41 protein-coding genes (1 of these 41 running past the window's edge) are annotated in these 57671 nt (G+C 73.2%); 26 read left to right on the top strand and 15 right to left on the bottom strand.

Features of this window, described 5'->3' with window-relative positions:
• Positions 1-589, top strand: partial view of a chorismate mutase gene (locus ACFY12_RS18490; RefSeq protein WP_390716873.1) — the 3' portion only. Its footprint begins 74 nt before the window's first position; 589 of the gene's 663 nt are visible here — the last part of the coding sequence; its start codon lies beyond the left edge, outside the window; its stop codon occupies positions 587-589.
• A gap of 114 nt (positions 590-703) precedes the next feature.
• Here ACFY12_RS18490 and ACFY12_RS18485 read toward each other — a convergent pair whose 3' ends face one another.
• Entirely contained in the window at positions 704-2338 is a 1635-nt protein-coding gene (locus tag ACFY12_RS18485; RefSeq protein ID WP_390716872.1) for an acyl-CoA synthetase, read from the bottom strand.
• A 182-nt stretch (positions 2339-2520) separates the two neighbouring features.
• Here ACFY12_RS18485 and ACFY12_RS18480 point away from each other — a divergent pair, with 182 nt between their 5' ends.
• From ACFY12_RS18480 to ACFY12_RS18450, 7 genes are all read left to right on the top strand, one after another.
• Complete coding sequence (locus ACFY12_RS18480; RefSeq protein WP_390716871.1) at positions 2521-3333, top strand: crotonase/enoyl-CoA hydratase family protein; 813 nt, start codon at positions 2521-2523, stop codon at positions 3331-3333.
• A 17-nt stretch (positions 3334-3350) separates the two neighbouring features.
• The gene (locus ACFY12_RS18475) at positions 3351-4385 is read left to right on the top strand and encodes a Zn-ribbon domain-containing OB-fold protein (RefSeq protein ID WP_390716870.1); all 1035 of its coding nucleotides are present in this window, start codon (positions 3351-3353) and stop codon (positions 4383-4385) included.
• Positions 4385-5470, top strand: coding sequence for a thiolase domain-containing protein (locus tag ACFY12_RS18470; RefSeq protein WP_390716869.1), 1086 nt, complete (start codon positions 4385-4387; stop codon positions 5468-5470). Before ACFY12_RS18475 ends, ACFY12_RS18470 begins: the two co-directional genes overlap by 1 nt.
• Positions 5467-6633 carry a thiolase domain-containing protein gene (locus ACFY12_RS18465; RefSeq protein ID WP_390716868.1) on the top strand — a complete coding sequence of 389 codons (1167 nt, stop codon included), beginning with the start codon at positions 5467-5469 and terminating at the stop codon, positions 6631-6633. The genes ACFY12_RS18470 and ACFY12_RS18465 overlap by 4 nt, the downstream gene beginning before the upstream one ends.
• Positions 6634-6804: 171 nt before the next feature.
• Complete coding sequence (locus ACFY12_RS18460) at positions 6805-7047, top strand: DUF397 domain-containing protein (RefSeq protein ID WP_390716867.1); 243 nt, start codon at positions 6805-6807, stop codon at positions 7045-7047.
• A 140-nt stretch (positions 7048-7187) separates the two neighbouring features.
• Positions 7188-7610, top strand: coding sequence for an ACT domain-containing protein (locus ACFY12_RS18455; RefSeq protein WP_390716866.1), 423 nt, complete (start codon positions 7188-7190; stop codon positions 7608-7610).
• A gap of 87 nt (positions 7611-7697) precedes the next feature.
• Positions 7698-8198 carry a hypothetical protein gene (locus tag ACFY12_RS18450; protein WP_390716865.1) on the top strand — a complete coding sequence of 167 codons (501 nt, stop codon included), beginning with the start codon at positions 7698-7700 and terminating at the stop codon, positions 8196-8198.
• A gap of 147 nt (positions 8199-8345) precedes the next feature.
• Here ACFY12_RS18450 and ACFY12_RS18445 read toward each other — a convergent pair whose 3' ends face one another.
• Both ACFY12_RS18445 and ACFY12_RS18440 read right to left on the bottom strand, forming a co-directional pair.
• On the bottom strand, positions 8346-10379 hold the full coding sequence (locus ACFY12_RS18445; protein ID WP_390716864.1) for an N-acetylmuramoyl-L-alanine amidase: 2034 nt from the start codon (positions 10377-10379) through the stop codon (positions 8346-8348).
• Between the two features lie 765 nt (positions 10380-11144).
• Positions 11145-12278, bottom strand: a complete 1134-nt coding sequence (locus ACFY12_RS18440; RefSeq protein WP_390716863.1) for an aminoglycoside phosphotransferase family protein — start codon at positions 12276-12278, stop codon at positions 11145-11147.
• A gap of 285 nt (positions 12279-12563) precedes the next feature.
• On the opposite strand from ACFY12_RS18440, the gene ACFY12_RS18435 reads away from it, so the two are divergent.
• Positions 12564-14099, top strand: a complete 1536-nt coding sequence (locus tag ACFY12_RS18435; protein ID WP_390716862.1) for a hypothetical protein — start codon at positions 12564-12566, stop codon at positions 14097-14099.
• A gap of 248 nt (positions 14100-14347) precedes the next feature.
• On the opposite strand, the gene ACFY12_RS18430 is transcribed toward ACFY12_RS18435, so the two are convergent.
• Positions 14348-15811, bottom strand: coding sequence for a PP2C family protein-serine/threonine phosphatase (locus tag ACFY12_RS18430; RefSeq protein ID WP_390716861.1), 1464 nt, complete (start codon positions 15809-15811; stop codon positions 14348-14350).
• Between the two features lie 320 nt (positions 15812-16131).
• Between ACFY12_RS18430 and ACFY12_RS18425 the strand changes: the two genes are divergently transcribed.
• From ACFY12_RS18425 to ACFY12_RS18405, 5 genes are all read left to right on the top strand, one after another.
• Positions 16132-17547 (top strand): HEAT repeat domain-containing protein, encoded by a 1416-nt coding sequence (locus ACFY12_RS18425; RefSeq protein WP_390716860.1) that lies wholly within the window; start codon positions 16132-16134, stop codon positions 17545-17547.
• Between the two features lie 516 nt (positions 17548-18063).
• Positions 18064-19200, top strand: a complete 1137-nt coding sequence (locus ACFY12_RS18420; protein WP_390716859.1) for a glycosyltransferase family 4 protein — start codon at positions 18064-18066, stop codon at positions 19198-19200.
• Positions 19197-20441, top strand: coding sequence for a glycosyltransferase (locus ACFY12_RS18415; RefSeq protein ID WP_390716858.1), 1245 nt, complete (start codon positions 19197-19199; stop codon positions 20439-20441). The genes ACFY12_RS18420 and ACFY12_RS18415 overlap by 4 nt, the downstream gene beginning before the upstream one ends.
• Positions 20442-20443: 2 nt before the next feature.
• Positions 20444-21427, top strand: a complete 984-nt coding sequence (locus tag ACFY12_RS18410) for an SGNH/GDSL hydrolase family protein (protein ID WP_390716857.1) — start codon at positions 20444-20446, stop codon at positions 21425-21427.
• A complete protein-coding gene (locus tag ACFY12_RS18405) occupies positions 21424-25104 on the top strand; it encodes a hydantoinase B/oxoprolinase family protein (protein WP_390716856.1) in 3681 nt (1226 codons plus the stop codon). Before ACFY12_RS18410 ends, ACFY12_RS18405 begins: the two co-directional genes overlap by 4 nt.
• Before the next feature lie 49 nt (positions 25105-25153).
• Here the strand turns inward: ACFY12_RS18405 and ACFY12_RS18400 are convergent, their stop codons facing one another.
• The 3 genes from ACFY12_RS18400 to ACFY12_RS18390 are packed head-to-tail and all read right to left on the bottom strand — an operon-like array spanning position 25154 to position 27485.
• A complete protein-coding gene (locus tag ACFY12_RS18400) occupies positions 25154-26017 on the bottom strand; it encodes a biotin-dependent carboxyltransferase family protein (RefSeq protein ID WP_390716855.1) in 864 nt (287 codons plus the stop codon).
• Positions 26014-26700 carry a 5-oxoprolinase subunit PxpB gene (gene pxpB / locus ACFY12_RS18395; RefSeq protein WP_390717302.1) on the bottom strand — a complete coding sequence of 229 codons (687 nt, stop codon included), beginning with the start codon at positions 26698-26700 and terminating at the stop codon, positions 26014-26016. The genes ACFY12_RS18400 and pxpB overlap by 4 nt, the downstream gene beginning before the upstream one ends.
• A gap of 8 nt (positions 26701-26708) precedes the next feature.
• Positions 26709-27485, bottom strand: a complete 777-nt coding sequence (locus ACFY12_RS18390) for a LamB/YcsF family protein (RefSeq protein ID WP_390716854.1) — start codon at positions 27483-27485, stop codon at positions 26709-26711.
• A 238-nt stretch (positions 27486-27723) separates the two neighbouring features.
• On the opposite strand from ACFY12_RS18390, the gene ACFY12_RS18385 reads away from it, so the two are divergent.
• From ACFY12_RS18385 to ACFY12_RS18355, 7 genes are all read left to right on the top strand, one after another.
• Positions 27724-28467 carry a GntR family transcriptional regulator gene (locus ACFY12_RS18385; protein ID WP_390716853.1) on the top strand — a complete coding sequence of 248 codons (744 nt, stop codon included), beginning with the start codon at positions 27724-27726 and terminating at the stop codon, positions 28465-28467.
• Positions 28468-28708: 241 nt separating this feature from the next.
• Positions 28709-29419, top strand: coding sequence for a DUF969 domain-containing protein (locus ACFY12_RS18380; RefSeq protein ID WP_390716852.1), 711 nt, complete (start codon positions 28709-28711; stop codon positions 29417-29419).
• Positions 29416-30384 (top strand): DUF979 domain-containing protein, encoded by a 969-nt coding sequence (locus ACFY12_RS18375; RefSeq protein ID WP_390716851.1) that lies wholly within the window; start codon positions 29416-29418, stop codon positions 30382-30384. The genes ACFY12_RS18380 and ACFY12_RS18375 overlap by 4 nt, the downstream gene beginning before the upstream one ends.
• Positions 30385-30508: 124 nt before the next feature.
• Positions 30509-31153, top strand: a complete 645-nt coding sequence (gene pcp, locus ACFY12_RS18370; RefSeq protein WP_390716850.1) for a pyroglutamyl-peptidase I — start codon at positions 30509-30511, stop codon at positions 31151-31153.
• Between the two features lie 143 nt (positions 31154-31296).
• Positions 31297-32820, top strand: coding sequence for a hypothetical protein (locus ACFY12_RS18365; RefSeq protein WP_390716849.1), 1524 nt, complete (start codon positions 31297-31299; stop codon positions 32818-32820).
• 127 nt (positions 32821-32947) lie between these two features.
• A complete protein-coding gene (locus tag ACFY12_RS18360) occupies positions 32948-33886 on the top strand; it encodes a hypothetical protein (RefSeq protein ID WP_390716848.1) in 939 nt (312 codons plus the stop codon).
• A 68-nt stretch (positions 33887-33954) separates the two neighbouring features.
• Positions 33955-38676 (top strand): hypothetical protein, encoded by a 4722-nt coding sequence (locus ACFY12_RS18355; protein WP_390716847.1) that lies wholly within the window; start codon positions 33955-33957, stop codon positions 38674-38676.
• 88 nt (positions 38677-38764) lie between these two features.
• Here the strand turns inward: ACFY12_RS18355 and ACFY12_RS18350 are convergent, their stop codons facing one another.
• Positions 38765-39286, bottom strand: a complete 522-nt coding sequence (locus ACFY12_RS18350; RefSeq protein ID WP_390716846.1) for a hypothetical protein — start codon at positions 39284-39286, stop codon at positions 38765-38767.
• Positions 39287-39482: 196 nt separating this feature from the next.
• Here ACFY12_RS18350 and ACFY12_RS18345 point away from each other — a divergent pair, with 196 nt between their 5' ends.
• From ACFY12_RS18345 to ACFY12_RS18335, 3 genes are read left to right on the top strand one after another with little or no spacing between them, the layout of a single operon-like run.
• Complete coding sequence (locus ACFY12_RS18345; RefSeq protein WP_390716845.1) at positions 39483-42374, top strand: nitrate- and nitrite sensing domain-containing protein; 2892 nt, start codon at positions 39483-39485, stop codon at positions 42372-42374.
• Positions 42371-42811, top strand: a complete 441-nt coding sequence (locus ACFY12_RS18340; protein WP_390716844.1) for a roadblock/LC7 domain-containing protein — start codon at positions 42371-42373, stop codon at positions 42809-42811. The genes ACFY12_RS18345 and ACFY12_RS18340 overlap by 4 nt, the downstream gene beginning before the upstream one ends.
• A complete protein-coding gene (locus tag ACFY12_RS18335) occupies positions 42808-43221 on the top strand; it encodes a DUF742 domain-containing protein (RefSeq protein ID WP_390716843.1) in 414 nt (137 codons plus the stop codon). Before ACFY12_RS18340 ends, ACFY12_RS18335 begins: the two co-directional genes overlap by 4 nt.
• A gap of 127 nt (positions 43222-43348) precedes the next feature.
• Here ACFY12_RS18335 and glpK read toward each other — a convergent pair whose 3' ends face one another.
• The 5 genes from glpK to ACFY12_RS18310 form a co-directional block, all read right to left on the bottom strand.
• Positions 43349-44914, bottom strand: a complete 1566-nt coding sequence (gene glpK, locus ACFY12_RS18330; RefSeq protein WP_390716842.1) for a glycerol kinase GlpK — start codon at positions 44912-44914, stop codon at positions 43349-43351.
• Positions 44915-45035: 121 nt separating this feature from the next.
• Positions 45036-45809 (bottom strand): MIP/aquaporin family protein, encoded by a 774-nt coding sequence (locus ACFY12_RS18325; RefSeq protein ID WP_390716841.1) that lies wholly within the window; start codon positions 45807-45809, stop codon positions 45036-45038.
• A 213-nt stretch (positions 45810-46022) separates the two neighbouring features.
• Positions 46023-47756: an EAL domain-containing protein gene (locus ACFY12_RS18320; protein ID WP_390716840.1), complete on the bottom strand. Its 1734-nt coding sequence runs from the start codon at positions 47754-47756 to the stop codon at positions 46023-46025.
• Between the two features lie 208 nt (positions 47757-47964).
• A complete protein-coding gene (locus ACFY12_RS18315) occupies positions 47965-48765 on the bottom strand; it encodes a M15 family metallopeptidase (RefSeq protein ID WP_390716839.1) in 801 nt (266 codons plus the stop codon).
• 83 nt (positions 48766-48848) lie between these two features.
• Positions 48849-51260 carry a glycoside hydrolase family 31 protein gene (locus ACFY12_RS18310; protein WP_390716838.1) on the bottom strand — a complete coding sequence of 804 codons (2412 nt, stop codon included), beginning with the start codon at positions 51258-51260 and terminating at the stop codon, positions 48849-48851.
• Between the two features lie 406 nt (positions 51261-51666).
• On the opposite strand from ACFY12_RS18310, the gene ACFY12_RS18305 reads away from it, so the two are divergent.
• Positions 51667-53685, top strand: coding sequence for an acetoacetate--CoA ligase (locus ACFY12_RS18305; protein ID WP_390716837.1), 2019 nt, complete (start codon positions 51667-51669; stop codon positions 53683-53685).
• A 178-nt stretch (positions 53686-53863) separates the two neighbouring features.
• Positions 53864-54892, top strand: coding sequence for a hypothetical protein (locus ACFY12_RS18300; protein WP_390716836.1), 1029 nt, complete (start codon positions 53864-53866; stop codon positions 54890-54892).
• A gap of 111 nt (positions 54893-55003) precedes the next feature.
• Here the strand turns inward: ACFY12_RS18300 and ptsP are convergent, their stop codons facing one another.
• Both ptsP and ACFY12_RS18290 read right to left on the bottom strand, forming a co-directional pair.
• A complete protein-coding gene (gene ptsP / locus ACFY12_RS18295; RefSeq protein ID WP_390716835.1) occupies positions 55004-56674 on the bottom strand; it encodes a phosphoenolpyruvate--protein phosphotransferase in 1671 nt (556 codons plus the stop codon).
• Positions 56675-56751: 77 nt separating this feature from the next.
• Complete coding sequence (locus ACFY12_RS18290; RefSeq protein ID WP_390716834.1) at positions 56752-57201, bottom strand: PTS glucose transporter subunit IIA; 450 nt, start codon at positions 57199-57201, stop codon at positions 56752-56754.
• Positions 57202-57671 lie beyond the last annotated feature (470 nt).

Below are 57671 nucleotides of genomic sequence, written 5' to 3'. Positions count from 1 at the left end.
CGGGGCGGCCGCCGCGCCTCCCGCCCCGGTCTCCCTCCCGGTCCCCCTCCCGCTCTCCGCCCCGGCCGGCGCGTCGGCCCCCCTCGCCACGCACTCCCCGTACGGCCGGCTGCGCCCGCTCGCCGCGCTGTCCGCCGAACGGCTCGCCCTCGGCGACCTGGTGGCCGCCGCGAAGTGGGGCACCGGCAGCCCGATCGACGACCCGGCCCGTGAGCAGCAGGTCCTGGACGCGGTGGCGGAGCGGGCCCGGCAGCTGGGTGCCGACCCGGAGGCCACGGTGCGGATCTTCCGGGACCAGATCGAGGCCAGCAAGATCGTGCAGCGCGGCCTGCACCGGCGGTGGGACGCCGACCCCGCCCAGGCCCCGGCCGGGCGCCCGGATCTCGGTGAGATCCGCAAGGAGATCAACCGCGTCAACGGCGAGCTGGTCCGTGCCCTCGCCGCCACTCCCGAGGCCCGCTCCGCGCCCTCCTGCGGACCGCTGCTCACCGTGGCCGCCGCGCGGGAACGCCGGGAGCGGCAGCTGGACACGCTGCACACGGCGGCATTGGCCCGCTCGCTCCGTTCCGTCTGCGAGCCGAGGGTGTGACACCCGGGAGCAGACCGGGCGCCGAGGGGTGACACCGGTGGCGGGCGGAGTGCCGAGGCGTGAGACCCGGGAGCAGACCGGGTACCGAGGGGTGACCCCCGGGGCCGGACCGGGTCACGCCTCCCGTTCGCCGGCTGCCACCGCCTTCGCCCAGCGGTAGTCCGCCTTGCCGCTGGGCGACCGCTGGATGCGGTCGGCGAAGACCACGGTGCGGGGAATCTTGTAGCCGGCCAGCCGGGAACGGCAGTGGAGCTGTAGGCCCGCCAGGTCCAACGGTGCCGCGCCGTCCCGCAGTTCGACGACGGCCGCGACGCGGCTGCCCCACCGCTCGTCCGGTACGCCCGCCACCAGCGCGTCGTACACGTCCGGATGGGCCTTCAGCGCCTCTTCGACCTCCTCCGGATAGACCTTTTCACCGCCGGAGTTGATGCACTGTGAGCCTCGCCCGAGGACGGTGACGATGCCCGCCTCGTCGACGGTGGCCATATCGCCCAGCAGCACCCACCGCTCGCCGTGTGCCGCGAAGAACGTCTCGGCGGTCTTCCCCGGATCGTTGTAGTAGCCCAGCGGTACGTGTCCGCGCAGGGCGAGCCGGCCCACCTCCCCGGCCGGCACCGGATCGTGGGTGACCGGGTCCACCACCGCCGTGGGGGAGTTGAGCCGCAGCCGGAAGCCGTGGCCGTGGCCGGTTCCGGAGTCATCGGTGGCCGTCCCGTTGAAGCCGGACTCCGACGAGCCGAAGTTGTTGAGCAGCACGGCGTGCGGGACCAGTTCGCGGAACCGGTCGCGTACGGTCCCGGAGAGGACCGCACCGGAGCTGGAGACGCTGAGGAGCGAGGAGCAGTCGACCCCCTTGAGCGGTCCGCCCAGGGCATCCACCAGCGGGCGCAGCATCGCGTCGCCCACCAGCGACACACTGGTGACCCGCTCCCGTTCGATGGTCCGCAGCACCTCCTCGGCCACGAACTTGCGGTGCAGGACGACCTTCTGGCCGAAGTGGAAGGCGATGAACGCGGTCAGCGTGGAGGTACCGTGCATCAGCGGGGGAGCGGGGAAGAAGACGAGGCCCGCACCGCCGGCCGCGACCCGCTCGGCCAGCTCCTCCGGCCGCTTCACCGGCTCTCCGGTGGGGGCTCCGCCGCCCATCCCGGAGAAGAAGATGTCCTCGTGGCGCCACACCACCCCCTTGGGCATGCCGGTGGTGCCGCCGGTGTAGATGATCAGCCGGTCATCGGCGGAGCGCGGGCCGAAGCCGCGTTCCGCCGAGCCGGCGGCCTCGGCATCCGCGAGCGCGACGGGCGCGAGGGGCGGTTCGGGGGCGCCGGCGGGCGGATCGCCGACCCGTACGAGATGGCGGAGCGCCGGTGCCTGCGGGAGGGCGGCGGCGACCCGCGCGGTGAACTCGGCGTCGAAGACCAGGCCGACCAGGTCCGCATCCCGGTAGAGGTAGGCCAACTCCTCCTCCACATAGCGGTAGTTCACATTGACCGGTACGGCGCGGATCTTCAGGCAGGCGTACAGGGCCTGGAGGTAGGCGACGCCGTTGTACAGATGCAGCCCGACGTGGTGGCCGGGGCCGATGCCCCGGTCGCTCAGATGGTGGGCCAGGCGGTTGGCGGCCCGGTCCAGTTCCGCGTAGGTCAGACGGCGCTCGGCGCCGGTCCCCGGGTGGTCGATGTACACCAGCGCCTCACGGCAGGGAACCGTGTCGGCGATCGACTCGAAGAGGTCGGCAAGGTTGTACTCCACGTCTCCTCCAGACCGGGCGGAACAGCGGCTCGGGGCCTGTCCGCCGTCATTAGAGCGCCGCGGACGGGAGCAAGGAAGGGGACCGGCGAAGAAATCTGACTACCTGTCAGCAAACTCTTGAAGTCGGTGTGCGGCTGCTGCACCCTGTTCTCCGTCGCGGACGGCGAGCCGGAAGGACGCACATGGACGGGACCGAGGGCACCGAACACCTCACCGTGGAGCGCGTAGGCGCGACACTGGTGCTCACCCTCAACCGGCCGGAGGCGAAGAACGCCCTCTCCCTGCCCATGCTGGTGGGCCTCCACGACGGCTGGATCGCCGCCGACGAGGACGACGCGATCCGCTCCATCGTCCTCACCGGCGCCGGGGGCACCTTCTGCGCCGGTATGGACCTCAAGGCCCTCGCGGGCGACGGTATGGCGGCCGGCGAGCGCTACCGCGACCGGCTGCGCGCCGACCCCGACCTCCACTGGAAGGCGATGCTGCGCCACCACCGCCCCCGCAAACCCGTGATCGCCGCCGTCGAGGGCCACTGCGTCGCGGGCGGTACCGAGATCCTCCAGGGCACCGACATCCGCGTCGCCGGTGAGAGCGCCACCTTCGGCCTCTACGAGGTCCGGCGCGGACTGTTCCCCATCGGCGGCTCCACCGTCCGCCTGCCCCGCCAGATCCCCCGCACCCACGCCCTGGAAATGCTGCTCACCGGCCGTCCCTATCCGGCCCGCGAGGCCGAGCGGATCGGGCTGATCGGCCATGTCGTACCGGACGGCGAGGCGCTGCCCAGAGCCCTGGAGACCGCGGAACGGATCAACGCCTGCGGGCCGCTCGCCGTCGAAGCCGTCAAGGCATCCGTCTACGAGACCGCCGAGCTGACCGAGGCCGACGGCCTGAAGGCCGAACTCGCCCGAGGGTGGCCCCTCTTCGACACCGCCGACGCCAAGGAAGGCGCCCGGGCCTTCGCGGAGAAGCGCCCACCCGTCTACCGGCGCGCCTGACGCCAAGGAGAAACCGTATGCCAGAGGCGCCCGAGGCCCTCACCGCACCCCTCGTCGTGGAGTTCCCCTTCACCCGCTCGCTCGGCCCCGTCCAGAGCGCCTTCCTCACCGGACTGCGCGAGCGCACCGTCCTCGGCGTCCGGGCGGACGACGGCCGGGTGCTCGTGCCGCCCGTCGAATACGACCCGGTCACCGCCGAGGAGCTCCGCGACCTGGTCGAGGTCGGCACCGGCGGCACGGTCACCACCTGGGCCTGGAACCCGGACCCCCGCCGCGGACAGCCCCTGACCACTCCCTTCGCCTGGGTCCTGGTCCGCCTCGACGGCGCCGGTACCGCGCTGCTGCACGCACTCGACGCCCCCGGCCCCGACGCCGTACACACCGGCATGCGGGTCCGGATCCGCTGGGCCGCCGAGCGCACCGGCGCCATCACCGACATCGCCTGCTTCGAACCGGACGACAGCACCACCGACATCACCTGCCGCGCGCCCGACGACAGCACCGCACGCCCCGGCCGACCCGCCCCGCACAACGGCCGGTTCACCGACCCCGTCACCGGGATCACCACCCCCGCCCGGCTCGACTACACCTACGCACCCGGCCGCGCCCAGTCCCGCTACCTCCAGGCGCTCGCCGGCCACCGGATCCTCGGCGAACGCTGTCCGTCCTGCCACAAGGTGTACGTCCCGCCCCGCGGCGCCTGCCCCACCTGCGGTGTCGCCACCGACGCCCAGGTCGAGGTCGGCCCCCGCGGCACCGTCACCACCTTCTGCATCGTCAACATCAAGGCCCGGCACCCGGCCCACCAGGACATCGAGGTCCCCTACGTCTACGCCCATATCGCCCTGGACGGCGCCGACCTCGCGCTGCACGCCCGGATCGGCGGGATCCCCTACGACCAGGTCCGCATGGGGCTGCGCGTCGAACCCGTATGGACCGGGAGCGGACTCCCCCACGGCCCTCAAGGCACGGGAGGTGCCCCCGTCCCCGACCACTACCGCCCCACCGGCGAGCCCGACGCCGACTACGACAGCTACAAGGAGCTGATCTGATGGGTGCCCCGCTGCCGGGGGCTCCGCCGCGCGAGGTCGCCATCGTCGCCTTCGGGCAGAGCCGCCACGTCCGCGACAGCGCGGAGACCTCCGAGGTCGAGATGGTGCTGCCGGTGCTGCACGACGTCCTGGCCCGCACCGGCCTCACCGCGCGCGATATCGGCTTCACCTGCTCCGGCTCCTCCGACTACCTCGCCGGCCGGGCCTTCTCCTTCACCATGGCCCTGGACGGCGTCGGCGCGTGGCCGCCGATCTCCGAGTCCCATGTGGAGATGGACGGCGCCTGGGCACTGTACGAGGCCTGGGTGAAGATCCTCACCGGCGAGGCGGACACCGCCCTGGTCTACGCGTACGGCAAGTCCTCGCCCGGCGACGTCCGCGCGGTCCTCACCCGTCAGCTCGACCCGTACTACGTCGCCCCGCTCTGGCCCGACTCCGTCGCGCTCGCCGCCCTCCAGGCCCAGGCCCTGATCGACGCCGGACTGACCGACGAGCGCGAACTGGCCGGGATAGCGGCCCGCAGCCGGGCCGCCGCCGAGTCCGGTCCGTACGCCCAGCTGCGCGGCACGGTGTCCGTCGGCGAGCCCCTCGTCGCGCCGCTGCGCACCGGCGACTGCCCGCCCATCGGCGACGGCGCGGCCGCCGTCGTCCTCGCAGCCGGTGACACCGCCCGCCGGCTGACCGAACGCCCCGCCTGGATCCGCGGCCTCGACCACCGCGTCGAGGCCCACAGCCTCGGCGTCCGCGATCTCACCGACTCGCCCTCCACCCGGCTCGCCGCGGAGCGCGCCGGCTACTTCGCCCGGCCGGTGGACACCGCGGAGCTGCACGCCCCGTTCACCTCCCAGGAGGTGGTGCTGCGCCGCGCCCTGAAGCTCGACGGCCCGGGCGGCGCGGACGTCCGGATCAATCCGTCCGGCGGCGCACTGGCCGCCAACCCCCTCATGGCCGCCGGACTGATCCGGCTCGGCGAGGCCGCCGCCCGCATCCAGCGCGGCGAGTCCGACCGTGCCGTCGCACACGCCACCTCGGGCCCCTGCCTCCAGCAGAACCTGGTGGCCGTCCTGGAAGGAGAGCCGCGATGAGCAAGGAGCCGGTGGCCGTGGTCGGGGTCGGCCAGACCCACCACAGGGCGGCCCGCCGCGACGTCTCCCTCGCCGGACTCGTCCGCGAGGCCGCCCGACGCGCCCTGGACGACGCCGAGTCGACCTGGGCGGACATCGACGCCGTGGTGATCGGCAAGGCCCCCGACTTCTTCGAGGGGGTGATGATGCCCGAGCTCTACCTCGCCGACGCCCTCGGCGCGGTCGGCAAACCCCTGCTGCGGGTGCACACCGCCGGCTCGGTCGGCGGCTCCACCGCCCTCGTCGCCGCGAACCTCGTCGCCGCCCGGGTCCACCGCACCGTCCTCACCCTCGCCTTCGAGAAGCAGTCCGAGTCCAACGCCATGTGGGCCCTGTCCCTGCCGGTACCGTTCCAGCAGCCCCTGCTGGCCGGCGCCGGCGGCTTCTTCGCCCCGCACGTACGCGCCTATATGCGGCGCACCGGAGCCCCCGCCGCCATCGGCTCCCTCGTCGCCTACAAGGACCGCCGCAACGCCCTGAAGAACCCCTACGCACACCTCCACGAGAAGGACATCACCCTGGAGAAGGTCCAGGCGGCCCCGATGCTCTGGGACCCGATCCGCTACTCCGAGACCTGCCCCTCCTCCGACGGTGCCTGCGCCATGGTCCTCACCGACCGCGCCGGAGCCGCCCGCGCACCGCACCCGGCGGCCTGGGTGCAGGGCGGGGCGATGCGCAGCGAGCCCACCCTCTTCGCCGGCAAGGACTTCGTCTCCCCGCGGGCCGGCAAGGACTGTGCCGCCGACGTCTACCGCCAGGCCGGGATCACCGACCCCCGCCGCGAGATCGACGCGGTCGAGATGTACGTCCCGTTCTCCTGGTACGAACCGATGTGGCTGGAGAACCTCGGCTTCGCGGAGGCGGGCGAAGGCTGGAAGCTCACCGAGGCGGGCGTCACCGAACTCGACGGCGACCTCCCCGTCAACCCGTCCGGCGGAGTGCTCTCCACCAACCCCATCGGCGCCTCCGGCATGCTCCGCTTCGCCGAGGCCGCCCTCCAGGTGCGCGGCCGGGCCGGCGCACACCAGGTCGACGGCGCCCGGCGGGCCCTCGGCCACGCCTACGGCGGCGGTTCCCAGTTCTTCTCCATGTGGCTGGTCGGCGCCGACGCGCCGGCCACCTGAGGCCGAGGGGGCCGGCGGAGAGTCCTCTCGGGGACCCGGACGGGGGCACCTGACCTGGTCACTTGAGGGCGGCGGAGGCCGACGCCGGCCCCGGCCACGTCCTCTGTTCGTCCCCGTACACAGTGGTTACGCTGCTCACCACGGACGCCGAACCGAAGAGGAGCGGGACACGTGGCCGACAGCATCACCACCGAGCAGCGACTCGTCGGCGGGCCCCGGCCCGACCTCGACCTGACGCAGGCCGAGTGGCAGTCGAGCACCCAGGGCGTCGGCGATGTCCAAGTCGCCTTCGTCGAGGGCTATATCGCGATGCGGAACCGCCGCGAACCGGAGATCCCGGCGGTGATCTTCTCCCCGGCCGAGTGGCGCGCCTTCGTCCTGGACGCCAGAGAAGGGGCGTTCGACCTGACGTGACGCGGTGCGGCGCAGCTCCGGGCCAGGGCCTGTGCCGGAGTCCCGTCGTCCGCCGAAGGTCCGGACGTCCGCCGAGCATCCGGACGACGCCACTGAGGAGGGCTCCGGCCGGCCGCGCTGACGCCCCGTAGGGTGGCCCCATGACGGGTGAACGCGATCTTCAGGTGCTGCTGCGCGCGATGCGGCCCGAGCTGCACGACGGCCGGTACGTCTTCACCAGCGTGCCCGGTGCGGTCCCCGCGGGCCTGGCCCCGGTGGTGACCGTCGCCGAACCCGAAGGCCTCACCCTCGTCCTCCGCCAGGAGGAGGCCGACCGGACGGGTCTGGACTACGACTACGTCGCCGGCTGGATCACCCTGCGGGTGCACTCCGCACTGGACGCGGTCGGCCTCACCGCCGCCGTCGCGACCGCCCTCGCCGAGGGCGGCCTCAGCTGCAATGTCGTCGCCGGCTTCCACCACGATCACCTCTTCGTGCCCTACGAGGCGGCCGAGGAGGCCCTCCGCCGGCTCGACGCGCTGGCAGAGCGTGCCGACCGGGAAGACCGGGCAGACCGGGCCTGACCGGCAGCGCCCGCCGCGCGGCACCGACCGCACAATTACCCCCTACGCCCGCGCGGCTCGTCCGCCCGAGCCACGTACGATGGCGGCATGTCCTTCCTCCGCCGCCGTAGCGCAGCCACGCCCGCCGGTCCCGATTTCGACGTCCTCGCCATGGACCCGGGGGACTGGCCGGGCAATCTCGGTGCCGGGCTGCTGCCCGCGCCCGACGGGAGCTGCCAGGGCGTCTTCCTCCGCTACGACCTGTTCGGCGGACGCGGGCCCGCGATGATCATCGGCAATCTGCCGGAGGGCTCCCCGGCCCGCGAGCTCGCCGACGACGAGGTGCCCTTCGAAGTGGCCCAGTTGCTCGCGGCGCTCGGTCACGACGAGGCGGTGACCGTCGTCGAGCGGGAGGACACCCCGGTGATGCACGAGGACAACCTGCTGATCGTCAAGCGCATCAAGTGCTCCGAGAGCCGGATCTCCTGCGCCCAGTTCGACCGCAACGACGGTGTGCTGGTCACCATCGCCAGCTGGGACCGGCCGATCACCGACGACCTCTACGCCCTGCTCAAGCCGCTGCCGGCGGAGCTCTTCCAGCAGGGCTGACGGCGCCGGAGCCGGCCCGTCCCAGGGGACTCCGGGCCGTCCCAGGGGACTCCGGGCCGGACGGCGGGACTCTCCAGGCCGGGCGACAGGACTTCCGGCACCGGCCCTGGGAGAACCCCTGGAAACCCCTGTGAATCCCTGGAAACCCTAGGAATCCGAGGGCCGCACATCGACATCGGCCGCCCGGACGTACCCGACCCGGTGCCCCAGCTGGATCTGGTAGTAGAGGTCCTTGCCGCGCACGATCACGTGCCGGGAGACATCGAAGGACGGGGCGTAGAAGTACTCGCCGGGCATCCGGTCGCCGACCGCGTACCTCTGACCCGCAGTGATCCTGTACGGCAGCGGGGACACGGCTTGGTACGGCACCCCGGTCGGGTAGGCCTCCTGCTCCGGATAGGCGCGGCCGTAGACCGGGATCTCCGGGTGACCGGCCTTCGGGGTGGCGACCAGCCCCTTGGCGTCCACCGCGGTCGGCGCGTCCTGCGGATCGTGGAACCACGCCAACTGCCCCAGGTACCAGATCGCCGTCCACTCGCCGAGCCGGCCCGCCACCGCGAACCGCTGCCCCGTCGTGGCGCGGGCGCCGGTGTCGTTCACCCCCTCCGTCGAGTCACCGCCGTCCGGGTGCAGCCCGATGTCCTTGACCAGCGGGGCGCTCTCGGTCGGTGCGGTGTGCAGCCGGATCGCCGTGGAGCCGTGCGGCGGGCAGCTGTCACCGGGCTTCTCGCAGCCGGTGTAGTGCGGCCTGTTCCGGTCGTAGTCGGGACGGATGGTGACCAGCCCGCCATGCGGTCCCGCCGTGCGGTGGAACGGCTTGCCCAGCAGTTCGAAGTAGTGCGCCCAGTCCCAGTACGGGCCGGGGTCGGTGTGCATGCCGGGGATCGTGGACGTCGTCGTGCCGGGCACATTGTCGTGGCCCAGGATGTGCTGCCGGTCGAGCGGCAGGTCGTACTTGCGGCTCAGATACTTCACCAGGCGGGCCGAGGAGCGGTACATCGCCTCCGTGTACCAGGCGTCCGGCGAGGCCAGGAAGCCCTCGTGTTCGATGCCGATGGAGTGCGCGTTCATGTACCAGTTCCCGGAGTGCCAGGCGACGTCCTTGGCGGGCACATGCTGGGCGATCAGACCGTCCGAGGAACGGACCGTGTAGTTCCACGACACATACTCCGGGTCCTTGATCAGCTTCAGGGTCACCTCCCACGACCCCTCGGTGTCGTGGATGATGATCGCGTCGACCTTCTGGTCCCTGGGGCGGTCCGCCTTGTCGTGGTTGCCGTAGTCGTGGTCGCCGAACTCCTCGTACGGTGCGGGGACCGACGTACAGGCGACCGTATGCGGGCACTCCGGCCGGTGTCCGTCGCCCGACGCGGATGCCTTGTCGGACATCGTCGCGAGCGCCGTGGCGTCCCGCTTGCCGATACGTTTCTCCTGCTGGTTGACGGGGGCCAGCCGCGGCGCGGGGGCCAGGGTCACCCGCTGCCCCGTATCGGTCGTACGGCTCTGGCCCCGCCGCATCACCGTGAACACCTCGTCCGCGAAGGCCTGGCCGGCGGCCGCGTCGTTCTGGCCGCCGTAGTGCGCCACCGCCGCGTACCACTGCGCCGGATCCGCGTCGGCGGGCAGCCCCAGCTTGCGCTGCTCCGCGGCGAGCAGCGCCGCACCGCCCAGCACGTTCGCCGCGGGGTCGGTGCGCAGCTTCCCGGCGGGCAGGCCGGTCAGCCTCGCCGCCGTCGGCAACGTCCGCAGCCGGGCGGGGAGTTCGGCCGGCAGGGCAGCCTGTCGTGCCCCGGCGGCGGGTACCCGCCTACGGGCCCGCGCGCTGTCGCCGCGGGCGTCCTCGTCGCCCGTGCTGAACTCCGGCACTCGCGCCAGGGCCGTCCGGGCGTCCGTCAGATGCATCGGACCGTAGCCCCCGGAGACACTGGGCGCGCCGCCGTGCGAGTCCCAGCGGGACGCGAGGTACGAGACGCCGAGCAGCACACTGCGTGGCACGTGGAAGCGGGCGGCGGCATCGGTGAAGGCGCGCTCCAGCCGGCTGTCCTTACGGGGCGGCCCGGCGTGCGCGGACGGCGCGCCCGAGAGCGGCAGCAGCAGGACCGCCGCGGCGAGGGCCGTGGTGGATCTGCGCAGTGCGGGGCGGTGGACTCTCTTCTCGCCTTCCGGGACGGATCCTCGCAAAACAACCTCCTCGAGCCGGCCCGAGCCGGGCGGTGTGACGGTTGGTGCGCAAACGCCGTACGGGGTGGGACCCGAGAGTAGATCCCCCGTCGGCTCCAGGGTCATACGTCCGCCGACGGGCCGTCAATCACCGTGCCAGATCAGGACTCCGCATGTCAGGGCATCTCAGAGGAGCCTTCCCGTACCGCCGCCGGGCCTACGGGGCGTCAGTGGAATGGCCCAATGAACAGCGGCGGGCGAGCAGTCACCTGGGGCACACGGGTGAGCGGCGCGCCCCGTACGAGGCGCGCCGCTCACCATTCCTCCTGGAGAGTGCCCGCGGCCCGGTGGCCCGGTGGCCCGGCTCGGCGGCCCGGCCCGGCGCCGACCCGGCATTCCCAAGGCGTGTCTCCCCGACCAGGCCGGAAGATGAGCCGGCCTGATCGGGGAGACACGCCCGTAGGGGTTGTTCGAACAGATCCCCTAGGGGTTGCGAGGGCCCCCTGCGGGGCCACAACCAGGCGGGGCGGGGAGATATTCCCGCGGTTCGCCATGACCAGGATGGTGGCGATGACGACGACGGGGACGACGGGGACGACGGGGACGACCGGGACGGCAGGCATGGCGGGGAGAACGTGGATGATGAGGATGGCGGGGACAACAGGGAAGGCAGGGCAGACGGGAAAGGTGAGGAAGGCGGGACAGGTGGCGTGAGGCGGGAAAGGCGGCACAGGTGGGGTGAGGCGGGGAAGGTGAGGAAGCCGGGGGCGGGGCATGGCCCCGCGGTCAGCGGGTGCCGACCGCGGCACGTACCGCACGGCGTGCCATCTGGCAGTCGTCGTGCAGTCGGCGGAGGAGGAGCCGTTGCTCCTCGCCTGCCGTGGGTACGCCGGGCTGTCCGGGAGCAGAGGTCCCCGTCGGCGCGGGCTCCCGCATGGTCCGTTGGACCGCGGTTTCATAGCGGCGGATCTCGCGGGTCAGGATCAGCATCAGATTCACCAGGAAGGCGTCCCGGGAGGCCGGGCCCGCGTTCTGGGCGAGCTGGCTGATCTGACGGCGGGCCACCGGGGCGTCGCCGAGGACCGACCACAGCGTCGCGAGGTCGTAGCCCGGTAGGTACCAGCCCGCGTTGTCCCAGTCCAGCAGCACCGGGCCGGCGGGGGAGAGCAGCACGTTGTTCAGGAGTGCGTCGCCGTGGCAGAACTGGCCCTGTACATGCGACAGCCCGTGCATGAGTTTCTGCAGATCGCCCATGTCCCGGTCGGTGAGCAGCCCCAGGTCGTGGTATCGGCTGATGCGGCCCGCATAGTCCAGCGGGGCGTCGAACAGCCCGGCCGGCGGGCGCCAGAGGTTGATCCGGCAGATGGCCCCGAGTGCGGCGCGGACATCCACGCGGGGCGGTGCCTCGGACGGGTGCCGGGTCATGGCCGCGACCCGGCCGGGCATCCGCTCGATGATCAGCGTGTAGTTGTCGGGATCGGCCGCCACCAGACGCGGCACCCGTACCGGCGGACGATGCCGGACGAATGCGCGGTATGCGCTTATTTCCTGCCGGAACCTTTCCGCCCATGAGGGGGAGTGGTCCAGTAAACACTTGGCGACGGCGGTCACCCGACCCGTCGTCCCGACCAGCAGGACGGACTTGCCGCTCCGGCGCAGCACCTGGACCGGATTGAACTCCGGACAGATGCGGTGCACCGAGGCGACCGCGGCGCGCAGCTGGGCGCCCTGGGGCCCGGACAAGTCGAGTCTCCCGCTGAGCGGTTGGGTGCCTGTCCCCGGTGCCCGCCGGGCCCGGCCGCCGGACAGACCGGAACCCGCCCCCGTGGAAGGGGAGGGGGCGAGGTACGGCCCGCTCCCCGCCGGGTGCGGACGGTACGGCCGAGCGGGGGCGGTCACGGCGGACGATGCTCCATACATGGGTGAGACAGATCCCTTCGTGCGCCGACGAGTTGCGTGCGTTCCCCGGCCCGGTGGAGGGCACCCGTGAACGGGCCCGTACACGAGGCCGATCCAGGGTCCCTGCGAAAGGGCGCGCACCCTGGGGAATGCGGTCCCGCCACCAGGCCGGGGGCGGCACACCTACAGAACACTCGGCTGCGGGTGGCAGACCATCTGGCGCACCCTGGCGAACCCTGGCGAATGGTCGCAGCGCATGTCACGGGCCGTTACTGTCAACTCAGTCGAGGAACCTGGGGGCTTGACGTGGACAGGCAGCCGAACACCCGTCTCGCGGACCTTTTCGGCCTGGCAGGCTGGTCCAAAGGCGAACTGGCGAGGCTCGTCAACCGGCAGGCGGCGGCCATGGGCCATCCGCAGCTGGCGACCGACACCTCACGAGTACGGCGCTGGATCGACATGGGGGAGACCCCCCGTGATCCCGTGCCCAAGGTCCTGGCCTCCCTGTTCACCGAGCGCCTCGGCCGTGTCGTAACCATCGAGGACCTCGGGTTCGCACGAACCGGTCGCTCGGGGAAGCGGCAGGCCATGGACGGTCTGCCGTGGGCTCCCGAACGGACCGCTGCGGTCCTCACGGAATTCACGGGAATGGACCTCATGCTCAACCGACGCGGCTTGGTGGGCGCGGGCGCGGCGCTCGCCGCAGGCTCCGCACTCACCGGCGCCATGCACGACTGGCTGCACACCGATCCGGCCCCGGCCGGCGCCGCACGCCACGACCCGTTCGCTTCCGACTCCCTTGACGAACTCGACCAGATCGGCCTCGACCGCTATGAGGCGGCCCCCGTGGGGTCGCAGGAGATCGACGCGCTGGAGCGCTCGGTCGAAGTCTTCCGCGCCTGGGACGCGGCCCGCGGCGGCGGGTTGCAGCGCAAGGCCGTGGTGGGCCAGCTCAACGAGGTGGGCGGCATGCTCGCCTACCGCCACCCCGACCACCTTCAACGGCGGCTGTGGGGCGTGGCCGCCAATCTGGCGGTGCTGGCCGGCTGGATGTCCCATGACGTGGGCCTGGAGCCCACCGCCCAGAAGTACTTCATCATCGCCGCCCATGCGGCACGCGAGGGCGGCGACCGCCCGCGCGCCGGGGAAGCGCTCTCCCGCGCCGCCCGCCAGATGGTCCATCTGGGCCGCCCCGACGACGCGCTGGACCTGATGAAGCTGGCCCAGTCCGGCTCCGGCGAGGAGACCCTGCCACGCACCCGCGCCATGCTGCACACCATCGAGGCCTGGGCCCAGGCGTCCAAGGGCCACGGCCAGGCGATGCGGCGGACGCTGGGCGAGGCGGAGGAGCTCTTCGTCTCGGACAAGGGCGATGTGCCGCCGCCATGCTGGATGCAGGCGTTCGACGCAGCGGATCTGCACGGTATGCAGGCGCTGGCCTTCCGTACCCTCGCCGAACACGACTCCTCGGCTGCCAGGGTCGCCCAGCACCACGCCAAAAAGGCGCTGGAGCTGCGACAGAACGGCTTCCAGCGCTCGCAGATCTTCGACTACATCTCGATGGCATCGGCCTGTTTCATCGGCGACGATCCCGAACAGGCCGATCGCTATGCCCGATTGGCGCTGGTCTCCATCGGCGAGAACTCCTCACACCGCACCTGGGACCGGCTCCGCGAGATGTTCCGGCTGACCGGCCAGTACGCGAATTACGCCAAGATCCAGGACCTGCGTGAGGAGATCCAGCAGGTCATGCCGAAGGCGAAGCCGAAGCCCAAGGGGCCTGGGATCAAGCCAGGGATCGGCGCGCTCGGACCGGGACTGGGGCAGACCTTCTCGGTCTGACGACTCAGCCCCCTTCCCCTTAGCCCACTGTCCACTGTCCGTAGCCCCCCTGGGCCCCTTGCCCGTAGCCCTGCCGCACGTAAGCCCGCCGCCGCACTCACCCCAACCCCATCAACCCTCTACCCACAACCCCACTCAACACAGGTTCCCTGTCGGGTACTTAACACGTAACACGGGCGCTCAACTCAAGGTTTCGGGCGGGTCGGCTTCGTGCTGCGCCGGACCCGCCCTCAGCCGTCCGTTGTGTGTCAGTCGCCCACCTTGGCGATCAGCACACATGCGTCGTCCTCGCGCTCGGTGCTGCCGAACTCCTCGACGACGATGCGGACGCTGTCCTGCGCACTTCGGGCTGTGCGGAAGCGCGGCGCCAGGGCGAGGAGCCGCTCGGCACCTTCATGAGCGGTCTCCGCGCCATGCGCGCGCCGCGGTACGAGGCCGTCGGTGTGCAGGACGAGCAGATCGCCGGGCTCCAGCTGCTCGGTGTGCTGGGTGTACGTCGCGCCCGATGTCGCCCCGAGCAGTACGCCCTTGGGCGGGTCCAGCGCGCGCCCCGCGCCGCCGCGGAAGAGCAGCGGTGCGGGGTGCCCCGCCTGAGCCCACTCCAACGTCCGGCTCCCGGGGTCGAACCGTCCGCACACCGCGCTGCCGAGCGCCGGCTGGGCGGCGGCGTCCAGCAGTTGGTTGAGCAGCCCCATCAGGGGCCCCGGCCGGTGTCCCGCGACCGCCATCCCCCGGAGCGCGCCGAGCAGCATCGCCATGCCGGAGGTGGCCGTGACGCCGTGCCCGGTGAGATCACCGACGCTCAACAGCGTCGTACCGTCCGGGAGGTGCAGGGCGTCGTACCAGTCGCCGCCGATCAGGGCGCTGGTGCCGGACGGCAGGTAGTGCCCGGCGAGATCGAGGGTGACCGGGCCGCTCTGCGAAAACCGCAGGGAGCCGCGCCACGGCGGGAGCACGGTCTCCTGCAGCTCGACCGCGAGCCGGTGTTCGGTCTGCGCGATCTGCCGCTCGCGGTGCAGCGAGTCACCGCTCTCGCGCACCGCCTGCTGGCTGCGGCGCAGCTCGCTGACGTCCCGCAGCACGGCCCACATACATGCGGTGCTGCCGTCCGTGTCGAGCACCGGCTCGCCCGCCATGTGCACCGTGCGCAGTGTCGCGTCCGGGCGCACGATACGGAATTCGCCGTCGAGCGGCCGGCCGTCCACCAGGCAGTCGGTGACCATCGTGGTCAGCTTCTCCTGGTCCTCGGCGTACACCAGGGACGGCAGCTCGTCGAGGGTCAGCGGGCCGTCGGAGGGGGACCGGCCGAAGATGGCGAACAGCTCGTCGGACCAGCTGACCTCATCGGTGAGCAGATTCCACTCCGCGCTGCCCACCCTGCGGAGCAGCGCACCGCGTTCGTGCGGTTCGGGGCCGGGCGGGGCGGCCGGCGGATCGTCCGCGTCCGCCGTGTCGTCACTCTCTGTGGGCAGTCCCTCTCTCAGCTGGTCGAGATGACCGCCGAGATCGTCGAGGTGGTGCACCGCGAGATCGCACAGTGCGCGCTGCCAGCGCAGCTGCGGGTCGGTGGCGAGGCCGGTGTCCACCGAGGACTCCCGGCGTACCGCGTCGAGGTCGCCGCGCAGGCGGCGGGCCTGCGTGATCAGTGCCTCGACCGTGTCGCGCTCGGGAGGCCGGTCGGCTGGGTGGTCCGCGAAGAGAGGGGACGGCATGACGTACTCCGTGATCGGGCGGCGCCGGGCTGAGGGCCGGTACCGACTGTTGCACAGGCGGCGACCGTGCGTAAGGGATTTGGCACTACCCGATACGGTGGTGCGTGTGGCATATGCCGCTGGCCCTCCTCTGGCATAGCTGGGCGGACCTGCGGAATATCGGCTTCCAGGCTAGGCTTCGGCCGCCGTACCGCAGGCGTTCCCGCCGATTCCACAGGGTCAACGAGGGATACCGTGCATACGGTCCGCGGTCACCGGCAAGAATGCCGGTCAGCGGAAATCCCGTTGCCAGCCTGTTCCCCGCACCGGATGCTGACCTCATGTTCGATCCAGACATAGCGCCCAGTGGCACCCTGCTCGGCCTCCTGCAGCGAGGCCGCGGCGACGGGACCCTGCATGCCCTCGCGGCGCCGCGGGCGGAGGCGCTCGCGGCGCTCAACGACAGCGTGCTGCGCGACCCCCGGCGCGACTGGCAGGTCGAGAACCGCTCGCTCTACTACGCGCGCCTCTACATGCAGCTCGACGGCGGGCTCGAGGAGATCGAACGGCATCTGTTCCACCCCGACGACCTGGTGGACACCGGCGAGGAGCGCACCGGCCTCGCCCTGTCCGTCCTCGGCCACCTCGCCGCGTACGGCAGGGACGCCGCCCGCTTGCTGCTGCGCAGCTACGCCGCGGCCGGCAGCAACTGGCGCTGGGCCCTGGACGAGCTGGCGCTGCGGGACGACGACGCGGGGCTGATGACCCTCGCCCCGGCGGTCCTGGCGCGCTTCCCGGAGACCGCGCAGGGCGAGGCCGAGCTGGCCGCCGCCGTCCGGGACGCCTTCGAGCCCCGCCCCTGGCGGCTGTGGGCCGAGGACCCCCGCTACGGCCCACGACTCACCGCCGCGGGGGAGCAGGGCTCCTTCGACCGCTGGCAGCGGCAGTTGCGCTCCCGCGGTCCGCGCCCGGGCTGGAGCGTTGCCGAGGTCCTGGACTGGGCCCAGCAGGGCTTGGACCTGGAGCCGGCCGAGCGCCGCCATATCGCCGCCGCCCGCTGCCTGTCCGCCGTGGTCGGCCCGGACGACCGCCCCGAGCTGCTGCGCGCCGGGCGCAGCGCACCGGACACGGCGCGGGCCGCGGTCCTCCACCACCTCGCCGAGCGCGGCGATCCGGACGTCCTCGATCTGATCGAGTCCGCCGCCACCTGCCCCTTCTCCACCGAGCAGCTGATCGTGGCCGCGCTGACCTCCTACGAGCGGATGCCCGGCGCCGCAGCCGTCGAACGGGCCCGGGTCTGGGCGCCGCGCGGGGACCGGCTGGGCGCGTCCGCCGCTGCCATGCTCGCCCGCCGCGGCGACCGGGGCGACGCCGAGCTGGTGCTGGCCGCGCTGCGCCGCACGGTCCGCGAGGAGGGCCCGGACGCGGCCGGCCTGTGGGAGCTGGTCGACGGTACCGGCCGCCTCGGTGTCGTCTGTGCCGCCCCCGTGCTGCGGCACATCTACCGCGAAACGTCCTCCTCCCACCTGCGCGGCCGCGCCGCCGCCGCCCTCGCCGCCACCGACCCCGGCTTCGCCGCCGGCTTCGCCGTGGAGTGCCTGTGGGACTGCGAGGAGACCACCCGCGAACTGGCCGCCCGGCACGCCGCCACCGGCGACGACCGGGTCGTCGAACAACTCCGCCGCCTTGCCGCCGACCCGGCGGAGGAAGCGGAGGTCCAGCTGGCGGTGCGCGATCGGTTTGGCGCCGAGTCGTAGCCATACGCTGCGCTTGGCTGGCTTCCCACGTTTTTGGCTTTCCCGCCGTACCTTCCGTTTCGCCGTTGCGCCCGTCGTGGCGCCCCGCTCGTTTTTGGCTGTCCCGCCGTGTCGCCTGGCGGCGGGCTGTTTGCCGCTGCGCGGGGCTGTACGTCACGGGTGCGCCCCTCCGGACTGCCGTCCTGCGGTGCGCCCCCTCCCGTGGGTGGGTGGAAGAAGACCGGTGGGGGTGTACGTGATCTTTTGCGCGCGCAGGGGACCACTCACGCACACCCCCACCGGCCTGTTCTCCTCCCCCTCCCGGGAGGGGCCGCTCCGCAGGACGAAGTCCGGAGGAGCGGACCCGCGCCCGACAAACCCACGCCCGCCGCAGGCGCCACGGCGAAACCGGAAGGTACGGCGCCGCAGACGACAACGTGGGAAGCCGGCCAAGCGCAGCGGAACGGCAGCGGAATGTTCCCCAGTTGGAAAGATCCAAGTGGCCCCCCGAACGCACGGCCCGCCGACAACAGCGTTATGCGTGTCGTCATCGTCACCGAATCCTTCCCGCCCGACGTCAACGGCGTCGCCCGCTGCGCCCTGGAAACCGCCCGGCACCTCGTCCGCCGCGGGCATGAACCGCTGGTCGTCGCACCGCTCGCGGGTGTGGTGCCGGCCGCCGGTACCGCTGGTACGTACGAGAGTCCGTGCCCGGTCGTCCGGGTGCGGTCGATGCCCTTGCCCGGGTACCCGCAGGTGCGGATCGCGCTTCCCGGACGGCGGCTGGCCGCGGCGCTCGACGGGCACTGCCCCGATCTGGTGCACCTCGCCAGCCCCTTCGTCCTCGGCGCTCGCGCGATGGCGGCCGCCGCCCGGCGGCGGGTGCCGACGATCGCCGTCTACCAGACCGATCTCGGCCGCTACGCCCGTACGTACCTCGGCGGCGGTACGGCGACGGCCTGGCGGCGCATCCGGGCGGTGCACGCCGCGGCCGACCGGACCCTGGCGCCGTCCAGTGCGGCGCTGCTGGACCTGACCGAGCACGGTGTGCCGCGGCTCCATCTGTGGCCGCGCGGCGTCGACTCCCGGCGGTTCCACCCCGGGCGGCGTGACGCGGTGCTGCGCAGCTCGCTGGTGGCGGGGCGGGAGCTGCTGGTGGGGTACGTGGGACGGCTCGCCCCCGAGAAGGACGTGCGGCTGCTGGCGCAGACCTCCCGGCTCCCGGGTGTCCGCACGGTCGTCATCGGCGAGGGCCCCAGCGCGGCCGGGCTGCGCACCGCGCTGCCGGAGGCCCGTTTCCTCGGCCGCCGCACCGGCGATGAACTCGCCCGGCTCTATGCGTCGTTGGACGTCTTCGTGCACACCGGGCCGTACGAAACCTTCTGCCAGACCGTGCAGGAGGCGATGGCCTCCGGCGTGCCGGTGGTCGCGCCGCGTGCGGGCGGGCCGATCGACCTGGTCGACCACGGCCGGACGGGCCTGCTGGTGACACCGGGCGACGGCGGCGCGTTCCGGGACGCGGTGCGCTTCCTCGGAGGCAGCGCGGAGCTGCGGGTACGGTACGGTGCCGCGGCCCGCCGGGCCGTTGCCGACCGTACCTGGGAGGCGGTGGGCGATCAGCTGCTGGGCCATTACGAGGCCGTGCTCGCCGACCGGACGGCGGTGGCCGCATGATCCGGCGGCACGGCACCGGGGCGGGCCTGCGGATCGTTCGGATCGCCAACTTCGTCACTCCGGCCTCCGGCGGGCTGCGCACCGCACTGTGCGAACTCGGCAAGGGCTACCGGGCCGCCGGGCATGAGCCGGTGCTCATCGTGCCCGGGCCGCCGGGGGCGGGCGGGACCGGGCGGACGGCGGGGATTCGCGAGGAACTCACCGCGCAGGGGCGGGTGATCACCCTGCCCGGGCCGGTGCTGCCCGGCAGCGGTGGCTACCGTGTGCTGACCGACCGCCGGCGGCTGCGGCTGCTGCTGACGGCTCTGGCCCCCGACCGGCTGGAGGTCTCGGACCGTACGACCCTGCGCTGGACCGGCACATGGGCGCGGCGGGCACGGGTGCCCGCGGTGATGGTCTCCCACGAGAGCGTGGACGGGGTGCTGCGCACCTGGGGTGTGCCCCGGCCGTTCGCCCGGGCCGTCGCCGACCGGCTCAACCGCCGTACCGCGCACGCCTACAGCCGGGTGGTGTGCACGACCGAGTGGGCGGCCGCGGAGTTCACCCGGACCGGCGCGCGGAATGTCGTACGGGCCCCGCTCGGGGTCGATCTCGAGGCCTGGCACCCGGACCGCCGCGGTCCGGAGCCGCGTCTGCGCTGGGCGGGCCGGGCGGAGTACCTGCTGTTGATGTGTTCCCGGCTGTCGCAGGAGAAGCGGCCCGGGCGGGCGCTGGACGCACTGGCCGAGCTGCGCCGGCGCGGCGTCGACGCGGCACTGGTGGTGGTCGGGGACGGCCCGCTGCGGGGACGTCTGGAGGCCCGGGCCCGGAGCGAGCGGCTGCCCGCGGCGTTCCTCGGGCACCTCGCGGACCGCTCCCGGGTGGCCGAGCTGCAGGCCGGCGCCGATCTCGCGCTGGCCCCCGGACCGGCCGAGACCTTCGGGCTGGCCGCCCTGGAGGCGCTCGCCTGCGGTACGCCCGTGGTCGCCAGCGCGGCTTCGGCGCTGGCCGGTCTCGTCGGTGACGGCGGTGATACCGCGCTCGATGACGGGCCCTCGTTCGCCGATGCGGTCCAGCGGGTGCTGGCCCGGCCCGAGCCCGCCCGGCGCGCCGCTGCCCGCTGCCGGGCCGAGGGCTACGGCTGGCAGCCCGCCGTCGACGCCTTCCTGGCGGCCCATGACGCGCCCCCGGTGCTCGGCCGGCCGGTCGCCGCGCAGGCGTCGACCCCTCCGCACCCGGCGGGCCCTCGGGGTGGGTGGTGACGATGGCGTCCGAAGGGGTGGCGATACGTGGCACGGGACCGATACCCGCGGGCCCTGAGAGTTTCGTGGCGCTCGGCGACTCGCTGACCGAGGGGCTGGGGGACCCGCTGCCGGGCGGCGGCTGGCGTGGCTGGGCCGCGCTGCTGGCCGGGGCACTGGGGGAGCGGCCGGGGAGTGTCGCGCTGGTCAACCTGGCGTTCAGCGGCGCGCTGGCGGCGGATGTGGCGGAGCACCAGTTGCCCGCCGCGCGTGCGCTGAAGCCGCGGTACGCCGCCCTGATCGTCGGTGCGAACGACACCTTGCGCGCCGCCTTCGCCATCGACCGGGTCGCGGCCGCACTGGACCGGGCACATGGCACGCTGAGCGCCGACGGCGCCGTGGTCCTGACGGCGTGTCTGCCGGATCCCGGCTGGATGCTGGGGCTGCCCTGGCCGTTGGCCCGTCCGCTGGCGCGCCGGATGCGGGCCGTCAACACCGTCGTCCACGCGCTCTCCGCCCGCCACGGCGGTGTGCATCTGCACCTCGCCGACGAACCCTGGGTCGCCGAACGCGCGTCCTGGAGCGTGGACCGGCTGCACCCCAGCGAACGTGGCCACCGGCTGCTGGCCCGCGGCTTCCATACGGTGCTCGCCGAGGCCGGCTCACCGGTCGGGCCGCCGCCCGGGCTCGTCCTCGACGGCCGGCCGCCGTCCCGTACCGGATCCGTGCTGTGGATGGCGACCAAGGGGACGCGCTGGGTCGCCGACCGGTGTACGGACCTGCTGCCCGGCCTGCTCGCCCTGGCGCTGCGGGAGTGCCGGTACGGGCTGACGGGCTCCGGGCGGCCGCTGGACGCCGCGGCCGAGCACGCCACCTGGTGCGCACTCGCCGCCCTGGACGCCGGCTCCGTACCGGAAGGGGCCGTACCGGAAGGGGCTGTACCGGAAGAGGCCGCCCCGCCGAAAGACACCGCCGCTACGGAGGGCGCTGCGACAATGGCGGGATGACGACCGGACGCTGGGAGTTCTGGATCGACCGCGGTGGCACCTTCACGGACGTCGTCGGCAGGCGGCCGGACGGGCGGCTGGTCACCGGCAAACTGCTCTCGCACCACCCCGAGCGCTACCGGGACGCCGCGGTGGCCGGCATCCGGAGGATGCTGGGGCTCGGCCCGGACGAGCCGGTTCCCGCCGAGCGGGTCTCCGTCGTCAAGATGGGCACCACCGTCGCCACCAACGCCCTCCTGGAGCGCACGGGCGAACCGACCGTGCTGCTGACCACCGAGGGTTTCCGGGACGCGCTGCGGATCGCCTATCAGAACCGGCCGCGGATCTTCGACCGGCGGATCGTGCTGCCGGAGGCGCTCTACGAGCGGGTGATCGAGGTACCGGAGCGGATCGGCGCGCACGGCGAGCTCGTCCGGCCGCTGGACGCGGACCGGGTACGTGAGGCGCTGCTGCGGGCCCGCGCGGACGGGCTGCGCAGCGCCGCCGTCGTCCTGCTGCACGGCTACCGTCACCCCGACCACGAGCGGGCCGTCGCCGAGCTGGCCCGCCGTGCGGGCTTCCCGCAGGTCAGCTGCTCGCACGAGGTCAGCCCGCTGATGAAGCTGGTACCGCGCGGCGACACCACCGTCGTCGACGCCTACCTCTCCCCGATCCTGGCCCGCTACATCGACGAGGTCGCCGCCCAACTCCCCGGCATCCGGCTGATGTTCATGCAGTCCAACGGCGGGTTGCGGGAGGCCGCGCGCTTCCGCGGCAAGGACGCCGTGCTGTCCGGGCCGGCCGGCGGCGTCGTCGGCATGGTCCGTTCGGCCGCCGAGGCGGGCGACGGCCACGGCCGGGTGATCGGCTTCGACATGGGCGGTACCTCCACGGATGTGTCGCACTACGCCGGTGAGTTCGAGCGGGTCTTCGGCAGTGAGGTCGCGGGCGTACGGATGCGCGCCCCCATGATGAACATCCATACCGTGGCGGCCGGCGGGGGCTCCGTCCTGCACTTCGACGGGCGCCGCTACCGGGTCGGCCCGGACTCCGCCGGGGCCGTCCCGGGACCGGCCTGCTACCGGCGCGGCGGCCCGCTCACCGTCACCGACGCCAATGTGATGCTCGGCCGGATCCAGCCCGGCCACTTCCCCGCCGTCTTCGGACCGGACGGCGACCAGCCGCTGGACGCCGGGACCGTCCGCACCCGCTTCACCGAACTGGCCGCCCGGATCGCCGCCGAGACCGGAGACGACCGCGGCCCCGAGGAGGTCGCGGCCGGTTTCCTGGACATCGCCGTGCTCAACATGGCCAACGCGGTCAAGAAGATCTCCGTCCAGCGCGGCCGCGACATCACCCGCTACGCCCTGACCTGCTTCGGCGGCGCCGGCGGCCAGCACGCCTGCGCGGTCGCCGACGCCCTGGGCATCACCACCGTCCTCGTCCCGCCGCTGGCCGGGGTGCTCTCCGCGTACGGCATCGGCGTCGCCGATGCCACCGCGATGCGCGAGCAGGCCGTCGAGGCGGAGTTCGAGGACGCCGCGGCCATGGAACGCGTCCACGAGGTCTGTGCGGCGCTCGCCGGTCGGACGCGTCGTGAACTCCACGACGACGGGGTGCCGGACGCGTCCATCACCACCCGGGCCCGGGTCCTGGTCCGCTACGCCGGGACCGACTCCACCATCGGTGTACCGCTCGCCGAAGCCGGCGCCATGGCCGCGGACTTCGTCCGGGCCCACCGCGAGCGCTACGCCTTCACGATGGACAAACCGCTGGTCGCCGAGGCGGTGTCGGTCGAGGCGCTCGGGGAGGCCGGCGGCGCCCGTGGATACGACGTACGGCAGGGGGGCAGGGAAGGGAAGTTGACGCCCACGGCGACCGTCCGGGTGTACGCCGCTGGACGACGGCGCGACGCCGGCCTCTACCGGCGCACCGACCTGCGCCCCGGTGACGCCCTCACCGGTCCGGCGATCATCGCCGAGGAGAACGCGACCACGGTCCTCGACCCGGACTGGCAGGCGGTCGTGGGCGACCGCGGCCACCTCCTGCTGACCCGGACCCGCCCGCGCGGCGACCGGGCCGCCGTGGGCACCGGAGCCGACCCCGTGATGCTGGAGGTCTTCAACAGTCTCTTCATGGCCATCGCCGAGCAGATGGGCGTCCGGCTGGAGAACACTGCACACTCCGTCAACATCAAGGAGCGCCTCGACTTCTCCTGTGCGCTCTTCGACGCCGACGGCAATCTGATCGCCAACGCACCGCACATTCCCGTGCACTTGGGATCGATGGGGGAGTCCATCAAGGAAGTGCTCCGCCGGCGCGGCGACGACCTGCGGCCCGGCGATGTCTATGCGATCAACGATCCTTACCACGGTGGTACCCACCTTCCTGATGTCACGGTCGTCACCCCGGTCTTCGCGACGAACTCCGGTACCTCTGACGCGGCTTCCGCTGCCGCGTCCGATGCCGCTTCTGATTCGGTAACGCACGGTGACGAGCTGTTGTTCCTCGTCGCTTCCCGCGGCCACCACGCCGAGATCGGCGGTATCACTCCCGGTTCGATGCCCGCCTTCAGCCGCACCATCGAGGAGGAGGGCATCCTCTTCGACAACTGGCTGCTGGTGCGCGACGGGAAGCTGCGCGAGCACGAGACCCGCGCACTGCTCACCTCCGGCCCGTACCCCTCCCGCGCCCCCGACGCCAACCTCGCCGATCTGCGCGCCCAGATCGCCGCCAATGAGAAGGGCATCCAGGAACTCCACCGGATGACCGAGGAGTTCGGCCTGGACGTCGTACGTGCCTACATGGGGCACGTCCAGGACAACGCCGAGGAATCGGTGCGGCGGATCATCGCCGGGCTGTCGGACGGGAGCTACCGCTACGAAACCGACAGCGGGGCGGAGATCCGCGTCGCGCTGACCGTCGACCGCGCCGCGCGCGGTGCCGTACTGGACTTCGCCGGCACCTCACCCCAGCTGCCGGGCAACGCGAACGCGCCGACCTCGGTGGTGACGGCGGCCGTCCTCTACGTCTTCCGCACCCTGGTCGCCGAGGACATCCCGCTCAACAGCGGCTGCCTCAAGCCCGTCGACGTCCGCATCCCGGAGGGCTCGATGCTCGCCCCCGCCCACCCCGCGGCCACCGTCGCGGGCAATGTAGAGACCTCCCAGGCGGTCACCGGCGCGCTCTACGCCGCCCTCGGCGTACAGGCCGAGGGCTCGGGCACGATGAACAACCTCACCTTCGGCAACGACCGGGTGCAGTACTACGAGACCGTCGCCAGCGGCTCGGGCGCCGGCGACGGCTTCGACGGCGCGGACGCCGTACAGACCCATATGACCAACTCCCGGCTGACCGACCCGGAAGTGCTGGAGTGGCGCTACCCCGTCCGGGTCGACGGCTTCGCCGTCCGCGCCGGGAGCGGGGGCGCCGGACGCTGGCACGGCGGCTGCGGTGTCGAGCGCCGGCTGCGCTTCCTGGAGCCGATGACCATCGCCCTGCTGTCCAACCACCGCAGGGTCCCGCCGTATGGGATGGCGGGTGGTGCCCCGGGGGCGCTGGGCGCGAACGTCATCGAGCGGGCCGACGGTTCGCACGAGCGGCTGCGCGGCTGTGACGCGGCGGAGGTCGGGGTGGACGATGTGCTGGTCGTACGGACCCCGGGCGGCGGCGGGTACGGGGTGCCGGAGCGCGGTTGACCGGCGGCTGTGTGAGTTCCGTGAACCGCGGCTGTGCGGGTTCCGTGTCCTACCGCATGCGGAGGAACCGGACCGGCGTCCCCGGCACCGCCTGTGCGGCCCGGGCCAGGTACCGCTCGGGGACCACGCCGATGACCGGGTAGCCGCCCGTCGTGGGGTGGTCGTGCAGGAACAGCACCGGCAGCCCGTCGGGCGGTACCTGGAGGGCGCCCAACGGCATGCCCTCGCTGGGGAGTTCCCCGGGGCGGGCGCGTTCCAGCGCGGGGCCCTCCGTGCGCAGGCCGATGCGGTTGCCGGCCGGGGAGACCCGGAACCGGCCGGTGGACAGGGTGCGCAGTCCGCTGTCGGTGAACCAGTCGTCGCGGGGGCCGGGGAGGAACGGCAGGAGCAGTTCGGTCACCGGCCCGGGGTGCGGGACGGCATCGGCGCCGGCCGGCGGGGCGTACGGGGCGCCCAGCGGGAGGACCGCGCCGTCGGTGAGCGGCTCGGGGCCCAGGCCGGAGAGCAGATCGGTGGCGCGGCTGCCCAGCACCTCCTCGGTGTCGATGCCGCCCGCGAAGGCGAGGTGGCAGCGCAGCCCGTGGGTGGCCGGTCCGGCGTCCAGCACGGCGCCCGCCGGGACGTGGACCGGGGCGCCCCAGGGGGCGGGGCGGCCGTCGACGGTCACCGGGCAGGGGGCGCCGGTGAGGGCGACGGTGGTCGCGGTGCGGACCCGTACGGCGCAGCCGGTCAGCGTCGTCTCCAGGGTGGCGGCCGACTCGGGGTTGCCGACCAGGCGGTTGGCGAGGCGGTGCGCCGGCTCGTCCAGGGCGCCCGAGCGCGGCACACCGAGGTGGGCATGGCCGGGCCTGCCGAGATCCTGCACGGTGGTGAGCGCCCCGGCCCGGACGACCGAGAAGGCGCGGTCGTTCATCGGGCGGTTTCCAGAGGCCCGGCTGTCTCCAGAGGCCGGGTGGTCTCCAGAGGCACGAAACGGACGCGGGTGCCCGGGGAGAGCAGCGCGGCCGGTTCCCGGCGCGGGTCCCACAGTACGGTTCCGGTGGTGCCTATCAGTTGCCAGCCGCCGGGGGAGGAGCGCGGGTAGACGCCGGTGTACGGGCCGGCCAGTGCGACCGAGCCGACCGGGACCCGGGTACGGGGGGTGGCCCGGCGCGGTACGTGCAGCGGCTCGGGCAGACCGGTCAGATAGCCGAATCCGGGGGCGAAGCCGCAGAAGGCGACGTGGAATTCGGTGCCGGAGTGCAGACGGACCACGTCGTCGGTGGTGGCGTCCCACAAGGCGGCCACGGCGTCGAGGTCGGGGCCGTCGTAGCGGACCGGGATCTCGACGGTGGGCCGGTCGCCGGCGGCGCGTGGCGGGATGTCCCAGGAGGCCAGCTCGGCGCGGAGCCCCCGCGGGTCGGCGAGGCCGTCGAGGAGGACCGTGCGGGCGGCCGGCACGATCTCGCCGCCGGCCGCCGTCCGGGAACCGCCCCCGGCCCACCGCAGGGTGCCGTCGGCGTCCCGGCGCAGCAGCTCGGCGTGGAGCGCCTCGGCCTCCACGGCGCTGTCCAGCTCGATCAGCAGCCCGTGTTCACCGACCGGCAGCGCTCTCATACGAGGTCTCATACGAAACTCCGTACGTGTACACCGGCGGCGGTCAGTTCGGACCGGATGCGCCGGGCGAGGTCCGCGGCGCCCGGGGTGTCGCCGTGCAGGCAGAGGGAGCGGGCGGTGATCCCGACCGGACCGCCGTCGCGCGAGGCCACGGTGCGGTCGCGGGCGATGCCGATGGAGCGTTTGACGACCTCGTCCGGGTCGTGGATCACCGCACCGGGTTCGCGGCGCGGCACCAGGGTGCCCTCGGGCGTGTAGGCGCGGTCGGCGAACGCCTCGCCGACGACGGGCAGTTGGGCGTGACCGGCGGCCTGGTGCAGCCGGGAGCAGGGCAGGCCGAGGACCGGGAGCCCGCCGCCCGGCAGTCCGCTGCCCGCGGTGCGGATGCCCTTGATGACGGCGCCGGCCTGCTCCTCGTCGTGCACACAGCGGTTGTAGAGCGCACCGTGTGGTTTGACGTAGCCGACGCGGCTGCCGGCGGCGCGCGCGAAGACCTCCAGCGCACCGATCTGGTAGGCGATCTCGTCGGCCAGTTCGTCCGGCGGCACGTCCATCGCGCGGCGCCCGAAGCCGGCCAGGTCGCGGTAGGAGACCTGGGCGCCGATCACCACCCCGCGCTCGGCGGCCAGTTCGCACACCCGGCGCATGGTGGCCGGGTCGCCGGCGTGGAAGCCGCAGGCGACATTGGCGCTGGTGACGACGGACAGCAGGGCCTCGTCGTCGGTGAGCCGCCAGCGGCCGAAGCCCTCGCCGAGGTCGGCGTTGAGGTCGATGACGGGGGTCATGTCCGTCCGTTCCGCGTTCGTTCCAGAGGCGCTCGGTCCGGCCGGCCCGTATCCGTAGTGGCTCTCTCCTCCGAGGGCACTCGGGCCGGCCGGCGTTCCGGACAACGTAGAGGATTGTTGAACGATCCGACAAGGGGTGCGCGGGATCCGGTCCGGGGTCCGTTGTTTTGTCCCCTCGGCTGGTATTGACTTTCGCCGGACGAGGCCCGGAGGAGGCCCGGACGGTGAACGGAGCGGTATGGCCGGCGGAGTGGCGAAGAACGATCAGCGGCGGCTCGCCGAGGTCTCGGAGCTGGCGCGGGACCGCGCGCTGCTGGGCCGTGCCAGCACCGCCGAGCGGGTCGCCGACATCCTGCGCGACCGGATCACCGAGGGCTACTTCCCGCCCGGCACCCGGCTCTCCGAGGAGGGCATCGGCGGCGCGCTGGGCGTCTCGCGCAACACCCTGCGGGAGGCGTTCCGGCTGCTCACGCACGAGCGGCTCCTGGTGCACCAGCTCAACCGCGGAGTGTTCGTGGGGGTGGTGACGGTCGAGGACCTGGACGACATCTACCGGGTGCGTACGCTCGTGGAGTGCGCGGCCGTACGGGGGGTGGGCCAGGGACCGTACGACGCCCGGGTGCGCGAGGCCGTCGCGGCGATCGAGGCCGCCGTGCGGGCCGGTGAGGCCGCCTCCGACGCGCGGGAGTGGCAGGACCTGTCGACCGCCAACATCCGCTTCCACCAGACGATCGTGGCCCTGGCGGACAGCCCCCGCACGGATGAGCTGATGCGCGGCGTGCTGGCCGAACTCCGGCTGGTCTTCCACGTCATGGCCGATCCCCGGCGCTTCCACGCGCCCTATCTCACCCGCAACCGGCAGATCCTGGAGGCGCTGCAGGCGGGCGACGCCGCCGAGGCCGAGCGGCTGCTGCGGTCCTATCTGGAGGACTCGCGCGTCCAGTTGTCCGCGGCGTACGCCCGGCGTATCGCGGAGGAGTGAGCGGGGTTCCGCGGCTGTGCGCCCCCGCGACGTTCCGCGGATTCTGTGCACAGACCTCTTGTCGGATCGTTGAACAATCGCCTAGCCTCCGCTGCAACCCCGGTGCACTCCCCGACGCAACCCCCCGCAGGAATTTCTCTCGCTGAAATCTCCGCACCCGTCTCGAACTCCCCGCTCGGACTCTCTGCACCCTCTCCCCGGCCCCCTGCCCCCTGGGGTCCCGTACGCGGAAGGCGGATCCATGATCGTGCTCCTCGGCGTGCTCGTGGTCGTGATCGGCTTCGCCACGAAGCGCAATCCCCTGCTGGTCGTGGGGGTGGCGGGCATCGCCACCGGCTTCCTGGGCGGACTGTCGCCCGGCAAGGTGCTCGCGGCCTTCGGGGAAGGCTTCGCCGGCAGCCGGGCGGTGACGATCTTCGCGATCACCCTCCCGGTCATCGGCCTCCTGGAACGCTACGGCCTCCAGGAACAGGCCCGCGCCCTCATCGCCCGGTTCGCCCGGCTCACCACCGGACGCTTCCTCGCGCTCTACCTGGGCCTGCGGCAGATCGGCGCCGCCGTCGGGCTGACCAATGTCTTCGGGCACGCCCAGACCGTCCGTCCGCTGGCCGTCCCGATGGCCGAGGGCGCCGCCGAGCGCACGTACGGCCAACTCCCCGGCCGGACACGGGAGAAGATCCGGTCCTTCGCCGCGAGCGCGGACAACGTGGGCCTGTTCTTCGGGGAGGACGTCTTCCTCGCCGTCGGCTCGATCCTGCTGATCACCGGCTTCGTCAACACCACCTACGGCACCCACCTCGAACCGCTGCACCTCGCGCTGTGGGCGATCCCCACCGCCGTCTGCGCCTTCGTGGTCCACGGCTGGCGGCTGCTGCGCCTGGACCGCGGACTCGAGCGCGAACTGCTCACCGCCAACGTCCGGTCCGACACCGCCACGGAGGCAGCACAGTGATCAAGGCAGAGTGGTTCTACTGGCTGGTCGGCCTCAGCTTCCTGGTGATGGCCTCCCAGATGGTCACCGACCGCAGTAACCCCAAGCGCTACGGCACCGCCGCCTTCTGGGGGCTGATCGGCGCCGGCTTCATCTACAGCAGTTGGGTCGTCACCAAGCAGGCGCCGGCCGAACCGCTGGGCGTCGCCGTGCTCGTCATGGCCTGCCTGGCCGGCTTCGGCTTCACCGGGCGCGGCACCCCGCGTACCACCACCCCCGAGGAGCGCACCGCGAGCGCCGCCCGGCTCGGCAACCGGCTGTTCGTCCCCGCACTCACCATCCCGGCCGTCGCCATGGCCTGCGCCATCGGCGTCAAGCACCTCTCCATCGGGGGCCGGCCGGTCCTCCAGGAGGGCAGCGAGACGATCCTCGGCCTGGGGATCGGGGCCGTGTCCGCCCTCGTCGTCGGCATGATCATGCTGCGTGAGAAGCGGGTCTCGGTCCCCGTGCAGTCCGGCCGCTCCCTGCTGGAGGCGATGGGCTGGGCGATGCTGCTGCCGCAGATGCTGGCCACGCTGGGCGCCATCTTCCAGGTCTCCGGTGTCGGCGACCAGGTCGGCAAGCTCGCCACCGCGATCCTGCCGGAGGATTCGCGCTACGTCGCGATCGTCGTCTACTGCGTCGGCATGTTCGCGTTCACCCTCGTCATGGGCAACGCCTTCGCCGCCTTCCCCGTGATGACCGCGGCCGTCGGCTGGCCCGTCCTCATCGGGCACTTCGACGGTGACCCCGCCGCTGTCCTGGCCATCGGCATGCTCGCCGGATTCTGCGGCACCCTGATCACCCCCATGGCCGCGAACTACAACATCGTCCCGGCCGCCCTTCTGGAGCTGAAGGACCAGTACGGGCCCATCAGGGCACAGCTGCCCACGGCGGGGGTGCTGCTCGGCTGCAACATCGCGATCATGGCGTTGTTCGCCTTCTGAGCACCTTATGAGCACCTTCTAAGTGCTTTTGACCGCCTTCTGGGGCGCCTGCCCCGCCTGCCGTCCGGCCCGCCACCGCACGACGATCCGCACCGCTCGAGCAAGGAAGACGGAAGAAGACCGTATGACCCGGGTACTGCTGACCGGATTCGCGCCCTTCGACGGCGAAGCCGTCAACCCCTCCTGGCAGGCGGTACGCGCCGCCGCGGCCGAACCGCCGGCCGGTATCGAGGCCTTCGCCGTCGAGCTGCCCTGCGTCTACGGAGCGTCGCTCGCGGTGCTGCGGGCCGCGATCGAGGACACCCGCCCCGAGCTCGTGCTCTGCGCCGGCCAGGCGGGCGGTCGCCCCGACATCACCGTCGAACGCGTCGCCATCAACGTCGACGACGCCCGGATACCCGATGGCGCGGGCGCCGAACCGATCGACGAGCCGGTCGTGCCCGGCGGCCCCGCCGCGTACTTCTCCACCCTGCCCGTCAAGGCCTGTGTGGCGGCCGTCCGCGCCGCCGGGCTGCCCGCCTCGGTCTCGAACACCGCCGGCACCTTCGTCTGCAACCACGTCTTCTACGGACTCGCCCACCTCATCGCCACCGAATTCCCCGGGATCCGCGGCGGGTTCGTCCACGTCCCCTACGCACCCGGACAGGTCACCGACCGGTCCCAGCCGTCGCTGCCGGTGGCCGAGGTGGCCCGGGCCCTCCGGGAGATCACCGTCACCGCGGCCCGCACGCGCACCGACATCCGCGCGGCCGGCGGGGCCACCCACTAGCCGTCGCGGACCACGCCGTAGAATGACGCACCGGCCGACGCGTCGCCCGGCAGCCGCCCGTCAACGGATCCACCAGCCGTTCCGCCGTGAGCGGATCCGCGCCGTTTCGTCCGTTGTCAGTGCGACCGCCTACTCTGTGCGACGTGACTCATCCCGCCCCGGGGCCCGCTGCGCCCCAGCTCAACGGGGGTAACCGCCCCGCGCCGGGCCCGGCCGCCGACGAAGGCCTGGCCCGCCGGCTGCGTGCCCTCGCCTGCACCGCGCCGCTGCACGACCTCGACGTGCGCAAGGCCAACCTCGCGGGCGAGTACGGGGTCTACGCGATGGCGGAGGTGGCGCTCGCCGTCATCGACCTCGTCACCCTCAACATGGACTTCGACACCGGCGCCGACCACGAGGAGATAGTGGCGAAGGTGCTCCCCCGGGTGGCCGCCCAGACCCCCGGCCGCCCCACGGGCGAGCACGAGCGCGTCGCCCGCTGGGTGCTGGAGAACCTGATCAACGTCGGCAGTGTCGACCGCGGCTTCCGCGCCGTCTACGGCACCTTCACCACCGACGGTGAGTACGTCCGCCGCGACTACGACTTCAAGCTGATCGAGGAGGTCCCCGGCGCCGGCGGCACCGTCTACCTCCGCGCCACCGACGAAGCGGTCAATGTGCTGGTCGGCGCGCTCGACACGGACGTCACAAGTGCCCAGATCGCCGCCGAGGTCAAGCTGGAGGTGCTGATCAACCGCGGCCGGCTGGCGGACGCCCAGCTCGCCGCGGAACAGGCCCGCTACCGCACCGTCCAGTACGCCGAGGCGCTGCGCCGCACCCTGGACGCCACCCGGCGCAATGTCCGCGCGGTCGACTGGCTGGAGACCGTCCCCGACATGATCAGTGAGGCGCTCGATCACGTCGCGGAGCGCTACCGCCACGAGAACGCCATCCTCACCAACATCCGCAAGGCCCGCGACGAGACCGAGGAGCCCGACCACAAGCGCCGCGCCGCCGAACTGGTCGACATCGTCAAGGACTGCATCCGCCGCCACACCCAGCTCCAGTCCCGGCTGCTGGAGGCCGGCCCGCTGTTCCGCGCCGAACAGGACCGCCAGGCCTTCGCCGCCCCGGCCGCCCGCTCCGGGCTCGACCTGTACGGCCAGCTCGTCGCGCCCGTGCTGCCGCTCCCCGCCGAGCAGGCCATCCGCGTCACCGACGCCTTCTTCGCCCAGGGCACGGGCCTGCGCACCCCGTCGTCGGTCCGCGTCGGAGACCTCGTCGAGATGCTCCTCACCCCGCCCGTGGAGCGGGAACACCTCGGTGCCGAGATGCCCGAGCCCGATCTGGTGGCCACCCCCGACGACAGCCGCTTCAGCGAGGCGCAGCTCGACGCGGCCATGGCGCTGCTCGATCTGCCCGCCGACGCGCCCCGCCGGCTCTCCGGCCTGCTCGCCGAGGCCCGCCGCAGCGATCCCGAACTCCCCTACCTCGTCGCCCTGCTGGCGGTGCACGCCGCCAGTCCGCCGGTCGGCACGGCCTACCGCCAGGGCGAGCAGCAGCTGCTCTTCGCCGTCGACGACGGCACGGAGCTGATAGACCCCGAGTTCGGCGGCGCCGACCTCATCGTCGGCACCGCCCTACTGGACGCCGCGGGGATGGCGGCCGACCGCTCGGAGGTGGCCTGATGCACCACATCCAGGGCGTACCGCCGATACCCGGCGCCGGCCGCCGCCGGCCCCTGCCACCGCCCGGCCGCCGTCCCGTACACCGGCAAGCGCACATCCCGACCGTCCCCCGCAAGGAGCCTGTCCCGTGATCCAGTACGACGCCGACGAGGTGCCGCAGCCGGACCCGGCGTCCGGGACCGGCGAGCCGGGCCGGGGCGCGCCCACCGCCGACGCCGAGCCGGCAGCGGTGCGGCCCGCGTCCTTGGCCCCGGCCGACGCCGCCGACGCCGCGCGGCTGGTGTCGTTCGGGCTCCAGCCCAAGCTGCTGCCCGCCCGCGACGCCGAGTACGGGGAACTGCTGCGCCGCTATCGGGACGAACCCGCCTTCGCGCGGCTCGCCGACGCCGTCGCCACCGGTCTCGGACTGGTCGTCCTGGAGGTCTCCACCCGCGCCGGCATGGCCGTCACCGCCTCCGAGGACTCCGTCTTCGCGGTACGGATGGGCGACTACGCCCGCCGCGCCTCCGCCGACTCCGCCGACCGCTTCCTGCACGGCCTGGCGCATCTGGCGGTCGCCGCGCTGGCCTTCCCGCGCCCCGAGGACCTCGCCGACGACGGCTACATCGGCCGGATCACCGTCAACGGCGTGGACGCGTTCGTACGGCAGGCCTGCCGCCGCCTGGAGGAGCGTGCCGAGCAGGAGGGCGAGAACACCGACCCGGTCGCGGATGCCCCCGGCCTGGAGTCCGCCTGGCGGATCTACGCCCGGCGCAGCGCGACCGGCGCCACCAAGGACGCCCGCCGGCTGGCCGGTTCGACCACCGGCATCATCGCCAAGGCCGTCACCTTCCTCGTCGACTCCGGCTTCCTCCAGCGCACCGGCGACGACGCCGGAGGCACCTACCGCACCACCGCCCGCTACCAGCTCCAGGTCCGCGACATGGCCGGCGGCGCCGCCATGGCCGAGCTCCTGGACCTGGGCATCGTCCCCGTCAGCGACGGCAGCGGATCGCTCCTCCCGGGCGAGGACACCGACGACCTCGACCTGGTCGCGGACGCCGGGCTGCCGTTCCACTCGGGCTGACCGCACCGCCACCGGCCGCCGCCGCCCACCGCACGCCACCGACCGCACCACGACAACGAGAGTCCGCCATGTACGAGCTGTCCCGGGTCCGCCTCTACTCCATCGGGCCGGCCGGTGCGCGCTATGCCGACACCGTGCTGGACCTGCGGGGAGTCGGTGCCCCCGTGCCCCAGCCGGCACCGGCCCAGGCGGATTTCTTCGAGGACGAACCGGTCGGCCCGCCGCGCCGCCCCGCCCCCGCCGGCGTGCTCTTCCTGGAGAACGGCGGCGGCAAGTCCGTCCTCCTCAAGCTGATCTTCTCGGTCATGCTGCCCGGCCACCGCAACACGCTCGGCGGCGCCAGTTCCGGCGTGCTGCGCAAGTTCCTGCTCGCCGACGACTGCGGCCATGTCGCCCTGGAGTGGCAGCACGTCCTCACGGGCGAGACCGTGGTCGTCGGCAAGGTCAGCGAATGGCGCGGCCGGCAGGTCTCCAACGACCCGAGGAAGTTCGCCGAGGCCTGGTACAGCTTCCGGCCCGGCCCCGGTATGAGCCTGGACTCGCTGCCCGTCGCCGAGGCCACCATCGTCCGCCCCCGCCAGGAGAACGAGGGCAGCTCGGGCGCCCAGGGCCGCCGCCGCACGATGAAGGGCTTCCGCGACGTCCTCACCGAAGCCGGGAAGAACTACCCCAATCTGGACGTCGTCTGGGAGGAGATCCACGAGCGCTGGAACGAACACCTCGGCGAGCTGGGCCTGGACCCGGAACTCTTCCGCTACCAGCGGGAGATGAACGCGGACGAGGGCGAGGCGGCCGGCCTGTTCGCGGTCAAGAACGACTCCGACTTCACCGACCTGCTGCTCCGCGCCGTCACCGACACCCGCGACACCGACGGCCTCGCCGACCTCGTCCACGGCTTCGCCCACAAGCTCGGCCGGCGCGCGGAGCTCACCGCCGAACGGGACTTCACCGCCGGCTCTCTCGACCTGCTCACCCGCATCGCCGACGCCGCCGAACAGCGCGAACGCGCCCGCGAGGTGCACGCCGGCGCCGAGCGCCGCACCCGCGGCCTGGCCCAGCGGCTGCACGCCCGCGGCACCGAGGAGCGCGGCCGCGCCGCCGAGCTGGCCGAACAGGTCGCCACCGCGGCCCACCGCGTCACCGACGCCGAGCGGACCCGCGAGCGCCGCGCCCTGGTCTCCGCCGAACTCGCCTACCGGCACGCCTCGCTGGCGCTCGCCGCCGCCGAGAAGGGCGCCGCCGCCCAGCGCCGCGAGCTGAACGACGCCCGCACCCTGCACAGCGCCTGGCAGGCCGCGGAGACCGTGCTGCGGCACCGCGCCGCCGCCGACCGCTCCGCCCGGGTCGCCGCCGCCATCCGCGAGGCCGAACGGGACGCCGCCCCGGCGCTCGCCGCCCGCGCCACCGCCGCCGCCGACCTGGTCCGCGCGCTGCACGCGGCCGCCGAGGCCGGGGAGCGGATCGCCAACGAGGAGGAGGAGCGCTCCGCCGCCCTCCAGGAGGCCGGCGAGTCCGCACACCGCAACGCGACCACCGCCGCCACCCACGCCCAGCGCGCCCGCAGCGAGGCCGACCACCTCAAGCAGCGGCTCGCCGAGGTCGCCGAGGAGACCGCCGAGGCCGTCCGGGCCGGCTGGCTCGACGACAGCGCACCGGACGCCGACCCGGCCCGCGCCGCGCTCGCCGCCTCGGACGCCGAGAAGACCGCCGTCGAGGCCTGGGACGCGGCCCGTGAGACGGCGCGGCAGGCCACCGACCGGGCCCGTGAGGCGACGTCCCGGCACTCCGCCGCCGAACTCGCCGCGGCCCGTGCCGAGGACGCCGCCGAGGCCGCCGGCCGGTCCTACGACGCCGAGCGCCGGGCCGCCGAGTCGATCGGCGCCGAGCAGCGGCTCGCCGAGCTCCTCGGGCTCCCGCAGACCCCGGCGAAGCCGGTGGCCGTGCCCGCGCCCCGTACGGCGACGGCCACCCCCGAGCAGAGCACCCCGCGCCGCCCCGCCGCCGCGGGGCCGCTGACCGCCGAGGAACTGGACCGTAACGCCGACGCGCTGCGGGAACTGCTGGAGGACGGTGTCGCGGCCGCCGAGCGGCAGCTCTTCGACCTGCGCACGGCCGCCGCGGACGACGCCCGGATCCTCGGCGCGCTGGGCGACGGCGGCCTGCTGCCCCCGGGCCCCGACGTGCTGGCCGCGGTGGAGTACCTGGGCGAGCACGGCGTCCCGGCGCTGCCCGGCTGGCGCTACCTCGCCCAGTCCGTGGCCCCCGCGGACCACGCCCGGGTGCTCGCCGCCCGCCCCGAGCTCGTCGACGGCGTGATCATCACGGACCCGGACACCCACGCCCGGGCCCGCGAGGTGCTCGCCCAGGCCGCGCTGCTGCCGCGCTCCGCGGTCGCGGTGGGCACCGCCGCCGCGCTGCTCGCCCCCACCCCGGCCCCCGACGAGCGGGACACGGACGTCTTCCTGGTCCCGCCGAACCCGGCGATGCACGACGAGTCCGCCGCCGACGAGGAGCGCCAGGCGCTGCGGACCCGCGCGGCGGCGCGGGACGAGGAGATCCGGGCGCTGGCCGCACGCCTCGCCGGGGACCGCGCGCTGGCCGCCCGGCTCGGCTCGTGGCGTACCGGCTGCCCGGCCGGCCGGCTCGCGGAACTGGCCGCCGCCGCGGAGCGGACCCGTACGGCCGCGGACGAGGCCGCCGCCGAACTCGCCGAGGCCCGTGCGGCCCGCGCCGAGGCCGAGGAACTCGCCGCCGAAGCCACCGCGGTGCGCGACGCACGGCAGGAGGCCGCGCAGCGCGCCCGCCGGGCCGCCGACCTGCTGGCGGGGCTCGCCCACCGGCTGCGGGAGCGCTCCGCCTGGCAGTCCCGGATGCGGGAACTCGCCGATGAGGCGGCCGAGTTCGAGGACCGCGCCGAGGAGCGCGTGGACCGCGCCCGGGCCGCCGACGAGGACCGTCGGGCCGCCCAGCGCGCCGCCGACGACGCCCGGCGCACCGCCCACGCCCTGCGCGCCGAACGAGCCGAGATCGCCGGCGTACCGGACGACCTGGAGGAGACGCCCGAGGCCGCGCACGCCTCGCTGCCGGCGCTCCGCGAGGCCTACCGCGCCGCCTCCCAGCTCTACGAGAAGGTCGGCGTCGGCGCCGATCTGCGCGCCGAACAGGCCCGGGCCGAGGGAGACGAGTCGGCCGCGCTGGCCGAGCTGAACCGCCTCACCAACAAGGTCCGCACGCGCGCCGAGACTCTTCTGGAGAGCCCGGACGCCGCCGACGGCCCGTCCCGGCAGGCCGCCGCCGCCCGCGCCGAATCGCTGGTCCACAAGCTGGAGAGCCGGGCCTCGGCCGCCAGCGAGCAGCTCGGCCGGCTGCGCGGCGAGGCCGAGCGGCTCGCTCCCACGGACGGCGAGGCGCACACCGAGCTGCCCGAGGAGCTGGTGCCGGCGGACGCCGACCGCGCCAAGGAGCTGCTGCGCACCGCGTCCGGTGAACTGGCCACCGCCACCGAGGCGCTGGAGGGCGCCCGGGAGCGGCACGAGCAGCTGCTGCGCGCCCACCGCGCGGCCGAGGACGCGGCCGGCGGATTCGACGAGACCGCCGCCCTGCTGCGTGATCTGCTCCGGGACCACCAGGACACCGAGGACGGGGCGGAGGCGCCGATCGAGCCGTACGCCGGCTCCCTCGCCGACGCCCGGCAGGCCGCCGCCGAGTCCCGCCGCTCGCTGCGCGGCTGTGCCGCCGACCTGTCCGCCGCCGAGGCCGCGGTCCGCGAGGCCTCCGACGTCCTCGTACGGCACGCCAACTCCACCCGCTACGAACAGGTCCGCACCCCCGCCCGGCAGCAGATCCGCGAGCTGCCCGCGGCAGCCCTGCCGGACCACGCCGCCAAGTGGGCGGAAGCCTTCGCGCCCCGGCTGCGGGTGCTCACCGACGAACTGGCGCAGCTGGAGCGCAACCGCGACTCGATCGTCGACCGGCTCCGCGGCATGGTCGAGTCGTCGCTGACCACCCTGCGCTCCGCCCAGCGGCTGTCCCGGCTGCCCGAGGGGCTGGGGGAGTGGTCGGGCCAGGAGTTCCTGCGGATCCGCTTCGAGGACCCCGACCAGGCCACGCTCGCCGAGCGGCTGGGCGAGGTCATCGACGAGGCCACCCGCTCCGCCGTCAAGAAGAACTCCGACCTGCGCCGCGACGGGATGTCCCTGCTGCTGCGCGGGGTGCACGCCGCCCTCCAGCCGCGCGGCGTGGCCGTGGAGATCCTCAAGCCGGACGCGGTGCTCCGGGCCGAGCGCGTCCCCGTCGGCCAGATGGGCGACGTCTTCTCCGGCGGCCAGCTGCTGACCGCCGCGATCGCCCTGTACTGCACGATGGCCGCGCTGCGCAGCAACGACCGGGGCCGGGACAAGCAGCGGCACGCCGGCACGCTGTTCCTCGACAACCCCATCGGCCGCGCCAACGCCACCTATCTGCTGGAGCTCCAGCGGGCCGTCGCCGATGCGCTGGGCGTCCAGCTGCTCTACACCACCGGCCTGTTCGACACCACCGCGCTGGCCGAGTTCCCGCTGGTCATCCGGCTGCGCAACGACGCGGACCTGCGGGCCGGCCTGAAGTACATCAGCGTCGAGGAACACCTGCGGCCCGGCCTGCCGCAGCAGGACCCGGCCGGGGACGTGGTGCACGGCGAGATCACCGCGACGCGGATGTTCCGCCGCCCCGAGGAGCGTTCCGACGAGCCCGCCCCCGAGGAGGAGACGAACGAGGAGGAGACGAACGAGCAGGGGGCGAACGCCGGCTGACCGGACCCGCGGACGTGCGGTGACCCGTGCGGGGGGCTGCGGTCACCGTCGCCGTGGCAGGTGGGTGTGCCGGTATGCCGGCAGCCCGTCAGGGATCCGTCAAGGGGGGACTCTCCGGCGGGGCGGCCCGGCGGGCCCGCCGCCGTTCGCGGCGCAACTGCCGTGCCGTGCTGCTCGGTTGTGAGTGCACTCCGTGGCGCTGCACCCAGACCTGCCGGGTCACCCAGACGTCGAGCACCGCCCAGGTGGCGACCACGGTGGCGGCGACCGTGCCCAGTGCCGCCGGGAAGGCGAACCAGGAGCCGGCCAGGGTGGTCAGGAACGCCACCATCGCCTGAATCAGGGTGATCGCCACGATGATCACCGCGCGCACCGCGGCCGTACGCACCGGGTCGGGCATCCTGGGCCGGGCCGTCGGCTCCTCCTCCCACAACGGTCGCCATCCGGTGTCCATGAACGCGTCACACTCCCCGTACTCTCCCAGAATGCCCGGCTCCAGGGCGGTTGCCCGGGTTTCACCGGTTACCGTCCCACGGTGCGTACCCCACCCCCTCCATGGTCGGGCACCGGAACGGCACGGAGTGCCCCGGGGCGGAGCGGAACCGGCCAACCTGCCCCCCCGGACTCGCCGGGAATCGTAGGGGCGGGCTTTCCGGGAATGGCCGGACAACGTATGACGATCCCGCCCCGGAGTTCTGACCCGGCGTCATACGGGGCCTTCGGGTTGGTCACCCGGCAGTAGTAGGCTCACGCCGTTTGTTGACGGAACACCGCTCCCGGGCAACGGGGTTGACGGAGGGGAGGCCATGCGCTTTCGCGGAAAGTCGGTCCGCCGGAAGATCGTGGCACTGCTGCTCGTACCGCTGGTGTCCCTCACGTCCCTGTGGGTGTTCGCGACGTATCTCACGGGCCGCGAGGCCAACCGGCTGCTGGCCGTCGGCAACGTCGTACAGCGCCTGGGCCACCCCGTCGAGGACGTCCTCCAGGCCCTCCGGCATGAACGCCGCCAGAGCCTCCGCTACCTGGCCGACCGGCGGGGCGCCGACGCGCTCGGAGCGCTCCACGGCCGCACCCGCGCCACCGACGAGGCCCTCGCCCGGCTGCGCGCGGACGCCGCCTCCCGCGACGTCCGCGAGGATCTGACCGACGGCGCCGGCGACCGGCTGGACACCGTCCTCAGGGGCCTGGCCGCGCTCCCCTCGCTGCGCGCCCGAGTCAAGGACAACACCGCCACCCGCGACGAGGCCATGGAGGGCTACAACTCCCTGGCCGATCCCGGCTACGACTTCCTGGCCGCGCTCCACACCCCGGAGAACGCGGAGTTGGACAAGCAGGGGCGCGCACTGGTCGGCCTCGCCCGCGCCCGTGAGGCCGTCTCCCGCGAGGATGCGCTGATGTCCGCCGTACTCGCCTCCGGCACCATGAGCGGACGCGATCTGCGCGCGCTCTCCGACCGGGCCGCCGAGCGCCGTGTCCTCTACGGCACCAGCCTCCCCCTCCTCCCCGCCGAGGACCGCGGCGGCTACGAGGACTACTGGCGCTCCGCCCCGGCCCGCGAACTGGCCTCGTACGAGGACCGGGTGATCGCCGCCGGCGCGCGGGCCGGGCCGCGGGCGGTCAACGCCGAGCGCTGGAGCACCACCGCGGGCAGGGTGCTCGGCGACCTCGAACGGCTGGACAAGGACGCCGGCGACCGCTATCAGGAACGGACGGCACCGGTCGTCACCCACACCCTGCTCAAGGCGGCCGTCGCCGGAGTGCTCGGCTTCGTCGCCCTGCTGGTCTCGGTCATCGTCTCGTTCCGCATCGGCCGCCGCCACGTCCGGGACCTGACCCGGCTGCGCAAGGCCGCCCACGAGGTCGCCGGCGTACGGCTGCCGAGCGTGATGCGCCGGCTGGCGGCCGGCGAGCAGGTCGATGTGGAGACCGAGGCACCCCGCCTGGAGTTCGGCCCGGACGAGACCGGCCAGGTCGGCCAGGCGCTCAACACCCTCCAGCGGGCCGCCGTCGAGGCCGCCGTCAAACAGGCGGACATGCGCCGCGGAGTATCCGAGGTGTTCGTCAACCTCGCCCGCCGCAGCCAAGTGCTGCTGCACCGCCAGCTGACGCTCCTGGACGCCATGGAACGGCGCACCGAGGACACCGGCGAACTCGCCGACCTCTTCCGGCTCGACCACCTGACCACCCGTATGCGACGGCACGCCGAGGGCCTGGTCATCCTCTCCGGAGCGGCCCCGTCCCGCCAGTGGCGCAAACCCGTCCAGCTGATGGACGTGGTGCGGGCGGCGGTCGCCGAGGTCGAGGACTACGAGCGGATCGAGGTGCGCCGGCCGCCCCGGCTCGCGGTGGACGGCCCCGAGGTATCGGACCTCACCCACCTGATCGCCGAACTCCTGGAGAACGCCACGGTCTTCTCGCCGCCGCACACCGCCGTACAGGTGCTCGGCGAGCGGGTCGCCAACGGCTACACCCTGGAGATCCACGACCGCGGCCTGGGGATGGCGCCCGACCAGCTGCTGGAGGCCAACCTCCGGCTCGCCGAGACACCGGAGTTCGAGCTCTCCGACACCGACCGGCTCGGGCTGTTCGTGGTCAGCCGGCTCGCCCGGCGGCAGCACATACGGGTCTGCCTCCAGCCCTCGCCGTACGGCGGCACCACCGCCGTGGTCCTCATCCCGGGCGAGATCCTCACCGAGACCGCCGGCGGCGGCCGGGCGGACGACGCGGCGGCTGCGGTCCCGCTCTCCGGCGGTCCGGTGGAGCTCGAAGAGCCCCTGGGGCCGGAGGAGTCGGGGCCGGCCGAGGGCGAGGGCGTCCTGTTCGGTAGCCGCGCCGGTGACCGCGCTGGGGAACGTGCCGGTGACCGCGCCAGGGACCGGCGAGGCGAGCGGCACCGGGCACCCGGCGCGGACCGCGGACGCGGCACCGATCGCAGGCGCGAGCGAGCGCGCCGCGGCCCGGGTGCGGCTCCGTCCCGGCCGGCCACCGGGCCGCGCGGTATCGCGGCCCTGCCACCCGTCTCCGGCGGCGAACCGCATCAGCAGACCCGGGACCAGGCGCCCGGGGGCCCTTCCTCGGCTGCCGCTGAGGGGACCCCCGTCAGGCCGAAGGCCGGGGAAGGACTCGCGCCGCTGCCGCGCCGCCCCCGCCCGCCGGTGCTGGTCGCCGACCATGGCCGGACGGTCGAGGGCCGGGGCCGCGAGGACGACGCGGACGCGGTGGACGGGAACGCGGTAGGCGGGAACGCGGCGGACTCATCCGGTGGGAAGCCGCCCGCCCGGCGTCCGTCCGACGCGGACACGGGCGCCGACGCGGACACCGTCGCCGGGGCGGACACCGGCGTCGGGGCGGGCGACACCACCCCGCCGCCCCGGAACCCGCCGCGGGCCACCACCTCCACCGGGCTGCCCCGCCGCGTCCGCCAGGCCAGCCTGGCACCGCAGCTCAGAGCGGAGGGCGGCCCCGAGCAGCCCCCGGGCGACCGACGGCCCGAGCCATCCGCGGACGACCGGGACGCCGAAGCGGTACGCGCCCGGATGGCCTCGCTCCAGCGCGGCTGGCAGCGCGGCCGCCGCGACCACGGCGATGACGACCACGGCGATGGCGACAACTGCGACGACAAAGGCGACGACCACGGCGACGACTCGCCGGAGACTGACGCACCACCAGGAACCACAACGGGAGGGGACGGTCCATGACCGCATCGAAGGCAGCAGCGACCACCGCATCGGGTCCGGCGAGGGGATCCGGTGAGCTGAACTGGCTCCTGGACGAGCTGGTCGGCCGGGTCGGCTCGATCCGCAAGGCCCTCGTCCTCTCCAGCGACGGCCTGGCCACCGGCGCCTCGAAGGACCTCACCCGCGAGGACGGCGAGCATCTGGCCGCGGTCGCCTCCGGCTTCCACAGCCTGGCCAAGGGCGTCGGCCGGCACTTCGACGCCGGACGGGTCCGCCAGACCATCGTCGAACTGGACGAGGCGTTCCTCTTCGTCAGTGCGGCCGGCGACGGCAGCTGCCTGGCCGTACTGGCCGATGCCGACTCCGACGTCGGCCTGATCGCCTACGAAATGACCCTGCTGGTCAAGCGGGTGGGTACGCACCTGGGCACCGCGCCCCGGTCCGTCCCGTCCACATGAGTGGGCAGGGCGGCCGGGCGGCGCGGGAGCGGGCGGCGGCCCGCTGGTACGACGACGAGGCCGGTCCCGTCGTCCGGCCGTACGCCATGACCCGCGGGCGCACCCGTACCGGCGCGGCGGGGCGCCTCGACCTGATCGCCCAGGTGGTCGCCGAGAGCCGTACGCCGCGGGCCGCCGACGACGGGACGTTGGCGCCGGAGCACCTGGAGATCGTCGAGCGCTGCCGTCGGGCGCCGGTGTCGGTCGCCGAGCTGGCGGCCGGACTCGACCTTCCGGTCGGGGTCGTACGGGTCCTGATCGGCGACCTGCTCGACGCGGACCTGGTCCGGGTCGGTCGGCCGGTGCCGCCGGCCGAGCTGCCGGACGCCGAGGTGCTGCGCGAGGTGATCGACGGCCTTCGCGCACTCTGACCATCGACGACCATCGACGGCCTTCGCGCACTCCGACCGGGGCCAGGGCGCCTCAGGGCCTCTCCGATGGATCAGCTCCCAGGACGTCGGCCTGTCCGATGGGACACGCCCTCCCCGGACAGAACACCTAGGACGTCCCCGAGCCAGCCTCCGGCAGCCAGCCGAAGCTCCGCTCCACCGCCCTGCGCCAGTTGGCGAACTCCCGTTCCCGGGTGGCCCCGTCCATCCGCGGCGTCCACTGCGCGTCCTGCCGCCAGTGGCCGCGCAGCTCGTCCAGGTCCTGCCAGACACCGGTCGCCAGACCGGCCGCGTACGCCGCTCCGAGACAGGTGGTCTCCGAGATGACCGGGCGGATCACCGGTACCCCCAGCACATCCGCCTGATGCTGCATCAGCAGTTGGTTGGCGGTCATCCCGCCGTCGACCTTGAGCCGGGTGAGCCGCACGCCGGAGTCCTGGAACATCGCCTCCACGACCTCACGGGTCTGCCAGCTGGTCGCCTCCAGTACGGCACGTGCCAGATGCGCCTTGGTGACGAAGCCGGTCAGCCCGGTGACCACGCCCCGGGCGTCGGGACGCCAGTAGGGCGCGAAGAGACCGGAGAAGGCCGGCACGATGTACGCCCCGCCGTTGTCCGGGACGCTCGCCGCCAGCGGCTCGATCTCGTCCGCGGACGCGATGATGCCGAGCTGGTCGCGGAACCACTGCACCAGCGATCCGGTGACGGCGATCGAGCCCTCCAGGCAGTAGACCGGCGCCTCGCCGCCGAGCCGGTAGCCCACGGTCGTCAGCAGCCCGTTCTTGGACGGAACCGGGCGCTCACCGGTGTTGAGCAGCAGGAACGAGCCGGTGCCGTAGGTGTTCTTGGCCTCGCCGACGCCGTAACAGGTCTGCCCGAACACCGCGGCCTGCTGGTCGCCCAGCGCGGACGCCACCGGCACCCCGTCCAGCTGCCCCACGGCCGTGCCGTACACCTCCGAGGACGACCGGATCTCCGGGAGGATCGCGGCGGGGATGTCCATCGCGGAGAGGATCGCCGGATCCCACTGGAGGGTGGTGAGGTCCATCAGCAGGGTGCGGCTCGCGTTGGTCACGTCCGTGACGTGCACCCCGCCGTCCGGGCCGCCGGTCAGGTTCCAGATCAGCCAGGAGTCGATGGTGCCGAACGCGATCTCACCGCGCTCGGCACGGGCCCGCAGACCTGGCACCGTGTCCAGCAGCCAGGCCACCTTCGGCCCGGAGAAGTAGCTGGCCAGCGGCAGTCCGGTGGCGTCCCGGAAGCGGTCCTGGCCGTCCGTGCCGCCGAGTTCGGCGCACAGCCGGTCGGTGCGGGTGTCCTGCCAGACGAGGGCGTGGTGCACCGGCCGGCCGGTGGCCCGGTCCCACAGCACGGTGGTCTCCCGCTGGTTGGTGATGCCCAGCGCGCTGAGCTGGTCCGCCCGCAGCCCTGCCCTGGCGAGCGCGCCCGCCACCACGGCCTGCACCTTAGACCAGATCTCGGTGGCATCGTGCTCCACCCAGCCGGGTCTGGGGAAGATCTGCCGGTGCTCGCGCTGGTCGACGGCGACGATCGCCCCGCCGTGGTCGAAGATGATGCAACGGCTCGATGTGGTGCCCTGGTCGATCGCGGCGACGTACTTCTCGGTGTGCGCGGATGTCCCGCTGTGCGCGGATGTCCTGCTGTGTTCCGTCATGCCGTCACGCCTCCTGAAATCCTGGTGAAGTCCTGGAGCTGGGTGGGGGCGGGCGCCCGCCGGTGTCAGAACGCGCTGATCGGAACGCGCCTATCGGAACGCGCCGATCGGAACGTGCAGATCAGAACACGCAGACGTGGACCAGGCCCGCGAGCACTGCGCCGATCAGCGGTCCGGCCACCGGGATCCAGGCGTAACTCCAGTCGGAAGAACCCTTGTTGGGGATCGGCAGCAGCGCGTGGACGATACGCGGACCGAGGTCGCGGGCCGGGTTGATGGCGTAACCGGTGGGCCCGCCCAGCGACAGCCCGATGCCGACGACCAGCAGCGCCACCAGCAGCACGGTGATCCCCGAACCGTAGATCCCGGTCCGCGCGCCGGGGACCTGGCCGAGGCCGATGCCCTCGTTCTGGCCGAAGAACAGCAGGGGCAGCACCAGGCCGACGGTGGCGATGACCTCGGAGACGAGGTTGGCGGCCGGCTTGCGGATCTCCGGGGCGGTGGCGAAGATCCCCAGCGTCGGCTGCGGGGCGCCACCGGACCGGCCGTCGTTGGCGGCGAACTGCGCGTAGTACAGCGCCCAGGCCAGTACGGCACCGATCACCGCACCGGCCAGCTGTGCCACGATGTAGAGCGGTACGACCGACCACTCGGTGCCGCCCGCGACCGCCGAGCCCACCGTCACCGCCGGGTTGAGGTGCCCGCCGGACAGCGGCGCCGCGGTGTACGCCCCGGCCAGGACGCCCAGGCCCCAGCCGAAGGCGACCGCGACCCAGCCGGCGGACTGGGCCTTGGAGTGCCGCAGGCTGACCGCGGCGCACACACCGGTGCCGAAGAGAATCAGGACGGCGGTACCGATCACTTCACCGACGACGATGTCCCCAGGGGAATACATGGCGGCTCCTTGGCCCTCACCCGGGGACGTCCCCGGTACTCCGTGCAGGGTGTGTGTCACGGGCGGGCAGCGGGCAGCCGCTGCCACCCGGCCGGATGCCCGGGTCGGCGGTATACGGGGTGCGTGCGTGGTGAAGGGTGCGTGGTGTCCGGGTGCGCGGTGCCGACCGGCACCCGGAAGTGTTCCTCTGAGGTGATCGGGCGTCAAGGTCGCCTAGGGGAGGAGGGGTTGAGTCGTCGATTCCGGTCCGGCCGGCGGTCCCTCCGGCGGTCCGGCGGGCGGTTTCCCGGGAGCCGTCGCACCCCGCCGGATCTCGGTCCGCGCCGCGCCGGGCCGGCCCACCACCCAGCTCGCCCCCGGCAACGCCTTCGCCTCCTTCTTCAGCGGGGCGAGCGCCGCCGCGGCCGCACGGTGTCCAGGGACGCTGCCGGGCGGGCACACCACTGTCGCCAGCGACAGCGTCACCGGCCGCCCGCCCACCGGCCACACCACGTCCAACAGCGCCGCGGTGAACGGCTCCAGGCCGTCCGGCTCCGTCAGCACCAGGAAGTCATCGCCGCCGATATGGCCCACCCAGGACGCCGGAACCCCCGCCGCCACCTCGGCGAGCGTCCGCCCCACCGCGCGGATCAGCTCATCGCCGGCCGCGAACCCGGCGCCGTCGTTGACCTGCTTGAACCCGTCCACGTCCAACCAGCTCAGCGCGAACGCCCGCCCTTCGGCGATCCGCCGGTCCACCTCGCCGTTGACCTCGTCCGAACCGGGCAGCCGGGTCAGCGGATTGAGCCGTGCCGCCTCCTCCACCCGGCTCTCGGCCAGCGCCCGCAGGATGTCGGCGAGGTGCACCACGCCGATACAGCGGCCGCGCTCGTCCACCACAGCCACCTCGTCCGCAGTCCGGTCCCGGCCGCCCTCGGCGATCACATCGAGCACCTGCCAGGCGGTGGCGTCCGCGCCCACCGTCCGCGGCCGGTCCGCGAGCCGCAGCGCCGGCCGGTCGGCGTAGAGCGCATGCCCGTACCGCCCGGACAGCGACAGCAGGAACCGGTCCCGGCCGATCGCCCGTACGGGCACCCCGTCGGTGTCCACCAGCAGCACCCCCGACACCCCGGGGAAGCCGATGAGATGGCTGCGCACCGCGCCCGCCGACGCGGACATCGGCAGCAGCGCGGCAGGCTGCAGGAACTGGGTGACCGGCGGCCCGGACGGCGGGCGGTACGGCAGCGCCGGCCCGCTCACCGCCGGCCGTACCGCGCGCGGCAGATACACCTCGGTGGCCGGCCGCCGCGCCGGCGGCGCGAACAAATGCCCCTGCGCCAGCTGCACCCCGGCGTCCCGCACCGCCGCGTACTGCCGCTCGGTCTCCACCCCTTCGATGGCCAGCAGTCCGCCCACCCGCTCACACAGCTGCCGCATCGCGGCCACCGCGGCCTGCCGTCCCCGGTCGGTGTCCAGCCGCGCACACAGCGCGGCATCGAGTTTGACGAGGTCCGGCGCCAGCTCACCGAGCAGCCGCAGCGGCAGATCCCCGTCCCCGACCCCGTCCGCGCAGATCCGGTACCCCTCGTCGCGCAGCACCGACACCGACTCCAGCAGCGCGGCGTGCGGGGCATGGGTGAACGGTCCGACGAGATCCAGGGTGATCTCCCAGGGGCGCCGGCCGATGTCGTGGACGGCCTTGCCCAGTGACGTCAGCCGCGGCAGCTCGGCGACCGTGGTGGCGAAGACGTTGATGTGCAGCGGCAGCAGCGTCTCCTGGTGCGCCGCGGCGCGTACGGCGAGGGCCGCGAGTTCGGCGTCCAGGTCGGGGCAGCGCCGGGCAGATGTGAGGACGTCGACCGCGCCGGGCTCGGGGCGGGCGAGTGTCTCCAGCGCGGCGATCGAACCGGTCGAGAGGTTCACCACGGGCTGGAAGGCGAATCGAAGCTGGTCCGTCCAGGCAGGCACGGCAGTAGCTTGCCCCGCCACCCTCCGACCGGACTGTGATTAACGTACTGTTCACGTACGCTTCCGGAGCGTACGGCCGGCTCCCGCGCGATGCACACAGGACGTTCGACGGAGCGAGCGGCGCTTCACCCAGGAGCAGGCCACCCAGGAGCAGGCCACTCAGGAGCAGACCGCCCAGGAACAGACCGCCCAGGATCGGCAGCCCCGGTCACCGGACCGGGAAGTCGAAGTAGGTGTCCGGGAACGTCTCCGGTGTGAACGTGAAGTGCCACCATTCTTCCGGCAGGTTGACGAATCCGGCCCGCTCCAGGCCGTTCTTCAGCAGCAGCCGGTTCCGCAGCTGCCGACCGCGGATCCGCGGATCGAGGGTGTGCGCGAGCGTGTCGAAGCAGTCGAAGCCCGTACCCATATCGAGGGAGTTGTCCGGGAAGCGCTCGCTCTTCGGACCGTAACAGGGCTTGAGCGGCTCACCCGGCACATACGGGCGGGTGGGCGCCGCCGGCAGCCGCACCAGGGTCAGATCGACGGTACTGCCCCTGCTGTGACCGGACTTGGCGGCGATATAGCCGTCGTCGAACAGCTTCGCCTTGTCCTGCCGCGGATAGAACTCGGCCTTCATCCGCTGGTCGCCGAGGTCCTCGGCCCACCGGACGAAATGGTCCACGGCGCGCTGCGGCCGGTAGCAGTCGTACACCTTGAGCGAGTACCCGCGCTTCAGGAAGGAGCGCTGGGCACGGTGCAGGGCCCGGGCGGCGTCCCGGGTCAGCAGGCACCTCGGATGACGGTAGCCGTCCACCGGCACGCCCGTGAAATTGTGCGGGGTGACATAGCGCATCTCCTGGATGATCGTCGGGTCCACCGCGCGCAGCGCGACGAACTCCCGGGGCATCGTGGCCGGATGCGCCGCGGCGCGGACGGCACCCGGCGCCCGCGGCGGCGCGGCGGTGACGGTCATCAGGGCGGCGGCAGCGACGGCCAGGCCGCGCAGCGTGGCGGCGAGTCTCGGCATGGCTCCCGTCTACCAGGCGGGGCGGGGGAGCGGAAGCCCGTCCCTCCGACGGTTTGCGGCCCTGACCCATCGGACGGCAGGCCCTATGCCCCCTCCAGCCCCCGCACCCGCACCGGATATCCCACCGGCCGCCCGTCCCGCCGCTCCACGACCACCCGGTCGTCCTCCCAGCGCGTGGTGAAGCGCTCCACGGCCGGCCGCTCCCAGCCGTCCCCGGCGTCCGGCACCACCAGACCGCCGCCCCCGCGCCCGGCCGACGGTGCCCACACCTCCAGCTCCGTCGCCCCGTCCGCACCGGCCACCGGCAGCACCGCACCGGCCCGCGCCAGCACCGGAATCCGCGACAGCGGCGCGTCCACCCACACCCGCCCGGGACCTCGGTACGCCCGCCCGGTCGCGGTGTCGTACCACCGCCCGCGCGGCAGCCGCACCGGCCGCCGGGTCACGCCCGCCGCCAGCACCGGTGCCACCAGCAGCGCGTCCCCCAGGAGAAAGGCGTCCTCGCAGTCCCGCAGCGCCCGGTCCCGCGGCGCGTTCCACCACACCGGCCGGACGTACGGGGCCCCGGTCAGCCGCGCCAACTGGCCGAGCGTCCCGAAGTACGGCAGCAGCCGCTGCCGCTCGCGCAGCGCCGTACGGGCATGGCCCAGCACCTCCGCCCCGAACTCCCACGGCTCCCGGCGCCCCGCCCGGACCGCCGAGTGGGTACGGAACAGCGGAAGGTACGCGCCCAGCTGGAACCAGCGCAGATACAGCTCCGGGGACGGCTCGGCGGAGAACCCGCCCACATCGGGGCCGCTGTACGGTACCCCGCACAGACCCAGCCCCAGCACCAGGGAGAGCGACGCCCGCAGCCCCGGCCAGCCGGTCGCCACATCCCCCGACCAGGTGCCCCCGTAGCGCTGCAGCCCGGCCCAGCCCGAACGGGAGAAGAGGAACGGCCGTTCCTCAGGCCGCAGTTCACTCAGTCCCTCGAAGCCGGCCCGCGCCATCGCCAGGGCGTAGACGTTGTGCGCCTCCCGGTGGTCACCGCCGCTCCCCTCCAGCGCGTGCCGGGCCGAGCGCGGCAGTGTCGGCTCGCCGAACGGGGCGAACGAGACCGGCTCGTTCATGTCGTGCCAGAAACCCGAGAAGCCCTGCGCCAGCCGCTCCGCGTACCGCTCACCCCACCACGCGCGCACCCCGGCGTCGGTGAAATCCGGGTACACCGACTCACCGGCCCAGACGACCCCGCGCACCTCCCGGCCCCGCGCGTCCCGTACGAAGGCCCCGGCCGCCCGCCCGCCCTCGTACACCGCGTTCCCCCGCTCCGCCTTCACCGCCGGGTCCACGATCGACACCAGCCGCACCCCTTCGGCCCGCAACTCCCGGGCCAGGCCCGGCAGATCCGGATAGCGCGCGCGGTCGACGGTGAACACCCGGTGGTGGTCGTAGTGGTCGATGTCCATATGGACGGCGGACAGCGGAAGTCCGCGCTCCTGGTAGCCGGACACCACCCGGCGCACCTCGTCCTGGCCGCCGAACCCCCACCGCGCGTGCTGATGGCCCAGCGCCCACCGCGGCGGCAGCGCGGGCGCCCCGGTCAGCGCCGTCCACACCTGGAGCACTCGGGCCGGGGTACCGGCCAGCACCCAGTAGCGCAGCGGCCCGCCGTCCATCCGCAGTTGGCAGCTGCCCGGACGGTCGTGCCCCGAACCCACGCCCTCCACGCCCTCCCGGAGCAGCACCCGGCCGTCCCAGGAATTGTCGTGGAACACCAGATGGGTACCGGCGTCCGCCACCACTATCTGGACCGGCATCGTCAGCGACAGCGGATCGTCACCCGGCTCGAACGCACCGCCCGGATCGGTGTTCCACAGCCGGTACTCACCGTCCCGCAGCCGCGGCCCGTGCGCCCGGCCGCCCAGCCCGAAGAACCGGGCGTCCGCGGCCACCTCCGAGCGGAGCACCCACCGCGAGGCGCCGCAGGCCTCCGGCCGCCCGGTACGCGAGGCGTCCGGCTCTTCCGTATGGTCCCCGTCTTCCGTACGGTCCCACCAGCGCGGTGGCTGCTCCCGCCGCAGCACCGCCCCGCCGGGCGTCCGCACCTCCACCGCGCCGTACCGGGAGACCGTCACCAGCACCCGCTCGGACACCACCCGCCAGCCGCCCTCGGTATCCGGCTCCAGCACCGCCCGCGGATCGACCTCCGGACACGCCCCGGCCAGCGCGTACGAGGGCTCCGGTCCGGCACCGTCCCAGCCGCAGAACACCGCGCCCCCGGACGCCACCCGGACCCGCAGGGACGACCGCGCGAAGTGGATCACCCCACCGCCCGGCCGGGACTCGGCGCCCCGCGCCGGCCCCGGTACCCTCGCCCGCTCCGGCACCCGCCGCGGCAGCGCCCGGGCGTCCGCCCGCCGCGCCCGCCAGGCCGAGCGCACGGACCGCAGCCCCTGTGCCGGTCCGACCGCCCTGACCATCCGTACCGATCGCACCAGATCACGCCCGTCCATGCCGGTCAGCCTGCCATCGACACCCAGGTGCGCGGGCCGCGTTCAACCGCCGTTCACCTGCGCGGGGCCGGGTCGGCCACTCCGGGCCCGGCGGCCCGCCGTCCGGTGACCGAATCCCCTCGGTGACCGATTCCCCTCGGTGACCGAATCCCCCATCCCACCGGGCACGCGGGGACGGGCCCGGACCACGAGGCGACAGCACCGCAGACGCACCGCGGACCGCACCTGATCACATCCGGATGTGCGGCGTCCATCCTGGTTCCACCCTGGTGCACAAGTCGATCACATGGCATCGTCAGCGTCACACCGTCCAGGCAAGCCGTGCCACGCGCTCACGGGCACCACGGGAGACCCCCGCCGCCGTGCGCGCCGACGCAGACGACGCGTACCGTCCGGGAGCCGCATCATGACCACCGCACCGCAGTCCGCCCCCCAGCCGGAACCCCTCTGGCAGCCCGGCCCGGACCGTATCGCCGGCGCGCAGGTCACCCGCTTCCACCGCTGGGCCGCCGCCCACCACGGCGCACCCGTTCCCGCCCCGGGCGACCCCGCCGGGAGCTACGCCGCGCTGCACCGCTGGTCGGTCGACGACCTCCCGGCCTTCTGGCAGGCCACCGCCGAATGGTTCGACGTCCGCTTCACCACCCCCTACGAAACCGTCCTCGCCGACCGAACGATGCCCGGCGCCCGCTGGTTCCCCGGCGCCACCCTCAACTACGCCGAGCACGCCCTGCGCGCCGCCGAGGACCCGGCCCGCGCCGACCACCCCGCACTGCTCCAGGTCGACGAGAGCCACCGGCCCACCCCGGTCACCTGGGCCGAACTCCGCACCCAGGTCGGCTCGCTGGCCGCCGCGCTCCGCCGCCTCGGCGTCCGCCCCGGCGACCGGGTCAGCGGCTATCTCCCCAACATTCCGCAGGCCGTGGTCGCCCTGCTCGCCACTGCCGCGGTCGGCGCCGTGTGGACCTCCTGCGCCCCCGACTTCGGCGCCCGGAGCGTGCTGGACCGCTTCCAGCAGACCGAACCGGTCGTCCTGTTCACCGTCGACGGCTACCGCTACGGCGGCAAGGAGCACGACCGCCGCGACACCGTCACCGAACTCCGCGCCGAACTGCCCACCCTGCGCGCGGTCGTGCACATCCCGCTGCTCGGCACCCCGGCCCCCGAAGGTGCCTTGAACTGGTCGGACCTGACCACCGACGACACCGAACCGGTCTTCGAACAGGTCCCCTTCGACCACCCGCTGTGGGTTCTGTACTCCTCCGGTACCACCGGACTGCCCAAGGCCCTCGTCCAGTCCCAGGGCGGCATCCTGCTCGAACACCTCAAGCAGACCGGCCTGCACTGCGACCTCGGTCCCGACGACCGGTTCTTCTGGTACACCTCCACCGGCTGGATGATGTGGAACTTCCTCGTCGCCGGCCTGCTGGTGGGCGCCACGATCGTCCTCTACGACGGCAGTCCCGGCCACCCCGACATCGCCGCCCAGTGGCGGGTCGCCGCGGCCACCCGTACCACCCTCTTCGGCACCTCCGCCGCCTACGTCATGGCCTGCCGCAAGGCCGGTATCCACCCGGCCCGCGACCTCGACCTCTCCGCCCTCACCTGCGTCGCCACCACCGGCTCCCCGCTCCCGCCGGACGGCTTCCGATGGCTGCACGAGTCCTTCGCGGAGAGCGGCGCCGAGCTGTGGACGGCGTCCGTCAGCGGCGGCACCGACGTCTGCAGCTGCTTCGCCGGCGCCGTCCCCACCCTCCCCGTCCACATCGGCGAACTCCAGGCTCCCTGCCTCGGGACCGACCTCCAGGCCTGGGACCCCCAGGGCAAGCCGCTCATCGACGAGGTCGGCGAACTCGTCATCACCCAGCCCATGCCGTCCATGCCCACCCGCTTCTGGAACGACCCGGACGGCACCCGCTACCACGACAGCTACTTCGACATGTACCCCGGCGTCTGGCGGCACGGCGACTGGATCACCGTCACCTCGCGCGGCAGCGTCGTCATCCACGGCCGCTCCGATTCCACCCTCAACCGCCAGGGAGTCCGTATGGGCTCCGCCGACATCTACGAGGCCGTCGAACGGCTCCCCGAGATCCGCGAATCCCTCGTCATCGGTCTGGAACTCCCGGACGGCGGCTACTGGATGCCGCTCTTCGTCCACCTTGCCCCCGGGGCCACCCTCGACGACGCCCTCCGCGAGCGCATCAAGCACACCATCCGCGAACAGCTCTCACCGCGCCACGTCCCCGACGACATCATCCAGGCCCCCGGCGTCCCGCACACCCTCACCGGCAAGCGCATCGAGGTGCCCGTCAAGCGCCTCCTCCAGGGCACCCCGCTCGACAAGGCGGTCAACCCCGGTTCCGTCGACGACCTGGAACTGCTCCGCTTCTACGAGCAGGTGGCCCGCGACCGCGCGCGGTAGCCGGCCCACCGGCCCACCGGCCCATGCCGGACGGCGCCGGCCCGGAGACCGCAGGCCGCACGGCCCCTCAGCCGGCGCGGGATCGGCATTGTCAGACCCTCCGATTACTCTCAGTGACAAGTGGCGTTCGGTCCGCGCACGCCACACCGAGCACACTCAGAGCACACCAGGGGGAGTCATGACATCCACATCCCGGCCCGCCGATCGGCCCGCCCGCGCCCACCGCACCGGCGGACCGGCCGCCCGATCCAGCGGCTCCGCCGCCCGCCGCGCACTGCGCCGCGAAATCCCCAGCGCCGCCGCGGTCCTCGCCGACGAGCGGGACTTCAGCGCCATGCGCCGCTACCGCACCTTCCCGTTCGACGACCACAACAGCTACCTCCAGCAGATGGAGACCCTGCTGCGCACCCTCGCCGACCAAGGCGTACTGACGACCGTCAGCCTCTTCGACCCGGTCGCCTACGAGCAGTTCTGCGCCGACCTCGCCCTGGACCCGGACCGCCCCGACAGCCGTACCCGCTACACGGCCGAAGTCGCCCGTACCGGCGCGGCGTTGACGTACGAGGGCGAGCCGCTCAGCCGACTGATCCCGCTGCTCGTGGAGGAATCCGACCGCCAGGCGACCTGGCGGCACGCCTCGGCGCTGCTGGCCCGCGCCGGGAGCTGCGAGGAGTGCGGCGCGGACCTCGCCCACGCCGCCTTCGCCCGCGCCACTCAAGCGCTCCAGCAGCTCCTCGCCGCCCTCGGCGACGGAGCCCACCACCTGGTCTGCTCCATCGCGGCCGGTCATCCGTCCCTTCTCGCAGCCGTGCACACCACCACCCACGAGGGCGACCCGCGCCGGCTCGACGAATCCGAGAGCCTCCTCTTCTGTACGGTCCTCGCCGCCGGGTTCGCCCTGCGCACCCCCGGCGGCATCGTCTCCCGCACGACGGCCCACACGACCGACTCCACCGACTCCACCGACTCCGCTGCTTCTGCCGGTGGGGAACCCGCTCCCTCCGACAACCGCGTCGACCGCGGCCGTGACACCGTCCGCGGCTGGTCGCTCCGTGACTCCTGGCTCCGCCCCCTCAGCGCCGCCGAGGTCTTCACGGCCTACTGCACCGACACCGACACCGGCGAACCGATCCCACCCGAACACGGCGTCGACCACGCCCCCGGCCTCCCGCTCACCCCGCCACCCGACCCCCACACCCACCACTGATCCTTCGCTCACGGAGACAGCGAACGGCCGCCCCGCCACAAGGGCGGGACGGCCGTCAGAACTCCGCGATATGCGGGGCGCCGTGCCGGGGCGGGCACGGCGCCCATGGGGTCACTCCCCGGAAAGCACCGCCTGCGCGGCCGCCCGGGCATCGTCCGCGGTGTCCGCGGCCCGCGCCGCGGCCGCGGCACGCTCGCACTGCGCCAGCGTGTGCTTGGCCAGCGTCGCCCGCACATACGGAATCGACGCCGCACCCATCGAAAGGCTGGTGACACCAAGCCCCGTCAGCACACAGGCCAACAGCGGATCGGAGGCCGCCTCACCACACACACCACAGCTCTTGCCCTCGGCCTTCGCGGACTCGGCCGAAGCCGCCACGAGGTCGAGCAGCGCCGGCTGCCACGGGTCCTGGAGCCGCGACACGGCGCCCACCTGACGGTCCGCCGCGAAGGTGTACTGCGCGAGGTCATTGGTCCCCAGCGAAAGGAACTCCACCTCCTGCAGAATCGACCGCGCCCGGAGGGCCGCCGACGGAATCTCCACCATCGCGCCGAACTTCGCCTGCAGCCCGGCGTCCCGGCACGCGTCCGCGAACGCCTTGGCGTCGGTCCGGTCCGCCACCATCGGCGCCATGACCTCGAGGTAGACGGGCAGCCCCTCGGCCGCCTTCGCCAGCGCCGTCAGCTGCGTACGCAGCACGTCCGGGTGGTCGAGCAGCGTCCGCAGACCCCGCACGCCCAGAGCCGGGTTCGGCTCGTCGGCCGGCGTCAGGAAGTCCAGCGGCTTGTCGGCGCCGGCGTCGAGCACCCGCACCACGACCCGCCCCTCGGGGAAGGCCTCCAGAACCTTGCGGTACGCCTCGACCTGCTTCTCTTCGGACGGTGCCTTCTTGCTGTCGTCCAGGAACAGGAACTCGGTACGGAACAGACCGACACCCTCGGCCCCGGCCTCGACCGCCGCGGCCACATCACCAGGGCCGCCGACATTCGCCAGCAGCGGCACCTTGTGCCCGTCGGAGGTGGCACCCGGACCGGACGCCGCGGCCAGCGCCGCCTTCCGCGCCTCGGCCGCCCGCCGCAGCTCCGCCCGCTTCTCGGCGCTCGGCTCCACGAAGATCTCACCGGTGCTGCCGTCCACGGCGACCACGGTGCCCTCGACCAGCTCACCCGCACCCGGGAGCGCGACCACGGCCGGCACACCCAGCGCCCGCGCCAGAATCGCGCTGTGGCTGGTCGGCCCGCCCTCCTCGGTCACGAAACCGAGCACCAGCGACGGGTCGAGCAGCGCGGTGTCAGCCGGCGCCAGATCCCGCGCGATCAGCACATACGGCTCGTCGCTGTCCGGCACACCCGGCATCGGCACACCGAGCAGCCGGGCGACGATACGGTTCCGCACGTCATCGAGGTCGGCGACCCGCCCGGCGAGGTACTCACCCGCACCGGCGAGCAGCGCCCGATACGCCGCGAACGCGTCGTACACACCGCGTTCGGCAGTGCTGCCCACGGCGATCCGCCGCTCGACGTCCGCCATCAGCTCGGGGTCCTGCGCCATCAGCGCCTGGGCCTCCAGCACGGCCTGGGCCTCGCCGCCCGCAAGATTTCCCCGCGCTATCAGGTCGGCGGCGACAGCTTCCACGGCCTGGCGGGCACGCCCCTGTTCGCGCTCCGCCTCGTCCGCCGGAATCTGCTTGGCCGGCGGCTCCAGCACCGCCGTGCCCATGTGCCGCACCTCGCCGATGGCCACACCGTGGCTCACGCCGACGCCTCGCAGCGTTGTCTCCATTGCACCCGTCTCCGGTTGATGCGACGGCCGGGCCGCCGCGTTGAATGTCGTACCTGCCGTTCGGGACGGCGCCCGGCTCACTGCCAGGAGAAGAGCTGGTCGCCCGCCTTGAGGTCGCCGTCCTCGCGCACCTCACCGAGCGAGTCCGCGGTGGCCTCCAGCGCGACGACCGGGCAGACCGGCGACTTACCGGCCTCTTCGACCGCGGCCGGGTTCCAGCGCACGATCTCCTGGCCGCGGTGGACGGTGTCGCCCTTGTTCACCAGCAGCTCGAAGCCCTCGCCGTTGAGCTGAACGGTGTCGATACCGAGGTGAGTGAGCACACCGTGCCCCTCGGCGTCGACGACGACGAACGCGTGCGGATGCAGAGATACGAGGACACCGTCCACGGGCGAGACGGCGGTAGACGGCTCACGAACCGGGTCGATGGCGGTACCGGGACCCACCATCGCTCCGGAGAACACCGGGTCGGGCACAGCCGCGAGTCCGATGGCGCGTCCAGCGAGCGGGGACGTCACGGTGGTCATGGGAAGCCTCCCAGGGGTGGAGATTCATCAGGTCGCCGTCACTACCTGTCCTGGACGGCGCACCGTTCAGAAGCGTAAGTCATAAGAACTGACGGTTCCGCATGACAGGCCCCGGTTACGCTCCGCGAGTCCCGCTGAATCGATTTGCCTCGCCCACAGCCGAGCTGTACTGTCTTAGACCTGCCCCGGACGCCAGGCCGCAGTGAAATGTGGCCGGTCGATGGCGGGCAGTACTCCATTGGGTTTTGATCGCGACTCGCGAATTGACGCCTTCTGCATTCCTGCGGAAAAGCGTCGGTCCGGAAGCCGAAAAAGACCTGATAGAGTGTGAAACACCGAAGGGAAGCGCCCGGAGGAAACCCGGAAGGGACTCCAAAGGAAGCGTCCGTTCCTTGAGAACTCAACAGCGTGCCAAAAGTCAACGCCAGATATGTTGATACCCCGTCGACCGGAAACTTCCGGGAGATGAG

The sequence above is a fragment of the Streptomyces sp. NPDC001339 genome, assembly GCF_042895955.1.
GTDB lineage: Bacteria > Actinomycetota > Actinomycetes > Streptomycetales > Streptomycetaceae > Streptomyces.
The sequence above is the reverse complement of the archived record's forward strand: the minus strand, read 5'-3'. Positions and strand labels throughout refer to the sequence as shown.

What these genes read in the sequence shown, in the direction of transcription:
- ACFY12_RS18480 (WP_390716871.1), top strand. Translation starts at nt 2,521, where the DNA reads ATGGACGGGACCGAGGGCACCGAACACCTCACCGTGGAGCGCGTAGGC.
- ACFY12_RS18475 (WP_390716870.1), top strand. Translation starts at nt 3,351, where the DNA reads ATGCCAGAGGCGCCCGAGGCCCTCACCGCACCCCTCGTCGTGGAGTTC.
- ACFY12_RS18470 (WP_390716869.1), top strand. Translation starts at nt 4,385, where the DNA reads ATGGGTGCCCCGCTGCCGGGGGCTCCGCCGCGCGAGGTCGCCATCGTC.
- ACFY12_RS18465 (WP_390716868.1), top strand. Translation starts at nt 5,467, where the DNA reads ATGAGCAAGGAGCCGGTGGCCGTGGTCGGGGTCGGCCAGACCCACCAC.
- ACFY12_RS18455 (WP_390716866.1), top strand. Translation starts at nt 7,188, where the DNA reads ATGACGGGTGAACGCGATCTTCAGGTGCTGCTGCGCGCGATGCGGCCC.
- ACFY12_RS18450 (WP_390716865.1), top strand. Translation starts at nt 7,698, where the DNA reads ATGTCCTTCCTCCGCCGCCGTAGCGCAGCCACGCCCGCCGGTCCCGAT.
- ACFY12_RS18440 (WP_390716863.1), bottom strand. Translation starts at nt 12,278, where the DNA reads ATGTATGGAGCATCGTCCGCCGTGACCGCCCCCGCTCGGCCGTACCGT.
- ACFY12_RS18430 (WP_390716861.1), bottom strand. Translation starts at nt 15,811, where the DNA reads ATGCCGTCCCCTCTCTTCGCGGACCACCCAGCCGACCGGCCTCCCGAG.
- ACFY12_RS18425 (WP_390716860.1), top strand. Translation starts at nt 16,132, where the DNA reads ATGTTCGATCCAGACATAGCGCCCAGTGGCACCCTGCTCGGCCTCCTG.
- ACFY12_RS18420 (WP_390716859.1), top strand. Translation starts at nt 18,064, where the DNA reads ATGCGTGTCGTCATCGTCACCGAATCCTTCCCGCCCGACGTCAACGGC.
- ACFY12_RS18415 (WP_390716858.1), top strand. Translation starts at nt 19,197, where the DNA reads ATGATCCGGCGGCACGGCACCGGGGCGGGCCTGCGGATCGTTCGGATC.
- ACFY12_RS18410 (WP_390716857.1), top strand. Translation starts at nt 20,444, where the DNA reads ATGGCGTCCGAAGGGGTGGCGATACGTGGCACGGGACCGATACCCGCG.
- ACFY12_RS18405 (WP_390716856.1), top strand. Translation starts at nt 21,424, where the DNA reads ATGACGACCGGACGCTGGGAGTTCTGGATCGACCGCGGTGGCACCTTC.
- ACFY12_RS18400 (WP_390716855.1), bottom strand. Translation starts at nt 26,017, where the DNA reads ATGAACGACCGCGCCTTCTCGGTCGTCCGGGCCGGGGCGCTCACCACC.
- pxpB (WP_390717302.1), bottom strand. Translation starts at nt 26,700, where the DNA reads ATGAGAGCGCTGCCGGTCGGTGAACACGGGCTGCTGATCGAGCTGGAC.
- ACFY12_RS18390 (WP_390716854.1), bottom strand. Translation starts at nt 27,485, where the DNA reads ATGACCCCCGTCATCGACCTCAACGCCGACCTCGGCGAGGGCTTCGGC.
- ACFY12_RS18385 (WP_390716853.1), top strand. Translation starts at nt 27,724, where the DNA reads ATGGCCGGCGGAGTGGCGAAGAACGATCAGCGGCGGCTCGCCGAGGTC.
- ACFY12_RS18380 (WP_390716852.1), top strand. Translation starts at nt 28,709, where the DNA reads ATGATCGTGCTCCTCGGCGTGCTCGTGGTCGTGATCGGCTTCGCCACG.
- pcp (WP_390716850.1), top strand. Translation starts at nt 30,509, where the DNA reads ATGACCCGGGTACTGCTGACCGGATTCGCGCCCTTCGACGGCGAAGCC.
- ACFY12_RS18355 (WP_390716847.1), top strand. Translation starts at nt 33,955, where the DNA reads ATGTACGAGCTGTCCCGGGTCCGCCTCTACTCCATCGGGCCGGCCGGT.
- ACFY12_RS18345 (WP_390716845.1), top strand. Translation starts at nt 39,483, where the DNA reads ATGCGCTTTCGCGGAAAGTCGGTCCGCCGGAAGATCGTGGCACTGCTG.
- ACFY12_RS18340 (WP_390716844.1), top strand. Translation starts at nt 42,371, where the DNA reads ATGACCGCATCGAAGGCAGCAGCGACCACCGCATCGGGTCCGGCGAGG.
- ACFY12_RS18335 (WP_390716843.1), top strand. Translation starts at nt 42,808, where the DNA reads ATGAGTGGGCAGGGCGGCCGGGCGGCGCGGGAGCGGGCGGCGGCCCGC.
- glpK (WP_390716842.1), bottom strand. Translation starts at nt 44,914, where the DNA reads ATGACGGAACACAGCAGGACATCCGCGCACAGCGGGACATCCGCGCAC.
- ACFY12_RS18325 (WP_390716841.1), bottom strand. Translation starts at nt 45,809, where the DNA reads ATGTATTCCCCTGGGGACATCGTCGTCGGTGAAGTGATCGGTACCGCC.
- ACFY12_RS18315 (WP_390716839.1), bottom strand. Translation starts at nt 48,765, where the DNA reads ATGCCGAGACTCGCCGCCACGCTGCGCGGCCTGGCCGTCGCTGCCGCC.
- ACFY12_RS18310 (WP_390716838.1), bottom strand. Translation starts at nt 51,260, where the DNA reads ATGGACGGGCGTGATCTGGTGCGATCGGTACGGATGGTCAGGGCGGTC.
- ACFY12_RS18305 (WP_390716837.1), top strand. Translation starts at nt 51,667, where the DNA reads ATGACCACCGCACCGCAGTCCGCCCCCCAGCCGGAACCCCTCTGGCAG.
- ACFY12_RS18300 (WP_390716836.1), top strand. Translation starts at nt 53,864, where the DNA reads ATGACATCCACATCCCGGCCCGCCGATCGGCCCGCCCGCGCCCACCGC.
- ptsP (WP_390716835.1), bottom strand. Translation starts at nt 56,674, where the DNA reads ATGGAGACAACGCTGCGAGGCGTCGGCGTGAGCCACGGTGTGGCCATC.
- ACFY12_RS18290 (WP_390716834.1), bottom strand. Translation starts at nt 57,201, where the DNA reads ATGACCACCGTGACGTCCCCGCTCGCTGGACGCGCCATCGGACTCGCG.